The following is a 57,202-nucleotide window of genomic DNA, read 5'->3' as shown; positions in this document are numbered from 1 at the left end:
GGCGACCGGCACTGACCGGACCGCGGCGGCACACCTGGTGCGCAAGGCCCTGGAGGCGTCCCGGGTCGGGGGACTGCGCTGCTACGTGGAGGAGATCACCCAACGGCTGAACGACGAGTGCTGAGGACGTCCTCGGCCCGTATCGCAGTGACCGCACCGCTGGAACATCAGGAGATTCGAGCATGCACCAAGGACTGACCATCGCCTTCTTGGGTATCGACGGCATTGGCAAGAGCACGCTGTGCCGGGCCTTCGAGGAGCGCCTGCGGGAGGGCGGCCAAGAGGTGGTGACCGTCACCTGGCGCTCCGCCCTGGAGGAGACAGCCGCTCCATGGCCCGCGGTACCCCTCCAGCAGCTGTGGCTGGAATCCTTCCGCACCCTGTACGGCGCGGGGCTGCGCGACGGCCGGCCGCTGGACATCCCCCGCGGGTACGACCAGTGGCGCGACGGCGATTGGGAGCGCCACCTGGCCTCGGAGCCCGTGACGCGGAACAAGGCGTCGGGAGCTCTTGCCGCCGCGTTCGTGGAGATCGCGGGCAATGTGCTGCTGGCATCGGAGGTGACCCAGCGGGCACTGGCCCGGGGCGCGATCGTCGTCCAGGAGTCCTACCCGATCAAGCACGTCCTCAAGGAACTCGCGGTGGCCGAGCGGCTGGCCGCCGAGGGCGGCGACGAGGACGACCCGGCCGCCGCCGCGGTCGGTGAACTGGTGCGCACGGTACGGGGAATGCTCGACCTGGTCTTCGGCTCCGCACTGCTGCGCCCGGACGTCGGCATTCTCGTCGACGGCCCGTCCGCCTTCGCGTACCGCTGGCGCACCGCGCAGAACGGCGCGATCGGCGCCCTGGAGGACTACGGACCGGCGGGCGAGCGCAGCGAGGAGTCGTTCAGCCGCCTGCAGGACGAGACGGCCAAGCTTTTCCGTGAGTACGCGGTGGCCTGGGACTGGATCGTCCACGAGGTGGACGACGCCGGCGTGGAGGCCAACACGGCCCGCGGCCTGGAGGCGCTGTGTTCCCACCCGGAGGTGGCCCGCCGCCTCGCGGGCACGGAACGAGGCGACGGTGTGAGCGCGCGATGAGGGACGGATCCTCCGAGCGCACGACCCGCAGGGCCCCGTGGCACCGGGAGCGAGGATGACGACGGCGGTCACCGCCTCTCCGGCGGACACGCGGGTGCTCCGGGTCCTCGTCGCGTCGTCGATGCTGTCGAAAATCGCGGACTGGCAGCTCGGGATCGTGATCCCGCTGGCGGTGCTCGCGCAGACTGACTCCGTTGCCATGTCCCTCGTCTCGTTCGCGCTGCGGGGCGTCACCTATGTCGGATCTCCGATCCTCGGTGCGTTCATCGACCGCTTCGACAAGCGGGCCATCTTCGTGCTGGCCCAGGTGCAGCAGGCCGTCTGCCTGGTCCTGCTGGCGGCCTTCCTCTCCAACCAGGTGGCCGTCGCCGCGCTGGTGCTGCTCTCGGGGGTCGGCGGTGTCGCGAGCACCATCACCGGGCAGTTCGTCCTCATACCGAAGCTGATCAGCGCGCCCGCCCGCCCTCTGGCCGTGGCCAAACTGAACTCCGCGATCGAATTCTCCAAGGTCATCGGTCTGATCGTGGGAGGCGCCGCGTTCTCCGTGCTGGGCGCGGAGCCCGCCTCGCTGTGCATCGCCGGCCTGTACCTGCTCGCGGGAATCGCGGCCCTGCTGCTGCCCAGGGTGCCGTCGAACCACGAGAAGATGGACATCCGCCGCGATCTCGCGATCGGATTCCGCTGGGTCCTCAAGCGGGAGATTCTCTGGCTCGTGGTGACGATGTCGATGACGAACCTCGCCATCGGCCAGCTCGAACCGGCGCTGATCACCGAGTTCGGACAGCGGGACATCAACACCACGGTCATTTCCCTGGTGATGGCGATCGGGCTGTTCATGGGGGCCGTGGCCAGCCGCCTCGCGCCGGGCATCCTGCCCAGGTGGAGACCCGAACGGCGCATTCTGCTCTGCCAGTTGGTCGCGTTCTTCGGCCTCGTGCTCGTGGCCGTCCCGTTCCTGCCCGTGAAGCTGCTCGGCTTCATGATCGAGTGCTTCGCGGTCGCGGTGAGCAACGTCGCCTCCATCACCTACCGCCAGGAATCGATCCCGGTCGAGGTCGCCGGCCGGGCCAACGCGACCATTCGTATGTTCATCACGGGAGCCGTCCCGCTGTCGGGTTTCCTCTACGCCTGGGCGAGCCGGCTGGACGGATTCCGCTTCTGGCTGCCCTCCCTGTGCATCTGGGTTGTCTCGATCGTGATCTGGGCCGTCTACACCCGGCGCAGCGGACGTGCCACGGTGGCGACACCTTTGAAAGGAGCCCTCAGTGGAGATCACTGAGCAGGACGACCTCGTCATTGCCTCGGTCGACCGCGACGAGGCGGAACGCAGCGCCTGGAAGGAAGCCGACGCGACGGTCGACATCGTCAGGCTCACCGGATCCGAGGACGTCGACGACGCCACCCTGGCCGCACTGGGCTTCGTGGCGCGCCCGCGATGGGTGAACTGGTGCGCCCCCCTGGGGCAGTCCGAGGAGGAGTTCGCCACCGGACTCTCCGCCACCGAACGCAGGAACATCCGCCTCGGCCGCCGGTTCATCCAGGACGAGGACATGCGAGTCGGTGTACGGGTCGGTCTGACCGAGGAACTCGTGGACGAGTTCCTGGTCGTCTACGACGCGCAGATAGCCGGGATGCCGCGCGGCAGGAACTTCGCACGCCGGTGGCGCGACCGCCTGCTCGCGGCCTGCTCGGAGCACGTCGCCGTCAGCGTGCACGCGGGCACCACGATGGTTGCCGGATCCATCTGGTGGATGCGCCGGGCGGAGTCGGTGCTGCAGATGCGCTTCTCCGCGGCGTCCATCGACGCCCGGTCGAGCCGGGTGATGCGGGCCGCCTATGCCGAGGCGTTCCGGTTCGCCCGCGAGAGCGGTCTGGCCTTCGCCTCCCTGGGCAACGACCCCTCACTCTACGGGCACGTCGTGCAGCCGGGTCTGTTCAACTTCAAGAGCCGCTTCGGCTTCGCGCCCGTCCCCTCACAGGTGCTCGACCCCGGCCTCGCCGGTGGGTTCGCCGACAAGTTCCTCAGCCTGCGGTCGCTGTCGGATCCCTCCCTCGTGGTGACCTGGGGACACCATCGCGGTACGTCGCCTGCCTGGCCCGAGGCCGCATCGAGCCCCGGTCACGACCTGCTTCTGCTGTCCGCCGATCCGGAGGACGGACTCGCCGGCCGATTCCGCACGGCCGGCTTCCGGGACAGCGCGGTGCTGATGGTTCCCGCCGCTCCTCCCGCGGCCTGAACCGGGAGGCGCGGGGTCCGATGCCTGTGCCGGGTGCGGCCCGGCCCAGGCATCGCCCGGCGGGTGTCGGCTCAGGCGTGATGCCGCGAGTGTGATCGGCTTCATGGCGAGCGCCGGCAACCCGGTGTGGGGCATGGGCGCCATTGCCGCCTCCGCCATCCTCGTATCCCTGTGCGCCACACAGATCCGGTGGCCGGCCCTCGCCGTGACGAAGCCTGACCCCTCGATCCTGACGTGACAGTCGCCACATCGGTCCGGTTCGCCACGAGCCGGACCGGTGCGGACCGATCCTTGCCATGACGCGGACCGAGCCTTGCCATGACAACGTCGTCCACGCCATGAGAGCGTCGCCCACAGCACAGCCGACACGCCACACACCCCGCAATCTTTGGGCAGACTCCAGGGACGACACAGAGGGTGGAGCAATCAGCCGGTACGAGGGAGAACATGATCGACAAGATTCTGCCGCCCCAGGTGGCTGTGGCCGAAGCGCTCTGCGACCCGCCCGACGCCGATCTCTTCCCCGGCGAGGAAGAGCTGATCCGTAACTCCGTGGAATCCCGGCGCAAGGAGTTCACCACCGCACGCTGGTGCGCCCGCCGCGCGCTCGGCGAGCTCGGTCTCGCGCCCGTCCCCATCCTGAAAGGCGAACGCGGCGCCCCGGTGTGGCCGGGAGGAGTCGTCGGAAGCATGACCCACTGCGCCGGCTACCGAGCTGCCGCGGTTGCCCACCGGGCGGACGCGCTCACCGTCGGTATCGACGCCGAACCGCATGAGCCGCTGCCCGACGGGGTGCTCGAGACCATTGCGCTGGCGACGGAACTCCAGCGAGAACGCGAGCTGCGCCAGGCGTCCCCCGAGGTCCACTGGGACCGGCTGCTGTTCAGCGCTAAGGAGAGCGTCTACAAGGCGTGGTTCCCGCTCACCCACCGCTGGCTCGGCTTCGAGCAGGCCGACATCGTGCTCCACTCGAACGGCAGCTTCACCGCCGGGCTGCTGATCTCTGCCGCGGAGCTGGACCTGGCGGCCGGTTCGGCGCCGACGCCTACGGCTTTCAGTGGCCGATGGCTGGTCGCGGACGGTCTCGTGGCGACCGCGATCGCTGTCGAGACCGAGCCGAACGCGCCGACCGGGTAGAGGTCACCGCTGCAGTGCAGGACACGGCGCACAGAGGTTGCAGCCGGGAGGGACGGCGCGGGGCGTGGTGGTCACTGGCCTCGTACAGGTTCGTCGGCCATACTGCCCGCCGTGGAGCAGCGCATAGATCCGAACACTCAGCCCGGGTACGCCGCAGGGACAGACCCGGCGTACATCCCTGGTCTCACGGCCCCTGCAACTACCGGGAAGCCGGACACGAGCCTGGAGCGGACAGACCAGGAACAGGCAGACCAGGAACAGACAGAGGAGCGGGCGCCCGCCGCCGACGCTCTGGACGATGCCGTTACGGAGGCCGTATCCGAGGATGCGGCAGCCGACGGGGAGTCCGCTGCCGAGACGGCGGCCGATGACAAGGAGGCAGAGGCCGGCCCCGTATTCGAGGTGAGCGACCGTCGTGGGTCGATCACCGCGGACCGTGACGGCGTCCGGTTCCGACTGGACGACCAGGAGGCCGATTTCCGCTGGGGCGAGATCGGTGCGTTTGAGGTGAAGACCCCTCGCTTCGGCCGCCGGTTCACCGTCACGGTTCATATGTCGGCCCGTCGATGGTTCAACGCCGAAGTCGAAGCGTCGGCCAGGAGCGACCTCAAGCAGTGGGCGGAAGAACTCGACGCGGTCCTGGACGTCTACTTCGAGGAATCCTGACACGGCGGTGCCATCCGGGAGACAGGGTCGGCGGCCGGGACAACCGCCGGCCCTCTCCCGACCGCCAGCCTTGTCCCGACCGCCGACCCGCGCGAATGGCGGGGGGCGAGCTGAGACGCCCCTGCGGGGCGAGAGGCCGACATCGGGTCCGCCCCGGGCGAACCTCCGTACGGGAAGTGCGCGGAGGCGGGAGCCGGGCTCTCGCCCGGAAATCGCGGACGGTGGCCTGCGTCGGGGCCGCTGATCACCCGTATGGGCAGGTCGGCCGCCCTGCGACGAGCACCCCGCCGATATCGCCGCTGCGGACGGGGCCACGCGGGGGCATGGCGAGAACCCCCTTGCGAACGCCCGGGTGAGGGGGTCGTGGGCAGCCTTGCGAGCGCCTGCGCCCGGACCGCTGAACGTGCGCTCGACGATGTCCATCGGCCGGTCAGGCGTCCGTGAGCACCACCGAGCGCGTCAGGTGGCGCGGGCTGTCCGGGTCCAGACCGCGGGCGGCGGCGCGGGCGATCGCCAGACGCTGGACGCGGACCAGCTCGGCCAGCGGGTCAAGGTCGCTCTCCACCCAGCGGGCGCCGGTCGAGAGCACCTGCTCCGCAAGGCCCTCGGGGGAGGTGCCGAACATCCAGGTCGCGGTGCCGGTGGTGGCGATGCTGATGGGGCCGTGGCGGTACTCCATCGCGGGGTACGCCTCCGTCCAGGAAAGCGACGCCTCCTTCATCTTGAGCGCGGCCTCGTTGGCGAGACCCGCCGTCCAGCCACGACCGAGGAAGGTGAACTGGGTGCAGTCCAGCAGGCCTTCGGGCAGTGGCTCGGCCAGTGCGGTCTCCGCGTCGCGGACCACGGCGTCGGTGTGCAGACCGAGGTGGGCGCGGAGCAGGGTGAGCAGGGTGGTGGCGAACCGGGTCTGCACGACGGACTGCTCATCGGCGAAGTCGAGCACGACGACATCGTCGGCGGACGTCATGACCGGGGTGTTCGGGTCGGCGGTGATGGCCACTGTGCGGGTGACACCACGGAGCCGGTCGAGCAGTCCCAGTACCTCGGTCGTGGTCCCCGAGCGGGTGAGCGCGACGACCCGGTCGTAGCCGCGGCCGAAGGGGAACTCCGAGGCGGCGAAGGCATCGGACTCGCCCTGCCCGGACTCCTCGCGGAGCGCGGCGTAAGCCTGGGCCATGTAGAACGAGGTGCCGCAGCCGACGACCGCGATGCGCTCACCGGTTGTGGGCAGAGCAACTGCCTGGGTCCGGGCCAGCTCGGCTGCGCGACGCCAACACTCCGGCTGACTGGCTGTCTCGATCTCGACAAATGACACTTTTGCACTCCGTAGTCGCAGTGGATTGCTCGTTTGTGCACGCTATACGCGATGTGCGAGCATCATCAAGCATTCTGGTTGCAGGAAGCTTGATCGGGCGGAGCCTTGTGCGACGCTTGCACGTGTCCGGTGACCGCACCCAAGGGGATGGGCGCCCGAAGCCCGGGTTCGTGAGGAGAGTTCTCTTGTCCAGGGATGCCCGGTGGAACGCGCTGCTGGAACTTGTCGGTAAAAACGGCCGGGTGGAGGTCGAGTGCGCCGCCGCGACGCTGGATGTCTCGGCCGCGACCATCCGCCGTGACCTGGACCAGCTCGCCGAGCAGCAGCTGCTCACACGTACTCGCGGTGGCGCGGTCGCGCACGGTGTCAGTTATGAATTGGCCCTGCGCTACAAAACCGGCCGCCACGCTCCGGAGAAACAGGCCATCGGCCGCGCCGTCTCCGAACTGGTGGCGGTCGGCGAAGTGGTGGGACTGACCGGCGGTACGACACTCACCGAGGTGGCCCGTTCGCTGGCGGTGCGCTCCGATGTCGTCGGTGACACCGCGGCCGGGATGGGCGGTCGGCCGACCCTGACCGTTGTCACCAACGCTCTCAACATCGCCAACGAGCTGGTGATCCGACCGCAGATCAAGATCGTGGTGACCGGTGGGGTGGTCAGGCCGCAGTCGTACGAGCTGACGGGCCCGCTGGCCGGCGGGGTACTGGGCGAAATCACCCTGGATGTCGCCGTGCTGGGCGTCAATGCGATCGACACCGAGCGTGGTGCGTACGTTCACCACGAGGGCGAGGCCGGCATCAACCGGCTGCTTGCCGAGCAGGCCCAACGGGTGGTCGTGGCGGCCGACTCCTCGAAGATCGGCAAGCGGGCCTTCGCCCGGGTCTGCGATCTCGGGCAGGTCGATTTCCTGGTCACCGACAAGGGCATCACGGCCGAGGCAGAGGCCCGCTTCACGGAGGCCGGCGTCACTGTCATCGCTGTCTGAACCCGCTCGAAACCATCCGAACCATCCGAACCATCCGGAACCTCCGAACGGGTCGTCCGAACGGCGGGTCGCCATGAACCATGCGCCTGTCGCCGCTGAGGAGCACCGGTCGCACCCAATGAGCGTCCGCCGCGATGCGGGACGCCGCCGGGTGAAATCGGGGTCGATCGTCCGGAGGATGCCGTATGGGGCTGCGAGGTGCCGGCCTCATAGGGTCACCGAGCCACCGTCGCCGAAGAATATGAGCAGCGATTTTGCGCCAACCGGACCTTGTTATGGTTGAGTTCAAACGCGTGGCCGGACCGCGGTCGGCATAATCGCGTCCATGTCGATCACGGGTGGAGACGTTGTTGACCTGGGGCGGGACCTGTACGCATGGCTCCCGCCGAAACGGGGCTGGGGGCTGGCGAATTGCGGTCTCCTCGTCTCGCCCCGCGGCGCGCTCTGGATCGACACCCCGTATGACGCCGTGCTGGCCGGGCAGTTCCTGGACGAGTCCACGAAGCGGCTGCCCGACGGTGTCTCCATCGACCGGGTGATCGTCACCCATGCGAACGGCGACCACTTCTGGGGTGCGGGCGTACTCCCGGATGCGGAGATCATCGCGACCCGCGAGGCTGGGGAACACATCCATTACGATCCCACGCCGAAGCAGCTGCACGCGCTCGTGGCCACTGGTGATCCGGCCACCGCGCTCGGGACTTACCTCGGACGTCACTTCGGCCTTTTCGACTGGTCGCAGACCGAGCCGGTGCAGCCGACCACGTACTTCACCGGAGAGCTCGAACTGACCCTGGGCGATTACCCGGTCCAGCTCTCCGCCCTGCCACCGGCGCACACCACCGGCGACCTGATGGTCCATCTGCCCGCGCAGCGAGCCGTGTTCAGCGGGGACGTCATCTTCTCCTCCACTCCCGCTCAGCCGGGCGACCACCCGGTGCACTGGGCGGGGCCGCTGAGCAATGTGATCGCGGCCTGCGAACGGGTGCTGGCCACTGGCGCCGAAATCATCGTCCCGGGGCACGGACCGGTCCTCGACCAGGCCGGGGTGCGCGATCACATCGTGTACCTGGAGTACGTGCGCGAGCGCGCCCACGCCTTCCACGAAGCCGGGGTCCCCGCCATCGAGGCGGCCCGCCGGGTCATCGGTGAGGGGCGCCACCCGGAACTCGGACTTCCCGAGCGGCTGGTGGCGACCATCGGCAGTGAATACCGTCAGCTCGACGGCTCCGAGCTGCCCGGAGTGCTCCAGGTGATGACCGATGTCGCCGTGGTCGCTCAAGAAGTGGAGCAGTCCCGTGAGCCGGCAGGCCCGGCGGAGAAGTAGGCGGAGCTTCCGCCGCCGCTTCGACCGGAAGGCCCGGACTTCGCCGCCGACCCGCACAGCCACTACCGGCAGCCGGGACCGTTCCGCCGTGCTCCGGTCCGGCTTCCGGTACGTTTCACCCCCGTCGACATGACTGCGGAAGCGGACCGGCACGGAGCTGCGGTGGGGCGCCGGACGGGCCGTCAGCGGTGTCGATTCAGCCCGTGAACCGTGTCGGTGGTACGCCGAACGGGTGAGGGACGAGAGAATTGCCCGATGAACAGCGAGCGCAGCCGGCGCAACGCCGACCGAAGCACAGACGGGGTGGTCCGGTGAGCAGGTACGACAGGTACGACGTCACGGACGAGCAGTGGGAGGGGCTTGCCCAGGTCGTACCTCTGCGCGGCCGCAACGAGTGGCCGTCCCGGGTCGATCACCGTACGGTCCCCGACACGAGCGCGGAAGCCGAACAGCGGCGCCTCGTCGTGCTGCGGGTCCAGGTCTTCGCGGACGCGCGGGAGGTGGCGGAGTATCTGGTCGCACAGGTCCCGGTACTGCTCGATCTGACCAGCGCGGAGACGGATGTGGCCAAGCGCATCCTGGACTTCACCAGCGGGGTCGTCTTCGGACTCGGCAGCGGAATGCATCGGGTCGACCGGAATGTCTTCCTGCTGTCACCGGTCGGCATGGAGGTCGAAGGGGTCACGGCGGCGGGCATACACGGTTCTTAGAGGGGCAGTTCGGCCGGGGTCGGCCGGGGTCGGCCGGGGTCGGCCGGGGTCGGCCGGGGTCGGCAGGGAGTCGGCCAGGCCCCGGCCAGGCCCCGGTCGGGAGTCGGCCAGGAGTCGGCCAGACCCCGGTCGGGAGTCGGCCAGGCCCCGGCCAGGCCCCGGTCGGGAGTCGGCAGGGAGCCGGTCGGGCGGGGCGCGGTGGCGGAGCTACCCCCTTCGTGGGAATGCCGTTCGGGCGGGGTTGCCGCGGCGGGCGTAGCCCGATCGTAGGAAGGTCGTTCAGGCGGAACGGTTCGCCGGACCGGGGTCTGCATACGGTCCGCCCATGACTGCACTCCGCCCGGGGACCCCCCCGCCGCCCGCCGGCACGCCCGTGACTATTGATGCCACCCCCGGTACGTCCCGGCCCGACGATTTTCCTGCCACTCCCCGTACGACGGCCCGACCGGCGGTCACGCGGCGTTCCGGTGGACCAGTCCGGTCCGCCGGCCCCGTCGTCACCGAACTGCGGCTGTCCGCCTTTGCCTCGCACCGGGGTGCCGCCTTTCCCATCGGCCCGATCACGCTCTTCGCCGGTCCCGGCGGCAGCGGCAAGTCGAGTGCGTTACGGGCGTACGAGGCGCTGGCGCGGCTGGGTGGCGGAGACCCGCTCGACGAGGTGTTCCCGGACCCGGCGGGCTGTGTACCGGAAGGGGCTGCGGCCGATGCGCAGGGCCGCCGCGGATTCCGGATCGGGTGCACGGCGGACGGCCCGGTAGGACCGGTACGGCTCGACGTCGCCATCCAGGCGGAGCCCACCCTCCGCATCGTCGGGGAACGGCTCACCGGCGGCGGCGAGACCCTGCTCACCACGGCGTTGCGCGACCCGGGGCGCTCGACGGTCCAGGCGGCCTGGCACACCGCGGGCGCGGTCCCGGTGACGCGCGCGCCGTTGCCGGACGACCGCCTCGGAACGGCCCTGCTGCCGCTACGGGTGGCGGGCAGGACCGAGGGGCAGTTACGCGTCCTTGCCGCCGCGGAACAGATGGTCGTGGCTCTGCGATCGGTCTTCGCCTGTGAACCGCAGCCGCAGCGGATGCGCGCCCCGGTGGTGGCGGGAGACGGCCGTCTGCGCCGTGGCTGCGACAACCTTGCGGCGGTGCTGGAGCGCACGTACACGCAGTGTGCCCGACGGCATGCCCGGCTGGTCGCGGCCGCTCGCGCCGGATGCGCGGGACCGGTGACCGCACTGGGTGTCGAGCGGCTCACGGACGGGTTGCTGCGCGCGACGGTCGGGCGCGGCGAGGGACACGGCACGCCGGTCGGCCGGCTCGGCGACGGTGAACTGAGGTATCTCGCGCTCGCCCTGGTGCTGCTCACCGGCCCCGGGGCGCTTGCGGTTGACGCCGCGGGCGAGGTGCCGTCGGCCATGCAGACCCTCACCGTGCTGGCCGACGGACTCGACCGGGACCTGGACGGACGGCAGTTGCGCGAGCTGCTCGCTGTGGCGGTGTCGATCGGGGCGGCCGGGCACATCAGGCTGGTGGGGACGGTCACGGAGCCGGGTGCGGAGCGGGCCCGGGAGACGGCCGGGGTGACGGTGGTAGACCTGGAGCCGTGACAGAACTTGATGTACGGGCCCTGCAGCAACGCCTCGCCGCGTTCGCGGCCGCACGGGACTGGGAGCAGTACCACACCCCGAAGAACCTGGCGGCGGCACTGAGCGTCGAGGCGTCCGAACTGGTCGAAATCTTCCAGTGGTTGACGCCGGAGCAGTCGGCGCAGGTGATGGAGAGCCCCGAGACGGCGCACCGGGTCGCGGACGAGGTCGCGGATGTTCTCGCGTATCTGCTGCAGTTCTGCGAGGTGTTGGGGATCGACGCGCTGGCGGCACTGTCGGAGAAGATCGACCGGAATGAGGCCCGTTTCCCGCCACCGGAGCGCCCGGACACCTCTGAGTCCCAGAATCGTCACTCTTCGGAGTGATCAACTTATTCACAGTCGACTTTGTGTCCACGGATTTCCGAATTCCCCTGGCTTTTCGGTACCGGCGCCCTCACTGTGGGTAATGGATGAGTTGAGCGGCTTTTCGTACGGATGGGGGTAACGCATGGAAGCGGAGCGGCTTGTAGGAGTGAGTCGGCGTGCTCTGGCACAGAGCCGGGGCACGCCGGACATCATCGCCGAGGCATGGCAGGCCCAGGCACTCGCTCAGGCGATCGGTAGCCGGCTGGCGGCGAGCGGGCCCAAGGAGTTACGGGGCGAGGCGCGCGGGCTCAGCGAGATCGGCGGGAGGAGCAGCGGGGCACTGGACCACCCGGCGGCGCGGGCCGGAGTGGCGCGTGCCGCGCAGCTCTCCGAGCTCGCCGAACCGCGGGCGACGCTGACGGGGCTGGGCACACTGCTCGGGGAAGTGGGGATGGCCCTGGTCGGGGTGGCCTGCGAGACCGATGAGCAGGGGCTCTACTGGCAGTGCATGGAGGCGATCGACGCGGCCGACGAGTCCATGGACCGGGTGCACGGAATGCTTCGGCGCCTCGACGAGCAGGACCGGGAGCGGCAGCAAGAGCTGGAGCGCGGCAGGGAGTGGGCCGGTCCGTCCGGTGCGGTCCGCGGACCGGCGGGCTCGGCGGCGGGCCAGCCGTGACCGCGCAGGAATCCGGGGGTGACGGTGGACGGGGTGGTGCGCGGGGTGGTGCGCAGGGCGATGCACGGGGCGGTCGTGACCGTACAGGACTTCGGCGGCGGCGGCGCGGGGGAGGGAGGCGGAGCGGAATGACCGGCGTTCGGAGGTGCAGGATGGATGCATGGATCTTCGAATCTTCACCGAGCCCCAGCAAGGGGCCGACTACGACACCCTGCTCACCGTGGCCAAGGCGGCCGAGGACCTCGGCTTCGACGCCTTCTACCGCTCCGACCACTACCTCCGCATGGGGCCGGGGGACGGGCTGCCCGGCCCGACCGACGCATGGATCACCCTGGCCGGGCTGGCGCGCGAGACCAAGCGGATCCGGCTCGGCACGCTGATGACCGCAGGGACCTTCCGGCTCCCCGGCGTGCTCGCCATCCAGGTTGCGCAGGTCGACCAGATGTCCGGCGGGCGTGTAGAGCTCGGCCTCGGCGCGGGTTGGTTCGAGGAGGAGCACAAGGCCTACGGCATTCCGTTCCCCAAGGAGAAGTTCGGCAGGCTGGAGGAACAGCTGGAAATCATCACCGGACTGTGGGCGACCGAGATCGGCAAGACGTTCGACTTCGACGGCACGTACTACCAGCTGACCGATTCGCCCGCGCTGCCCAAGCCGGCGCAGGCCAAGGTACCGATCCTGATCGGCGGTCACGGTGCGACGCGTACACCGCGGCTGGCCGCCCGGTACGCGGACGAGTTCAACATCCCCTTCGCGTCGCTGGAGGACAGCGAGAAGCAGTTCGCCCGGGTCAGGGAGGCGGCCAAGGCGGCCGGCCGCGAACCGGACGACCTGGTGTACTCCAACGCCCTGGTGGTCTGCGTCGGCGAGAACGACGCCGAGGTGGCGCGTCGCGCCTCCGTCATCGGCCGTGACGTGGCGGAACTGAAGGCGAACGGGCTCGCCGGCTCGCCCGCCGAGGTGGTCGACAAGATCGGCCGGTACGGCGCGATCGGGTCGTCCCGGATCTACCTCCAGGTCTTGGATCTGGACGACCTGGAGCATTTGGAGCTGATCTCCTCCCGGGTCCAGTCCCAGCTCACCTGAGCCCGGTCAGTCCCGGCTCACCCGAGCCCGGTCCAGTCCCGGCTCACCCGAGTCGGGTCCAGGCCCCGGCTCACGAGGGAGTCACCTGTGCAACCCGCCCGGTGGGTCAACGGCCCGTCCGCCCGTCCGCTCGATCGTGCCCTCTCGGAGGGGGTGGTCCTGCTCGACGGGGGCCTCTCCAACCAGTTGGAGGCGCAGGGCTGCGACCTGTCCGACGCTCTGTGGTCGGCCCGGCTGCTGGCCGATGCGCCCGAGCAGATCGAGGCGGCGCACATGGCCTATGTGCGGGCAGGTGCACAGGTGCTCATCACGGCGAGCTACCAGGCGACTTTCGAGGGGTTCGAGCGACGGGGGATGGGGCGTGCGGAAGCGGTGGAGCTGTTCGCCCGCAGTGTGCGGCTGGCGCGGAGGGCCGCCGGTGCGGTGGAGCGGGAGGTCTGGGTCGCCGCCTCGGTCGGCCCGTACGGGGCGATGCTGGCGGACGGCAGTGAGTACCGGGGCCGCTACGGGCTGTCCGTCCGGGAGCTGGAGCGGTTCCACCGACCCCGGATCGAGGCGCTGGCCGCTGCCGGGCCCGATGTGCTGGCGCTGGAGACGGTGCCGGACATCGACGAGGCCGAGGCGTTGCTGCGAGCGGTCGAGGAGTGTGGGCTGCCCGTCTGGCTCTCGTACAGCGTGGCGGGCGACCGGACCAGGGCGGGGCAGCCGCTGGAGACGGCCTTCGCCCTCGCCTCACGACACGATCGCGTGCTGGCCGTCGGGGTGAATTGCTGCGATCCGGCCGATGCGGACCGGGCGGTGGGGGTGGCGGCGGAGGTGGCCGGGAAACCGGTCGTCGTCTATCCGAACAGCGGTGAGCGGTGGGATGCCGGGGGCGGGGGGTGGGTCGGTGACCCCACGTTCGATCCGGGGAGAGTACGGGCCTGGCAGGACGCCGGCGCCCGGCTGGTGGGCGGCTGCTGCCGGGTCGGTCCGGACACCATCGCGGAGCTGGCCGGGCTGCTCGGCGGAACGACGGCGGGCGAAGGGAAGGGAAGGAAAGGAGGAAAGGAAGAGAAATGAGGGGCCACAGAGCGATAGACGCGTGAAAATTCCTGGTGGGGGGTGAGTGAACGGGACCATACTCGGACGTGTGTTCCTGACAATCAGCACGACCGGCAACCCGGAACGTCCCGCGACCGACCTCGGCTTTCTGCTGCACAAGCACCCCGAGAAGGCGCAGATGTTCTCAACCTCCCATGGCACCGCGCATGTCTTCTACCCCGAGGCATCCGCCGAGCGCTGCACAGCGGCGCTCCTGCTGGAGGTGGATCCCGTGGCGCTGGTGCGCCGCGGCAAGGGCAAGGGCCGGGGCGGTGCTCCCGACGCGGCGCTCGCGCAGTACGTCAACGACCGTCCGTACGCGGCGTCCTCGCTGCTCTCCGTCGCGATGAGCACGGTCTTCAAAACCGCGCTGAACGGCGTGTGCCGAGCGCTGCCCGAGCGCGTACAAGCACCGCTTCCGTTGCGCATTGAGGTTCCCGCACTACCGGCGCGCGGCGGCGCGGAACTGGTCCGCAAGCTCTTCGGGCCGCTCGGCTGGACGAGCGTGGACGCCGTGGCCGTACCTCTGGACGAGCAGTTCCCGGAGTGGGGGGACTCGCGGTACGTACGGCTGGTGCTGGAAGGCGACGTGCGGCTGGCGGACGCGTTGCGGCAGCTCTATGTCCTGCTGCCGGTGCTCGACGACGCCAAGCACTACTGGGTCGCGCCGGACGAGGTGGACAAGCTGTTGCGGGCCGGTGAGGGCTGGCTGGCAGCCCACCCGGAGCAGAAGCTGATCACCAGCCGCTACCTGTCCCGGCGCTGGGGCCTGACCCGGCAGGCGATGCAGCGGCTGGAGCTGGTGCGCCTCGCCGAGTCGGACGACCTCGACGTGGAGAGCATCGACAACGCGGTGGACGAGACGACCGACACCGAGGAGAAGCCGGTGCCGCTCGCCGAGCAGCGGCGCACCGCGATCCTCGACGCGCTGCGCACCGCCGGGGCGAGCCGGGTCCTCGACCTGGGCTGCGGCCAGGGCCAGTTGGTGCAGGCACTGCTCAAGGACGTGGGCTTCACGGAGATCGTCGGTGTCGATGTCTCCATGCGCGCCCTCACGATCGCCTCGCGACGGCTGAAGCTGGACCGGATGGGGGAGCGGCAGGCCGGACGGGTCACGCTTCAGCAGGGCTCGCTCACCTACACCGACAAGCGGCTCAAGGGGTATGACGCGGCCGTGCTCAGCGAGGTCATCGAGCACCTCGACCTGCCGAGGCTGCCCGCGCTGGAGTACGCCGTGTTCGGTTCGGCCCGTCCGCGGACCGTGCTCGTGACGACGCCGAACGTCGAGTACAACGTCCGCTGGGAGAGCCTTCCGGCCGGGCATGTGCGCCATGGCGACCACCGGTTCGAGTGGACCAGGGCCGAGTTCCGCGACTGGGCCCGGAAGGTGGCACAGCGGCATGGATACGGGGTCGACTTCGTCCCCGTGGGGCCCGACGACCCCGAAGTGGGGCCGCCCACACAGATGGCCGTGTTCACGATGACCGCAGCCGATGAGGCCGAGAACGGGCCCGGACGCGAGACCGCCAACGAGACCGAGATGGGGGCGAAAGCCGCATGACCAGTACGTCGCGCACGCTGCCGGTGACCGACCTCTCTCTCGTGGTCCTCATCGGAGCCAGCGGTTCCGGCAAGTCCACCTTCGCCCGTAAGCACTTCAAGCCCACGGAGATCATCTCCTCGGACTTCTGCCGCGGCCTGGTCGCCGACGACGAGAACGATCAGAGCGCCAGCCGTGACGCCTTCGATGTCCTGCACTACATCGTGGGCAGACGGCTCGCCGCCGGGCGGCTGACCGTCGTGGACGCCACCAGCGTCCAGTCCGAGAGCCGCAAACAGCTGGTCCAACTGGCCCGCAATCACGACGTGCTGCCCATTGCGATCGTTCTCGACCTGCCCGAAGAGGTCTGCATCGCGCGCAACGCGGCCCGCCCCGACCGCGCCGACATGCCGCGCCACGTCATCCAGCGCCACCGCCGCGAACTGCGCCGCTCGCTGCGCGGCCTGGAGCGCGAGGGCTTTCGCAAGGTGCACATCCTGCGCACCGAGGAGGAGGCGGAGCACGCCGAAGTGGTTCTGGAGCGCCGCTACAACGACCTGCGCCACCTCACCGGCCCCTTTGACATCATCGGCGACATCCACGGCTGCAGCTCCGAGCTGGAGGCCCTGCTCGGCAAGCTCGGCTACGTCGAGGGCACGCACCCCGAAGGGCGTACGGCGGTCTTCGTCGGCGACCTCGTGGACCGCGGCCCCGACAGCCCCGGCGTACTGCGCCGCGTCATGTCCATGGTGTCGGCGGGCAACGCCCTGTGCGTGCCGGGCAACCACGAGAACAAGCTCGGCCGCTACCTCAAGGGCCGCAACGTCCAGCACACCCATGGACTGGCCGAGACCATCGAGCAGTTGGACCGGGAGGACGAGAAGGCCCCGGCCTTCCGCGGGCAGGTGAGGGAGTTCATCGACGGACTCGTCAGCCACTACGTGCTGGACGAGGGCAAGCTCGTCGTCTGCCACGCCGGACTGCCCGAGAAGTACCACGGCCGCACCTCGGGGCGGGTCCGCTCGCACGCGCTGTACGGGGACACGACGGGAGAGACCGACGAGTTCGGCCTGCCCGTGCGCTACCCATGGGCGCAGGAGTACCGCGGCCGTGCCGCCGTGGTCTACGGCCACACCCCGGTGCCCAACACCTCCTGGGTCAACAACACCATCTGTCTGGACACCGGTGCGGTCTTCGGCGGGAAGATGACCGCGCTGCGGTGGCCGGAGCGCGAGCTCGTCGACGTACCGGCCGAAAAGGTCTGGTACGAGCCGGCCAAGCCGCTGATCACCGAGGCGCCCGGTGGCCGGGAGGGCTGGCCGTTGGACCTCGCCGATGTGCACGGCCGCCGGATCGTGGAGACCCGGCACATGGGCCGCATCGCGGTGCGCGAGGAGAATGCCGCGGCGGCGCTCGAAGTCATGAGCCGGTTCGCCGTCGACCCGCGGCTGCTCGGCTACCTCCCGCCGACCATGGCGCCCACCGCCACCTCGCACGAGAAGGGATATCTGGAGCACCCGGCCGAGGCCTTCGCCCAGTACCGGGCGGACGGGGTCACCGAGGTCGTGTGCGAGGAGAAGCACATGGGCTCGCGTGCGGTGGCGCTGGTCTGCCGGGACGCGAACGCCGCCCGTGAGCGGTTCGGCGCAGGCGGGGACTCCGACGCCTTCGGCTCCGGTGGGGGGCCGACCGGGGCGCTGTACACCCGCACCGGACGGCCGTTCCTCGACGACGTCGCACTCACCGAGGTCATCCTCGGCAGGCTGCGCACCGCCGTCACCGCCGCCGGACTCTGGGAGGAGTGGGACACCGACTGGGTGCTGCTCGACGCCGAGCTGATGCCGTGGTCCCTCAAGGCGGCCGGGCTGCTGCGCTCCCAGTACGCCGCGGTCGGTGCCGCGTCCGGCGCCGTCCTCCCGGAGGTCAACGCGGCTCTCGCGGCAGCGGTGGCCCGTGGGGTGGACGTCGGCGCTCTCGCGGACCGTCAGCAGGGACGTGCCGAGGATGCTGCCTCGTTCACCGAGGCGTACCGCCGCTACTGCTGGAACACCCAGGGCCTCGACGGGGTGCGGCTCGCGCCGTTCCAGATCCTTGCCGTGCAGGGCCGCTCGCTGGCCTCCGTACCGCACGACGAGCAGCTGGCCTGGATCGACCGGCTGGTCGAGCACGACCCGACCGGGCTGCTCCAGGTCACCCGCCGGCTCGTCGTCGACACCGGTGACGAGGCGTCGGTGCGCTCCGGCATCGACTGGTGGCTGGAGATGACCGGGCGCGGCGGCGAAGGCATGGTCGTCAAGCCGCTCGCCGCACTCGTACGGGACGAAAAGGGCAGGCTGGTCCAGCCGGGCATCAAGGTGCGCGGCCGGGAGTACCTGCGGATCATCTACGGCCCCGAGTACACCCGCCCGGAGAATCTGGAACGACTGCGGGGCAGGTTCCTCGGCCACAAGCGGTCGTTGGCGCTCCGGGAGTACGCGCTGGGGCTCGAAGCGCTGGACCGGCTCGCCGACGGGGAGCCGCTGTGGCGGGTCCACGAGGCGGTGTTCGCGGTGCTGGCCCTGGAGTCGGAGCCGGTCGACCCGCGGCTCTAGGGGGTGCCGTCAGTGGGCGTTCCGGTGAGATCAACGGATAATCCGCTGGCGATTCGCCGGGTGAACGGCGCTCCGCACGGTGAGGATGGAGGCATGGGATTCCATGTCGACTCCGAGGCCGGGCGGCTGCGCCGCGTCATCCTGCACCGTCCCGATCTGGAACTGAAGAGGCTCACCCCGAGCAACAAGGACGCGCTCCTGTTCGACGATGTGCTCTGGGTGCGCCGCGCCCGCCAGGAGCACGACGGCTTCGCGGACGTGCTGCGTGACCGCGGAGTGGAGGTGCACCTCTTCGGCGATCTGCTCCGTGAGTCCTTGGACATCCCGGTGGCCAGACGGCTCGTCCTGGACCGGGTTTTCGAGGAGAAGGAGTACGGTCCGCTCGCCACCGAGCATCTACGGGCCGCCTTCGAGGAGTTGCCCAGCGCCGAGCTGGCCGAGGCGCTGGTCGGCGGGATGACCAAGCGGGAGTTCCTGGAGCGGCACAGCGAGCCGACCTCCGTTCGTTTCCACGTCATGGATCTGGACGACTTCCTGCTCGGCCCCCTGCCGAACCATCTCTTCACCCGGGACACCTCGGCCTGGATATACGACGGGGTGTCCATCAACGCGATGCGCTGGCCGGCCCGACAGCGCGAGACGGTCCACTTCGAGGCGATCTACCGCCACCACCCCCTCTTCACCGGCTCCGAGGCGGGCGTCTTCCACCACTGGTCGGAGGGGCAGGACGACTACCCCTCCACCATCGAGGGCGGCGACGTACTGGTCATCGGCCGCGGCGCCGTACTCATCGGGATGAGCGAGCGCACCACCCCGCAGGCGGTGGAGATGCTGGCCCGCGGACTGTTCGACGCCGGCTCGGCGCACACGATCGTGGCGCTCGACATGCCCAAGCAGCGGGCTTTCATGCACCTCGACACGGTGATGACGATGATCGACGGTGACACCTTCACCAAATACGCGGGCCTGGGCATGCTCCGCTCGTACACCATCGAGCCCGGTGAAGGACCGAGGGACCTGAAGGTCACCGACCATCCGCCCGAGCACATGCACCACGCGATCGCGCATGCCCTGGGCCTGGACTCGATCCGGGTCCTCACGGCCACTCAGGACGTGCACGCCGCGCAGCGCGAGCAGTGGGACGACGGGTGCAACGTGCTGGCCGTCGAGCCGGGCGTGGTCGTCGCGTACGAGCGCAATGCCACCACCAACACCTATCTGCGCAAGGAGGGCATCGAGGTCATCGAGATCCGCGGCAGCGAACTCGGCCGGGGCAGGGGCGGCCCCCGCTGCATGAGCTGCCCCGTGGTACGCGACCCGGTGTAAGGGCGCTGTGCGACCGGGCGCTGGGACGCGCGACCCGGGCCCAGACCGACGGCACCGTATAGCAATGCAGGACTTCGTATAGACTTCCAGGGTTACCGTATGTGCGATCCCCGCCCGACCCAGGAGCAGTCCTATGGCCATAGACCTCGCAGGCCGCCACTTCCTCAAGGAGCTGGACTTCACGGCCGAGGAGTTCCGCGGCCTGATCGACCTCGCGGCCGAGCTCAAGGCCGCCAAGAAGTCGGGGACCGAGGTGCAGCGACTGCGCGGCAGGAACGTCGCGCTGATCTTCGAGAAGACCTCGACCCGCACCCGCTGTGCCTTCGAGGTGGCCGCCGCCGACCAGGGTGCGTCCACGACCTGTCTCGACCCCTCCGGCTCGCAGATGGGGCACAAGGAGTCGGTGAAGGACACGGCCCGCGTCCTCGGCCGGATGTTCGACGGCATTGAGTACCGCGGTGACAGTCAGGCCGCCGTCGAGGAGCTTGCCGCCTACGGTGGCGTTCCGGTCTTCAACGGACTCACCGACGACTGGCACCCGACCCAGATGCTCGCCGATGTCCTCACCATGACCGAGCACAGCGAGAAGCCGCTGGAGCGGATCGCCTTCGCCTACCTCGGCGACGCCCGCTTCAACATGGGCAACTCCTACCTGGTCACCGGTGCGCTGCTCGGCATGGATGTGCGGATCGTCGCACCGAAGGCGTACTGGCCGGCCGAGCAGATCGTCGCCGAGGCCCGTAGGCTGGCCGAGGCCGGCGGCGCGACCGTCACTCTCACCGAGGACATCGCCGAGGGCGTCAAGGGCGTGGACTTCGTCGCCACCGATGTCTGGGTCTCCATGGGCGAGCCCAAGGAGGTCTGGGGCGAGCGCATCGAGGCCCTCGCGCCGTACGCCGTGACCATGGACGTCCTTCGGGCCACCGGCAACGCCGATGTGAAGTTCCTGCACTGCCTCCCGGCCTTCCACGACCTCGGTACCGAGGTCGGGCGGGAGATCGAGGCCGCGCACGGGCTGACGGAGCTGGAAGTCACCGACGAGGTCTTCGAGTCCGCACACTCGGTCGTCTTCGACGAGGCCGAGAACCGGATGCACACGATCAAGGCCGTTCTGGTGGCAACCCTGGCGACCTCAGGCTGATGACTGCATGGTCATGCACCCGATTGGGTGAACATGCGCTGAGGTGACTAATATGTTGCCTCTTGGTGGGGTTCGAGCTCGCACGCTCGAACCCCCATTTTCGTGTGTGTCACCAGGGCCCCGGGCTCCCCACAGGCCCCGGGCGCACATCCCCCACATGCTCCACCAGAGAAGAGACCATCCCCGTGAGTCCGCTGCGCCCACCGAGCCCCCCGCGCCCGTCCGGGCTACGTGTCAAGAGCCCCCACCAGCTGATCGCCGAATCCGGCGCAGACCTGGAGGGGCACGGCCTCAAGCGCACCATGGGGCTCTTCCAGCTGGTGTGCTTCGGTGTCGGAGCCATCGTCGGCACCGGCATCTTCGTCGGCCTCTCCGACAGCGTCGCCGAGGCGGGCCCAGCCGTCGTGCTGTCCTTCGTGCTCGCCGCGATCACCTGCATCTTCACCGCGTTCTCCTTCGCCGAGCTGGGCAGCGCGATCCCGGTGTCCGGCAGCTCGTACTCCTTCGCCTACGCGACTCTCGGTGAACGCATCGCCTTCCTCGTCGGCTGGTGTCTGCTGCTGGAGTACGGCGTCTCGGTCTCCGCGGTCGCCGTCGGCTGGAGCCAGTACGTCAATGAACTGCTGGACAGCCTGTTCGGCCGGCAGCTTCCCGCGGCCCTCTCGGCGGGGCCCGGCGACGGTGGTGTGATCAATCTGCCCGCCGTCCTGGTGGTCATGATGGCCGCCACCCTGTTGGTGCGCGGCGTCCGCGAGAGCGCGGGGGCCACCGCCGCGATGGCGGTCCTCAAGATCACCATTCTGATCGTGTTCTGCGCCATCGCCTTCACGGCCTTCGAGCACGGTAACCTCACGCCGTTCGCCGCCCACGGGGTCGGCGGGGTCACCGCCGGTGCGTCGCTGGCGTTCTTTTCGTACATCGGCTTCGACGCCATCACCACCGCGGGCGAAGAGGTCAAGAACCCGCGGCGGAACATCCCGATCGCGATCATGATCTGCATCGGCCTGGTCACCCTGCTGTACTGCGCCGTCGCGCTCGCGGCCATCGCCGCCCTCGGCCCGGAGGCCGTCGCCGACAAGCCGGCCGCGCTCTCGATCGTCGTCGATCAGGTCACCGACTCGACCGTCGGCGGCGGGATCATCGCGTTCGGAGCGGTCGTCGCAATCGCATCCGTCGTGCTCGCGGTGATGTACGGGCAGACCCGCATCCTGATGTCGATGTCCCGCGACGGTCTGGTCCCGCGGGTCTTCGAGCGGGTCTCGCCGCGGACGGCGACGCCGGTCGCCAACACCTGGATCGTGGCGGTCGTCTTCGCGATCCCGGCGGCCTTCTCGTCGCTCGACGTGGTGGTGAACCTGACGACCATCGGCACACTGGCCACCATGGTCGCGGTGAACATCGCGGTGATCGTGCTGCGCCGCCGCAACCCGGAGGTGAGGGGCTCGTTCCGGGTGCCGCTCTATCCGCTGAGCCCGCTGCTCGGCGTCGCCTTCTGCCTCTACCTGATGTACGGCACGGGCTGGGTCACCTGGGTGCAGTTCGCCGTGTTCCTGATCGTCGGCATGGCGGTGTACACGTTCTACGGCCGCAGCCGCTCCCGGCTGGCCGCTGCCGACGCGGGTTGATTCGGGCGGCCGGTCGGCCGAGACATCCGGAGACGTTCGGTCAGCTCTGAGGCGTACGGGGCGGCAGGGTGAACCACACCGCCTTGCCGTGCTCCGTCGTGCGGTGACCGCAGGATGAGCTGAGCGTACGGATCAGCAGCAGACCCCGGCCGTGCTCCTGCCAGGGGTCCGGTTCGCTGCCGGGCTGCGGATGGGAGAGGTCGCCCGGCGGCGCGGGGTCGCGGTCGTGCACCTCCACCTGGCAGCCGGTCGGCAGGAGCTCCACCACCAGCTCGATGGGCTCGTCGCTGCGGGTGTGCTCCACGGCGTTGGCGACCAGCTCGGCGGTGAGGAGCTCGGCGGTCTCGGAGTCGGCCGGTGCGTCGATGTCCGCCAGCGCCGTACGGATCAGGGCGCGGGCGACCGGTACGGCCGCCGTCGAATGCGGTAGGGCGATCCGCCAGGCGGCGGGGAGGGGGACGTCGGAGGGCACGGCAGGGTTTCCGTTCCGGAGTGCGTGAACTTTCTGGAGGTCATGACTTCCTGATTTCAACCTTATGAAGTGAAACGACCCGGACAAGGGTCTGCCGACCGGTACGAAGGGGACGTTCGGCACTACGCTCTCACGCTCCGCTTATTGCGTGCTCATGACGGGAGTCACGTACGAGTGATAAGTTCGGTTGCAGGTAGCAGCCCGACGGCTGAAGGGGAGCCCCCTCCATGAGCCCGTTTCCCAGCTCCGCCCCCCGTACGGATGACTGGCGCCATCTGCGGCTGACGACGGACGACGGAGTTGCCACCGTCACTCTCGCCCGCCCCGAGAAACTCAATGCGCTCACCTTCGGCGCCTATGCCGACCTGCGTGACCTGCTTGCCGAACTGTCCCGCGAACGCACCGTGCGCGCTCTGGTACTCGCGGGGGAGGGCCGCGGATTCTGCTCCGGCGGAGATGTCGACGACATCATCGGCGCGACACTCGCCATGGACACCGCCCAGCTTCTCGATTTCAACCGCATGACCGGGCAAGTGGTGCGGGCCCTTCGTGAATCCCCCTTCCCCGTCATCGCCGCCGTACACGGCGTGGCGGCAGGTGCCGGCGCGGTTCTTGCGCTGGCCGCCGACTTCCGGATCGCCGACCCGTCCGCCCGCTTCGCCTTCCTGTTCACCAAGGTCGGCCTCTCCGGCGGCGACATGGGCGCCGCCTATCTGCTGCCGCGCGTCGTCGGCCTCGGTCATGCCACCCGGCTGCTGATGCTTGGTGAACCGGTTCGCGCACCCGAAGCGGAGCGCATCGGGCTGATCAGCGAGCTGACCGAAGAAGGCCAGGCGGATGTACGCGCGGCAGCACTCGCCCGCCGCCTCGCCGACGGACCGGCCCTCGCCCTCGCCCAGACCAAGGCGCTGCTCACCGCCGAACTCGACATGCCGCTTGCCGCCGCGGTCGAGATGGACGCCGCGACCCAGGCCCTGCTGATGCACGGCGACGACTACGCCGAGTTCCACGCCGCCTTCACCGAGAAGCGGCCACCGAAGTGGCAAGGCCGGTAGCGCGATGTCGCCCGGCGTGAACCGGACGGGTGCGACGCCGCCCGGCGTGAACCGGACGGGTGCGATGCCGCCCGAGGTGAACCGGTCCGGCGCGATGCCGCCCGGCCCACAGCGGACAGGTCCACAGCGGACGGGCCCACAGCGGATCGCGGTCATCGGCGGCGGCCCCGGCGGGCTCTACGCCGCGGCCCTGCTCAAGCGGCTCGACCCGGACCGCGACATCACCGTCTGGGAACGCAACGCCCCCGACGACACCTTCGGCTTCGGCGTCGTCCTCTCCGACGAGACCCTCGGCGGCATCGAGCACGCCGACCCCGTCGTCCACCGGGCACTCCGGGACGAGTTCGTACGGTGGGACGACATCGACATCGCTCACCGCGGCGTGACCCAGACCTCCGGCGGCCACGGCTTCGCGGCGCTGGGCCGGCGCAGACTCCTGGAGATCCTGCACGAACGCTGCGACTCCCTCGGCGTACAGCTTCGCTTCCGCACCGAGGCCCCGCCGGCCGCCGAGCTGGCCGCCGCGTACGACCTGGTGATCGCCGCCGACGGGGTGCACAGCCTCACCCGTGCCGCCCACGCCGACGCCTTCGGCCCCCGCCTCACCACCCACCGCTGCCGCTACATCTGGCTCGCCGCCGACTTCGCCCTCGACGCCTTCCGCTTCGAGATCGCCGAGACCGCGTACGGGGTGATGCAGCTCCACGGCTACCCCTTCTCGGCCGACGCCTCCACCGTCATCGTCGAGATGCGCGAGGAGGTCTGGCGCGCCGCCGGATTCGACACCTGCGACGTGGAGCACTCGACCGTACGCTGCGCCGAGATCTTCACCGAGGCGCTCGGCGGCCGGCTGCTGCGTTCCAACAACTCCGCCTGGCTCACCTTCCGTACCGTTGTCAACGCCCGCTGGTCGCACGGCAACACGGTCCTCATCGGCGACGCCGCCCACACCGCGCACTTCTCCATCGGCTCCGGCACCAAACTCGCCGTCGAGGACGCCCTCGCGCTCGCCGCCTGCGTCGAGGAACAGCCCGATCTGCCCGGCGCACTGGCCGCGTACGAGGCCGAGCGCCGCCCGGTCGTCGAATCGACCCAGCGGGCCGCCGCGGCCAGCCTGCGCTGGTTCGAGGAGCTCGGCACCTGTGTCGACCAGCCGCCCCGCCAGTTCGCCTTCAACCTCCTCACCCGAAGCCGCCGTGTCACCCACGACAATCTGCGGCTGCGCGACGCCTCCTTCACCGCCGCCGTCGAGGAGGAATTCGGCTGCGCCCCGGGCACCCCGCCGATGTTCACCCCGCTGCGGCTGCGCGGTCTCGAGCTGCGCAACCGCGTCGTCGTCTCGCCCATGGACATGTACTCGGCCGTCGACGGCGTCCCCGGCGACTTCCACCTCGTCCACCTGGGCGCACGCGCACTCGGCGGCGCCGGGCTCGTCATGACGGAGATGGTGTGCGTCAGCGCCGAGGGCCGTATCACCCCCGGCTGCGCCGGGCTCTACACCCCCGAACAGGCCGCCGCCTGGACCCGGATCACCGACTTCGTCCATACGCGCGCACCCGGTACGGCCATCGGCGTCCAGCTCGGCCACTCCGGGCGCAAGGGCTCCACCAAACTGATGTGGGAGGGCATCGACCAGCCCCTGGATCACGGTAACTGGCCCCTCAGCGCAGCCTCCCCGATCCCTTACGCGGACGGCGTCAACCAGGTCCCGCACGCCCTGGACCGGGCCGGACTCGACGCGGTACGTGAACAGTTCGCATCGGCGGCCCGGCGCGCCGACCTCTGCGGCTTCGACCTGCTCGAACTCCACTGCGCCCACGGCTACTTGCTCTCCGGTTTCCTCTCGCCGCTCACCAACCATCGCACCGACCACTACGGCGGATCGCTACAGGGCCGACTCCGCTTCCCCCTTGAAGTCTTCGACGCGATCCGCGCCGCCTGGCCCGACGACCGGCCCATGACCGTCCGTATCTCCGCCACGGACTGGGCCGAGGGCGGCACGACGGCCGAGGACGCCGTCGAGATCGCCCGCGCCTTCGTCGCCCACGGAGCCGATGCCATCGATGTCTCCACCGGCCAGGTCGTCCCCGACGAGCGCCCCGAGTACGGCCGCTCCTACCAGACCCCGTACGCCGACCGGATCCGCAACACGCTGTGCGTGCCCGTCATCGCGGTCGGTGCGATCTCCTCCTGGGACGACGTCAATTCACTGCTGCTCGCGGGCCGGGCCGACCTCTGCGCCCTGGCCCGTCCCCACCTCTACGACCCGCACTGGACGCTGCACGCGGCGGCCGACCAGGGCTACAGCGGACCGGGCGCGCCCTGGCCGCTCCCGTATCGCGCGGGCAGCCGCACCCCGCCCACGGGCCGCACGGACGCACCGAAGCCGCGGCTCACTCTGGGGTCACGGACCGGCCACGCAGGAGCCGACACTCCGCTCATCGTCCCTCCGCGCTGATCAGCAGCCGGTCCGAGACAGCCCGGTAGCCGATGCGCTGGTACACGCCGTTGCTGGTCGGGTTTGCGAGGTCGGTGAAGAGCAGCACCTCCTGCGCGCCGGCCTCCCGTGCCGCCCGGCTGATCTCCGCCGTCACCGCGGCCGCGTACCCCCGGCCGCGGTGCTCGGGAGGTGTGTAGACCGCCGCGACCCGCACCGTGCCCGCGATCTGCGGTGAGACGCAGGCCATCGAGACCGGCACGCCGTCGACCTCCCAGAGGGTCAGCCTGCCGGAGGCCGTCCGCTCGTCCAGGATCCGTTCGGCATGGGTACCGGGCTGGCCGACCTCTTCGGCGAAGGCGAGATGCCAGCGCACCAGCAGTTCCCGGTCGGCGGCGGTGGCGGCCCTGGGCCGGCCCGAAGGGGCGGGGGAGGGCGGGATCAGCGTCCCCAGCCGGTAGAGCCGCTGCTCCTGGTCGACCCGGTGGCCGGGCCAGGTGGCGGCCAGCGCCTCGGCAGTGGCCCGGTCCGCATTGATCCCGGTCAGGGGGAGCGCGGCGGCCAGCGGGCCGACCGCCTCCGGGGCGACGGATCCCAGCAGCGGCGGATACGGCGGGGTCTGCACCAGCGTCCCCGCGACCTCGCCGTCCGCCCCGCGCCACCAGCCCAGCAGCGGGGCGCCGTCACCATAGGCGTGCGGGCCGATGTGCCGCAGGGTCGCGGTGACGGTCAGAATCAGGGTGTTCTCGGCGGGCCGGGCGGCCAGTGAAGCACCGGCCGCGTCGAGAAAGACATCGACATCATCGGTGAACGTCCAAATCATGCTTCATCCTGCCGGGTGTGCGTGGAGCGAAGCACCCGCATTTCTGTGTCTGTCTCCCCGCGGCCTTCCCAGTCAGTCGCCCCGCAGCCGGAAGCGCTGCAGTTTCCCGGTGGCGGTCCGGGGGAGCGCGGACAGGAACTCGATGACGCGCGGGCACTTGTGCGGGGCCAGTTCGCTCTTCATGTACGAGCGGAGCTCGTCGGCCGACAGTTCCGCACCCTCCCGCAACACGACGTATGCCACCACGATCCGGCCCCGCAGCTCGTCGGCCCGGCCCACCACCGCCGCCTCGGCCACCGAGGGATGGCGCAGCAGGGCATCCTCGACCTCGGGGCCCGCGATGTTGTAACCGGCGGAGATGATCATGTCGTCGGCGCGGGCGACGTAGCGGAAGTAGCCGTCCGCGTCGCGCACATAGGTGTCACCGGTGAGATTCCAGCCGTGCGCCACATAGTCCCGCTGGCGCTCGTCGGCGAGATAGCGGCAGCCGACCGGGCCGCGGACGGCGAGGAGTCCGGGCTCCCCGTCCGGCACCTGCCTGCCCTCGCGGTCCAGCACCCGGGCCTGCCAGCCGGGCACGGGGACCCCGGTGGCGCCGGGGCGGATCGCGTCGTCGGAGGCGGAGATGAAGATGTGCAGCAGTTCGGTGGCGCCGATGCCGTTGATGATGCGCAGACCCGTCCGCTCGTACCAGGACCGCCAGGTGGCGACCGGAAGGTTCTCGCCGGCCGAGACACAGCGCCGCAGCGCCGTCAGATCGTGCGCGTCGATGTGGTCGAGCATCAGGCGGTAGGCGGTCGGCGCGGTGAACAGCACCGAGACACGGTGGGCGGCGAGTGCGGGCAGCAGCTGGGCAGGGCCGGACTGTTCGAGCAGCAGGGCACTGGCACCGGCCCGCAGCGGGAAGACAACCAGACCACCGAGCCCGAAGGTGAAGCCGAGCGGCGGACTGCCGGCGAACACATCGTCGGACGTGGGACGCAGGACATGACGCGAGAAGGTGTCGGCGATGGCGAGCACGTCCCGGTGGAAGTGCATACAACCCTTGGGGCGCCCGGTGGTGCCCGAGGTGAACGCGATCAGCGCGACATCGTCCGCCGTCGTGTCCACGGGGCGGTACGGCCCCGGCCTGGCCTCGGCCAGGTGCAGCAGATCGTCCGGGGCATCACCTCCGTACACCGTGATCCGCAGCCCCGGCACTTTGGCCTTCACCAGGTCGTCGACCGCCCGGATGTCGCACAGCGCGTGGTTCACCCGGGCGATCGAGCAGACGGTGGCGAGTTCGGCGGACCGCTGCTGGGCCAGCACAGTGACGGCGATCGCGCCGGCCTTGAGCACCGCGAGCCAGCAGGCGGCCAGATGGGGGGTGGTGGGGCCGCGCAGCAGGACGCGGTTGCCGGGTACGACCCCCAGATCGGATGTGAGGACATGGGCGATCCGGTCCACCCGGTCCCGCAGCTCCCCGTAGCTCCAGATTTCGCCGTCGGGGGTACGGAACGCGGGTCGGTCGGGGCCGAAGCGGGCGACCGTACGGTCCAGCAGTTCGGCCGCGCAGTTGAGACGGGCCGGATAGTGCAGTTCGGGGAGGTCGAAGAGCAGTTCCGGCCACTGGTCCTGGGGTGGCAGATGCTCCCTGGCGAAGGTGTCGAGGTGCGCTGAGGTCTTCGGGTCCATGACGGATCGCCCCCTTGTCGCCTCTGGAGCGTATCGTTTGGGTGACGGTAGTCAACGGTCCGCGATAAGACGACGAGAAGACGAGAAGACGAGACGCGACAAGAGAGGCGCCGGTATGACGGCATTCTCGCTCGATCCGGCACAATCCGCCTGGTGCGAAGAGTTAAAAGCCCTTGCCGAGCAGCAACTGCGCCCCCTTGCCGACAAAGGTGACCCGGGCCATGTCAACCGCCCCCTGATCGCCGCGCTCGGTGAGTCGGGCCTGCTCGACCGGATGCTGAACTCCGGCGCCCTGGACCTCTGCCTGCTCCGCGAGTCACTGGCCCGCGGCTGCACGGAGGCCGAGACCGCACTGGCCCTCCAGGGCCTCGGCACCCACCCCGTGGTCCAGGCGGGAACCCTGGCCCACCGCGAACGCTGGCTCCCCGAAGTGCGCGCGGGACGCGCCGTCGCGGCCTTCGCGCTCAGCGAACCGGGCGCGGGCTCCGACGCGGCGGCCCTCGCGCTGAACGCCGAACGCGCCCCCGACGGTTGGCGGCTGACCGGCGAGAAGTGCTGGATCTCCAACGCGCCCGAGGCCGACTTCTACACCGTCTTCGCCCGGACGACCCCGGGCGCCGGATCCCGTGGCGTCACCGCGTTCCTGGTCCCCGCCGACCGCCCCGGACTGACCGGCACCGCCCTCGACATGCTTTCGCCGCACCCCATCGGGGCCCTGGTCCTCGACGGTGTCCCGGTCACCCCCGACGACGTGCTCGGCGAGCCGGACCGAGGCTTCCGGGTCGCCATGAACACCCTCAACCTGTTCCGCCCCAGCGTCGGCGCGTTCGCCGTCGGCATGGCCCGCGCCGCCCTTGATGCCACGGTGGCGTACACCGCCGAACGCACCGCGTTCGGCGGCCCGCTGAAGAACCTCCAGGCGGTCTCCCACCAGGTCGCCGAGATGGCCACCCGCACCGAAGCGTCCCGGCTCCTGGTGTACGCGGCCGCCGCCGCGTACGACGCGGGGGAGTCCGGCGTGCCGCGCCGCGCGGCCATGGCGAAGCTGTACGCCACCGAGACCGCGCAGTACGTCGTCGACACCGCCGTGCAGCTGCACGGCGCCCGCGCCCTGCGCCGCGGCCACCTCCTCGAACATCTCTACCGGGAGGTCCGCGCCCCACGGATCTACGAGGGTGCCAGCGAGGTCCAGCGCACGATCATCGCCAAGGAGTTGTACGCGAACCGGGAGGCGTCCGTATGAGTCCGGTCCACCGGATCAACCCCGCCGAACTGTCGCCGCCCGCGGGCTTCTCGCACGCCGTCACGGCGACCGGCGGCCGACTGGTCTTCCTGGCCGGGCAGACCGCCCTCGACTCGAACGGCAAGGTCGTCGGCGCCGCCCTGCCCGAGCAGTTCGCGACGGCGCTCGCCAATCTGTTCACCGCCCTGCGCGCGGCGGGCGGCACCCCGGCGGACCTGGCCCGGGTCACCGTGTACGCCACCGATGTCGCCGACTATCGGACCAATGCCGGGGAACTGGGCCGGATCTGGCGGCAGTTGGCGGGCCGCGACTATCCGGCGATGGCGGTCATCGGCGTGGCGAGGCTCTGGGACGAGCAGGCTCTGGTCGAGATCGACGGGGTGGCAGTACTTCCGTGACCCCACCGCGACGGGCCGGGCGCGGCGCGCCGTACGGGTGAAGAACGGTCGGGGATATATCTGTATTTAGTGCTCATTGTCCGTGATGCATCGCCCACGCCCCGGACGCCCGACCGGAGCGGGCGCGGGACGCCCCTCGGGGCCGTATGACCGCGCTCATCGTCTGTCACTTCGTCCTGGCCGCCTGCGCGCGCCCGCTGGTACGAGCGCTGGGCAGACGCGCCTTCGTTGTGCTCGCGCTGCCACCGGCCGCCGCCACCGTGTGGGCGGCCACGCAGTGGAACACCGCCGCCTCCGGCGGTTCGGTCACCCGGTCATGGCAGTGGATGCCGGCGTACGACGTCACCGTCGATCTGCGGCTCGACGCGCTTGCCGAGCTGATGGTGCTGCTCGCGGCCGGAATCGGCACGCTCGTCCTGCTCTACTGCGCCTCGTACTTCACCGACGACACCCCACAACTGGCCGGCTTCGCCGGGAATCTCCTCGCGTTCGCGGGCGCCATGCTCGCCCTGGTCCTCGCCGACGACCTGATCTCGCTCTATGTGTTCTGGGAGCTGACCACGGTCTTCTCGTACCTGCTGATCGGGTACGACAGCGAGCAGAAACACAGCCGCCGCTCCGCGCTCCAGGCGTTCACCGTGACCACGCTCGGCGGCCTCGCGATGTTCGTCGGCTTCCTGATCATCGGTCAGACGGCGGGCACGTACCGGATCTCCGCGATCCTCGCCGACCCGCCCGGGGCGAGCCTCGCCGTCTCCGTCGCGGTGGTGCTGATCCTGTGCGGGGCCCTGTCGAAGTCGGCGATCTGGCCGTTCAGCCTCTGGCTGCCGAACGCCATGGCCGCACCCACCCCCGTCAGCGCCTATCTGCACGCCGCAGCGATGGTGAAGGCCGGTGTCTACCTGGTCGCCCGGCTCGCGCCCGGCTTCGCCGATGTGCCCATCTGGCGGCCCGTCGTGATCGTCCTCGGCGCCGCGACCATGCTGCTCGGCGGCTGGCGGGCGCTGCGCCTGAACGACCTCAAGCTCGTCCTCGCCTACGGCACCGTCAGCCAGCTCGGCCTCCTCACCCTGCTCTCCGGGATCGGCAACCGGGACGCGGCACTGGCCGCCGCCGTCATGATCCTGGCCCACGCCCTGTTCAAGGCCCCGCTGTTCCTCGTCACCGGCATCGTCGACCACGCGGCGGGCACCCGCGATCTGCGCAAGCTCTCCGGCGTCGGCCGGGCACTGCCGCACGTCCGCACCGTCGCGGTGCTCGCTGCCGCGTCCATGGCCGCCCTGCCCCCGCTGCTCGGCTTCGCCGCGAAGGAGGCCGCGTTCGAGGCGCTGCTGCACGGCAACACCGCCGACCGCTGGGCACTGGGCATCACGGTCGCGGGTTCGGCGCTGACAGTCGCATACACCGTGCGATTCGTCTGGGGAGCATTCGCCCGTAAACCCGGGGTCGAGGACACCCCGGTGCACCAGGTCGGCCTGTCATTCCTCGCATCACCCGCCCTGCTCGCGGTCTGCGGGCTGGTTCTGGGCCCGGGCGTCGGATGGACCGACCGGCTGTTCAGCGCGTACGCGGACACGCTCCCCCCGTCCGCCCATCCGTACCACCTCGCGCTCTGGCACGGTTTCGGGACCCCCGTGCTCCTCTCGGCCGTCGCCATCGCGGGCGGTGTGGTGCTCTTCATGGGCCGCACCACCGTGACCCGGCTCTCCCGGCGGATCGCCTGGCCGACCGCCGACAGCGTCTTCGGACACCTGCTCCTCGGTCTGGAACGGCTCTCCCTCCAGCTCACCGGCTTCGTCCAGCGCGGCTCGCTCTCCGTCTACCTCGCCATTACCCTGCTCGTGATGCTGGCCGGCCAGCTCACCGTCCTCGGTGTGGATCGGCCCTGGCGCGGCGCCGCCGCCCCGAGGGCCTGGGACATCCCGCTGCAGGGCGCCATCGCTGTGCTGACCTGTGCGGCCGCACTTCTCTGTCTCACCGTCAGCCGCCGGATGAAGGCCGTGGTCCTGGCGGGGCTGACCGGATACGGGGCCGCGCTGCTCTTTGTCGTCCAGGGCGGCCCGGACCTGGCGCTCACCCAGTTCTGCGTCGAGACCGTCTCGATGATCGTGTTCGTGCTGGTGCTGCGCCGAATGCCGGTGCACTTCCAGGAGTCGGTCAGCACCTGGCGGCGTGCCGTACGCATTCCGGTGGCGCTGGCCTCGGCGGCGACGCTCGGGGTGGTGGTGTGGGTCGCGGCGGCGGCCCGTACGGCGGACCCGGCGGGCGCGGCCATGGTGGAGGAAACAGCCCACCACGGCCTCAAGGACGTCGTGGCCACCATCCTGGTCGACCTGCGCGCCTGGGACACGATGGGGGAGTCCGCCGTGCTCGCCACTGCGGCGATCGGGGTGACGAGCCTGATCTATCTGCATCGCCGCACCGAGGGACCGTCGCTGCGGGAAGAGGCACAGGGGCGTACCGCCTGGTCGTTGACGGCCCCCGAGATGACAAAAATTCCGCACGGCGACGAAGGCGCGCCGGAGCGCAGCTGGCTCGCGGCCGGCGCGACGCTCGCGCCCGAGCACCGCTCGATCGTCTTCGAGGTCGTGGCCCGGCTGCTGTTCCACCCGGTCCTGGTGCTCTCGGTGTATCTGCTCTTCTGCGCCGAGAACATGCCGGGCGGCGGCTTCGTCGCCGGACTCGTCGCCGGGCTCGCCCTGATCACCCGCTACCTGGCGGGCGGCCGCTTCGAACTTGCCGAGGCCGCGCCGCTGCAACCCGGACTCTTCACCGGCCTCGGGCTGTTCCTCTCCACCGGCGTCGCCCTGCTCGGCCTCGCCGAGGGAACGGTCCTGCACGCCTGGACCCACCACGGCCAACTGCCCCTGATCGGCGAATACGAGATGGGCACCCAGGTCCTCTTCGACTTCGGGGTCTATCTGCTGGTGCTGGGCGTGGTGCTGGACATTGTGCGCGCGCTCGGCGCCAAGATCGATCGGCAGATCGAGCGAGCGGCGGCCGAAAAGGCAGCCGCGGCGAGTACTGGTACCCCGCCGGAAGCGGCACCCGGGACCGGAGGCACCCCCGGATGACGGTCAGCGCCTCGCTCCTGGCCACCGCCGCGGTGCTGTGCGCGGTCGGCGGCATCCTCATGCTCACCCGACCCCTCACCCGCATCCTGCTCGGTGCGGTGATCGCCGGCAACGGCATCAACCTGCTCGTCCTGGCCGCCGGCGGACGGGCCGGTGAGGAACCGCTCCTCTACGGCGTCCCGCTGGCCCAGATCACCGACCCCCTGCCCCAGGCCATCGCGCTCACCGCGATCGTCATCACCCTCGCCACCACGGCGTTCCTCCTCGCCATGGCCTACCGCAGCCACCAGCTGACCGGCACGGACGAGGTCCACGACGACCTGGAGGACCGGCGCATCGCACTGCGCTCCGAGGTACTGGGGGAGCGGGACGAACTGCGCGAACGCTACCGGGCCGCCCCCGACGTCACGGACGAGGAACGTGCCCGGTACCGCGAGGAGCGCCGCCGCCTGCGGGCCAGGCTGCGCGCCGACCGCGCCCTCCAGGCCCGCGGCCGGTACGCCACCGGGGACCTCTGGCACGACGTACTGGGCGCGGACCCCGAGGACTACGCACAACAGCGGGCCCACCCCGACGCCTCCGACCCAGGAGCCACCGGATGAACGCACTCGTCCCCCTGCCGGTGCTGCTGCCGCTCAGCGCCACCGGCCTGAGCCTCGCCTTCGGCACCCGACTCAAACAGATCCAGCGCCTCACCAGCGTCGCCGTGCTCACCGCCGTACTCGGACTCTCCCTCACCCTGATGATCGTCGCCGACGCCCGCGGCCCGCTCACCGTCCACCTCGGCGACTTCGCGCCACCGCTCGGCATCACCCTGGTCGCCGACCGACTGTCCGGACTGATGCTGACCGTCTCCTCCGCCATCACGCTCTGCGTGCTGGTCTACTCCCTCGGCCAGGGCATGGCCGACCGGGACGAGGAAACACCCGTCGCGGTCTTCCATCCCGCGTATCTGATCCTGGTTGCCGGAGTCTCCTGCACCTTCCTTGCCGGTGACCTCGTCAACCTCTACGTCGGCTTCGAGATCATGCTGGTCGCCAGCTTCGTCCTGCTCACCCTCGGCGGCACCGGCCCCCGCGTCCGCGCAGGCTCCACCTACGTGATCATCTCGCTGTTCTCGTCGATGCTGTTCCTCACCGCCATCGCCATGACGTACGCGGCGACCGGCACCGCGAACTTCGCCCAGCTCGCCGTCCGCCTCCCCGAACTCCCGCTCGGCGTCCAGACCTTGATCCAGGCGATGCTGCTCACCGTCTTCGCCATCAAGGCCGCCGTTTTCCCGCTCGCCGCCTGGCTCCCCGACTCCTATCCGACCGCGCCCGCCCCCGTCACCGCCGTCTTCGCCGGTCTGCTCACCAAGGTCGGTATCTACTGCATGCTGCGCACGCAGACCCTGCTCTTCCCCGGCAACCGGCTCGGCGACCTGCTGATGGCCTCCGCGCTCGCCTCGATGGTCGTCGGCATCTTCGGAGCCGTCGCCCAGACCGACCTGAAACGGCTGCTCTCCTTCATCCTCATCAGCCACATCGGCTACATGGTCTTCGGTATCGGCCTCGCCACCCGGGACGCGTACGGCGGCGCGATCGTCTACGTCGCCCACCACATCACCGTCCAGACCACGCTCTTCCTGGTGGCAGGGTTGATCGAACGCCGGGGCGGCACCACCGAACTCACCCGGATCGGCGGACTGGCCAAGGCCGCCCCGCTCCTCGCCACCCTCTTCTTCGTACCCGCCATGAACCTGGCCGGCATCCCGCCGCTCTCCGGATTCATCGGCAAGTTCGGGCTGATGCGGGCCGGTGTCGCCGACGGCAGCGTCTGGGCGTGGATCCTCGTCATAGGGTCGGCCGTGACCAGCCTCCTCACGCTGTACGTGATGGCCAAGGTCTGGAACCTGGCGTTCTGGCGGGCCGCGCCCCCCGGCCAGGCCGCGTACGGCACCGTCCTGGAGTCCGACTCCGAAGAGGACGACAAGGACATCGACGAGGGCCCCGACCACATCCCCGGCACCGGCGACGAACCGGTCCGCCGCCGCCATCAGCCCGCAGGGCGCGCGGTCGCGGCCACCCTGCACGGACACGCCGTCACCACCACCACGCACCTGCCGAAGCCGATGACCGCGGCCACCGCGGCAGCCGTCGCCCTCGGACTCGCCTTCACCGTGTTCGCCGGTCCGCTGACCTCCTACACCGACCGCGCGGCCGCCGAACTCCTCGCGCGCGCCCCCTACGTCGAGGCGGTGCTCGGCCGGTGAAACGCCTGATCAAGCTGTCCTTCCGGAACAAGGACCTGCCGCCCTTCAGCTGTGAGTTCGGCGGGCGGGGACGGGTGCTCGACCCTCCGCTGATCGCCTGGCTCACACTCATCTGGGTGATGCTCTGGTCCAGTCTGCAGTGGGCCAACGTACTGACTGGCGCGGTCGTGGCGATCGCCGTCTGCCTGGCCTTCCCGCTGCCCCGGGTCGACCTCGGGCTCCGCCTGCACCCATGGGGCATCCTGATGCTCGCCGGCTATCTGCTGTACGACATGTACACCTCGGGCGTACGGGTCACCCGGCAGATCTTCGTCAGCCATCCGCACCGGGCCGCCGTCATCGCCGTACCGCTGCGCTGCCGCTCCGACCTGATGCTCGCGGCCACCGCCGTCGCCGTGTCGAACGTACCCGGCGGATCGGTCGTCGAGGTACGCCGCGCCACGGCCACCCTCTTCCTGCATGTCCTCGACGCGGACAGACCCGCCGTCCTCGACGCGGCGCGGCGCTCCGTCTGGCGCCTCGAACGGCTGACCGTCCGGGCCTTCGGCACCCCCGACGAGATCGCCCGCGTCGCCGCACCACCGCCTTCGACCACACCACCCGACAGGGAGGGCGCCGCATGAGCGTGCCGGAGACCGTCGACCGGGCGCTGCTCACCGCGTCCGTCGTGGTGATCGTCGTCGCCGGAGCAGGGCTCCTCGCCCGGATCTGGCGGGGCCCCTCCATGCTGGACCGGGCCATCTCGCTGGACGTGTGCGCCGCCCTCATCATCGCGGGCCTCGGCGCCAAGTCCGCCTTCGCCCGCGACCCCTTCTACTTCCCGATCATGCTGGTGCTGGCGTTCCTGGGGTTCACGGGCTCGGTCGGCATCGCCCGCTTCATCGCCGTACGCGACCGGCCACCGAGACACGGTGTGAACGGGGACGGCCCCGACGGCTCCGAGGGAGAATTGCGGTGAACGCCTGGCTCCAGATCCTCGATACGACCGGTGCGGCACTGGTCTTCATCGGCGCGGCCGTCTGCCTGCTCGGCGTGATCGGGATGCTGCGGCTGCCGGATGTGCTGTCCCGCAGCCATGCCGCCACCAAACCGCAGACCCTCGGCATGCTCCTGGTCCTCGCCGGGGTGGCCCTGCGGCTGCGCAGCGGCATGGACCTCGCCACCCTCGCGCTGATCGGTTTCTTCCAGCTGATGACCGGCCCCGTGGCCGCCCATCTGGTGGCCCGGACCGCCTACCGCACCGGCCAGATCGACCACGGCGAGCTGCTCTTCGACGAACTCGACCAGCAGTTGACTGAGGAGAACTGAGACCCCGGAGTCTCCGGGCACCCGCCGCACGAAGCGCGAATGCCCCGCACGGCTACCACGCACGGCAGGCCCCCGCGACTAGCCTCCGCATCATGCTGCGTATCGCCGACACCCGCACCGGCCACCTCGTGGAAGTCCCCGCCGCCCCACGCCGCCTACTGCGCAGCTGCGTGCACCTGCCCGACATCGGCACGGGCCCGGACACCGGCACCGGGCTCGGCCCCGTGCACCTGCGCGTCCCCCTGATCGGCGACGTACTGGCACGCACCGCCGAACTGAACGGCCTCCAGGTCGTCACGGTCCTCACCACTCCGGAGCTGACACAGGACCAGATTCGGGCCCTGGAACGGGTGATGGCGGTGCTCGGCATCCATCCCCCTGCCGTCGTCGGAGCCCACCGCTCGGACGCGGCACTGGGCGGCCCCGCCGACATTCATGTGGCCGCCGCCGGCACCGACCCGGGCGACGCCGGGGGCGGCGCCCTGATCGAGGTGGGCCAAGTCGCCACAACACCACCGACGGAGGGAATCCCCGCCCCGGGTCACATCCCCGACCCCGACCTCCCCGACCTCCAGGACTCTCCGGACGCAACGATTCCGGAGACCGCTGATCCACTGGCGGTACGCCTGCTGCTGCTCGGCCGCCCCTACGCAACTTCGGTCACGGTCACCGGTCCCGCGCTTGCCGAAACCCGCCGGACACTGCGCGACTGGCGGCGATCGGTCGCCGACTGGGCGCAGCAGCCGTCCAGACCGATCCCCACCGACCTGCTGCGGCAGTCGCACACGGCCCTCACCGAGAATCTCGACGTCGCCGCCGTCCTGGCGCTGCTGGCCGATGTGGCGGAACGACCTGATGTGCCGCCGGGCGCCAAGTTCGAGACCTTCGCCCATCTCGACCGCGTCCTCGGCCTGGACCTCGCCCGCGACGTCGGCCACCAACGCCGCCCGTAACGACCGACGGACGCTCAGCCAGGGACCTGTGCCTGCGAATCCTGCAGTCAGCTCTGGTCTTCGTGAGCACTCTGATGCTTCAGGACATCTTGGGCGAGCCGGAGTGGGCCGGTCTTCTCACGCCTGCCGACCGGCGCGGCCTGACCCCGCTGTTCTGGTCCCACGTCCGCCCGTACGGGGAGGCGAACTTCGACATGGACGCCCGTCTGAACCTGGCTGCGGCCACCGTGCCGGGCCCCCCGAACACCAGCGGACACCGACGACCAGCAGCCAGCCAGGCGTCCATGTGGTCGATGGCCCGGTGCCAGGTGGTGCACGCCTGCTCGATGCTGCCGCGCTTGAGGTGCATCTCCGCGCCCAGGCGTGCGGCCGCCTTCCGGATGCTCGGCACCACGGCTGGTCGCCCCGGCCGTCCGGCTCGCTGTCCTCGTTCTACTGGTCGTTCTCGTCGGTCCAGATGCCGGACAATCGGGCGGGCCCGGCTCCTCGGCGCTCGGGCAATCGCGGACCGAGTCGTTTAGTGGGAAGTGAACAAATTCGGGCACGCATCTCGGGGGGTGGCGGCCTTCGTGCGGAGCCTTGATCGCTGGCAGGGTTGCCGATGGCGGCTCTTCTCCGCCAGTGTGGCTCCGGCAGGGGTTGTCGGAAGCCGATAACCATGGCCCGGGAGGTAACCAGATGTCCAGCACTGCAGCGCAACACGACATCGTCGTGACGGGGGTGGGCGCGACCACACCGCTCGGCGGCGACGCCCCCTCGACGTGGGCGGCGATGCTCGCCGGCGAGTCCGGGGTCATGGAGGTGACTGAGCAGTGGGCCGAACCCCTCCCGGTGCGGATCGCCGCGCGGCTGCGCACCGAACCCGGCGAGGCCCTGCCTCGGGTTGAGGCCCGTCGGCTGGACCGCTGTGAGCAAATCGCGCTGCTCAGCGCGCGGGAGGCGTGGGCGGACGCCGGCACGCCCGAGGTGGACCCGGAGCGCCTCGCGGTGGTCATCGGCACTGGCATCGGTGGCATCACCTCGCTGCTCGCCCAGGACCACACCCTGGAGCAGCACGGCCCGCGGCGAGTCTCGCCGCTCACCGTCCCCATGCTGATGGCCAACGGCCCCGCCGCCTGGGTGAGCATCGACCTCGGGGCGCGGGCCGGCGCGCGCACCCCGGTCAGCGCCTGCTCCTCCAGCGCGGAGGCCATCGCGATGGCCATCGACCTCATCCGCCTCGGCCGGGCCGACATCGTCGTGGCGGGCGGTACGGAAGCCAGCGTCCTCCCGCTCCCGCTGGCCGCCTTCGGCCAGATGACGGCCCTGTCCAAACGCAACGAGGACCCGGCGGGTGCCTCCCGGCCGTTCGACACGGCCCGGGATGGCTTTGTGCTGGGTGAAGGCGGGGCGGTCCTGGTCCTGGAACGCGCGGAGTTCGCCCGCGCGCGGGGCGCGCGGCCGATCGCCGCCGTTGCCGGGGCCGGCATCTCCTCCAACGCCGGTCATATCACCGCCTCCGACGTGGAGGGCCAGGTACGCGCGATCGACATGGCACTGCGCGAAGGCGGCCTCACCCCGCAGGACATCGGCTGCGTCCAGGCGCACGCCACGGCGACACCCACCGGCGACCTGGAGGAGGCCGAGGCCATCCACCAGGCCATCGGCCACCACCCGGCGATCAGCGCCATCAAGTCGATGACCGGCCACTTGCTGGGCGCCTCCGGTGCGGTGGCGTCGCTGGCCGCCGTCTACGGTTTGCGTGACGGCATCGCCCCCGCCATCCGCAACCTCGACGACCCCGACCCGGCTGTCAAGCTCGATCTCATCACGGGCGCTCCATGCAAGGGCCGCTGGGACGCCGCTCTGGTCAACTCCTTCGGCTTCGGCGGACATAACGTCAGCGTGGCCTTCACGCGGACCTGAGCTGATCCTGCGCTGCTGTCCAGGCTGCCCACTTGAGCGCCGTTCACCAACTGTCACCAGCCGCAATCGGCGACGATCAAGGCGATGGCAGCACCCATGGGGTCGAGGTACTCCCCGACACCGTGATCAAAGCGGTTCAGCTCGTGGAACCGCGGGGAACCAGAGCTGGAGTGGTGTGCCCTGACCTTGCTCGCCCAGTACGCTCCCGGGCTGGCTCCGCAGAGCCCTTGAAGGCCAACCTGGACGGAAGGATCCGCGGAGCGCCACACTACTCAGGCCGGACGAGGTCGGGTCAGCCCCTGGTGTAGACGATGCGGTAGTAGGAGACGTAGGTCCGTGATGTTCGGGCCCAGCTCCAGCCGCCGGTGCGGGTCCACTTGTAGCGGAGCGGATATGGCCGGACTTGTGCTGTCGAGCAGCGTGATGGCCAGGGCCAGGGTCAGACTCCCCACTATGCGTCCGTCCGGTGCACCTGCGGCGTCGGCGCCTCGGGGTGCAGCTTCTTGACGTGCGTGACGTAGCCGCCGAGGACCCGCTGCTCCAGGGCCTTCGCCCCGAGCATGTGGTACGGCACGAGCAGGACCGCTTTCCCTTCGCGCCGAGCCACTCGTGCTTGGTGAGCACCGGGTCCAGGTCGGTCCGCGCGCGGGCCGCCGGCGCCCCGCTGAGCAGCGCGTGCAGTACCGCCATGAAGTGCGACTTACCGGAACCGAACGAGCCGTGCAGATAGGCCGCCTTCGACGTGTGCCCGTCGAGCGCGGACCGGATCAGCCCGAGCGCCTCGTCGAAGTTCTCCAGCAGCCGTTCCGTGACCACGTAGTCGCGCAGCGCCCGCTCCGCGCCTTCGGGCGTCGTGGCCTCCGAGAGCTGGAGGACGAAGTCCGAAGTGGAGACGCATGTCCTCCGATGCCCGCCGCGCGCTCGCGCGAGGCGGATCAGGAAGCCCGTCGGGCCGCTGAGATGGTTCTTGCCATCCTAGGTGAGGGGTTTGACCGAAGGGGAGGGGATTCCTGCGGGAGTCGGCCGGGTCGGGGCGGGCGGGTATCGAGTCCGGTGGGTCATGGCCAGGCCTGGGGGTGGTGAGGGGTGCCGTCGCCTCTGCGCTGTCACCTCCCCTGTCTGCTGCGTGCGTTCGCCTCGGCGACGAGGACACTGAGCAACTCGGACGGGGTGAGGCGGTGGAGATGGTTCGGGTCGGCGTCCCAGCCGCGGCCACCGGAGAGCGGACGGAGCCGGACGTACGGGCCCACGTGGCCCATGACTCGTCCGACCCGGTCGCGGGCGGTGTCGCGGACGGTCTCCCCGACGGTGGGGATTTTGTCGGCGGCCTCCGTCACCAGGCGATCCCCTTCGTGATCACGTCCGCGAGCGCGTGGGCGACGGGGGCGGAACACACGCCGAGGTGGACGAGGGCGTACGGGGCTTCGCGCTCGTGGCCATCCTCGCGGTCGTCCGCCCAGGGGGTACGGATGTCCATGGCGGGGAGTTGGATGCCGGCCCGGGTGAGGGCGGTGGCGAGGGCGTCGCGGGCGTCGAGGGCCTCCTGGATCCTGGGGGCGTGGGGAGTGCGCGGTGTGAGTGTCATGTGCGTCCTCGTGGGTGCGTTTCCGTTGAATCCATGCCCCGGCTGCGCTGGGTGAATTACGCTGCGTAGCCGGGGTGTTACGAGGATGCGCCCGGATGTGGGCGACCGGATCGTGGACGGGGTGGTGCTTCCCCGCCGCGCGGAGGTGGTTCCACACGTTCCACATCGGTCACATGAACGTCCCGGAGGGAGCGGTATGCCGCAACGACGCGTCATCACCGGCCGCAGCCAGGAACCCCGTCAGCGGTTCGCCGAGGAGCTGCGGACGTTACGGGCCGGGAGCGGGACGAGCTTGCGGGCGCTCGGGGAGCGGCTGGGCTGGGACTGGTCGTTGTTCGGGAAGATGGAGAAGGGCGAGACCCTGGGGAGCCCGGAGGTCGTCCAGGCGCTGGACCAGCACTACGGGACACCGGGGCTGCTGCTGGCGCTGTGGGAGCTGGCCGCCGGGGACCATACGCAGTTCCGGGAGCGGTACCGGCGGTACATGGCGCTGGAGGCGGAGGCGGTGAGCTTGTGGCACTTCGCGGTGAGCGTGCTGCCGGGGTTGTTGCAGACGCCGGGGTATGCGCGGGAGGTGCTGGCGGCGGGCGGGCTCAAGGGGAAGGAGCTTGAGCAGCAGGTCGAGGCTCGGATGGGACGGCGGGAGTTGTTGGAGGGGGAGGACGCGCCCCGGTTCCGGACCATTTTTTCTGAGGCGGTCCTGCGCACGGCGTTGCTGAACACTTCGGAGTGGCATGGGCAGTTGGAGCACCTTGCGGAGATGGCGGAACGCCCGAACGTCGCCGTCCAGGTGCTGCCGTTCAGCGCTGGTCCTTACGGGCTTGATAGCACTGACGTGTGGTTCCTACGCCTGGCGCAGGGACGTACGGTGGCATACACGGAGAACGCGCACCGCGGCGACCTGATCGAAGACAGCGCGGCGGTTGAGAAGCTGCAAGGTGCTTACGATGCAGTCCGTGACCTGGCGCTTTCCCCGGCCGAGTCGCGGAAGTTCGTCCTGCGCATGTTGGAGGAAGTGCCGTGCGATCCATCGACCTGAGCGTCGTGAACTGGCGCAAGAGCTCATACAGCAACTCGGACGGCGGCGCCTGCGTCGAGGTCTCTGACGACTTCGCCGCCGTCGTCCCGGTACGGGACAGCAAGTTTCCGCATGGCCCAGTGCTCGTGTTCCCGACCATCGGCTGGGCCTCCTTTGTCTCGGCAATCAGGGAAGGGCAGTTGGGCGGCTGAACAAACATGGCAACGGCCCCGCGATCGGTTCGGATTGCGGGGCCGTTGGCCTAGTCGGCGGGCTACTTCTTGGCGGTACGGCGTCCTCTGGTCGCGGCGGCCGGGCGCCAGGCGCGCAGGTCGTCGTCGGTGAGGCCGTGCTTACCCTGCTCCATCTGCCGGTCACCCTCGAAGAACTTGGCGGGAGTCGGGGCGAAGAGCGGATCGGGCTCATTGTGCCACTGGTTGAGCCACGTTGGAGTTCGAGCAGCCCGGCGAGGAGGGGGGTGACTTCTTCGGTGGTCAGGCCCTCGTGGGCGGCGATGTACGTGTCGAGCGCGATCGCCTGCTCCCGGTGGTCCCAGCCGGCCCACCGTAGAGGTCGGGGGTGGCCACGTTGGCCCGAGCGTACGAGATGAACCGCTCCTTGGGTACGTCCAGCTTGCCGCGTGCCCGCCAGTAGGAGGGGCGCAGGAAGTCCGCCGAGGTGTGTACTTTGGCGGTACGGGATGCTGTCCCGGATCTTCCGCTTGCCCGGCTCGTCCGGAGCGGCGTCCTCTTGCCGCTGAAGAACCCAGACGTGCTGCGTCAAACAGTTCATCAGAACACGAGAGCGGCCTGTCATTCGCGCTTTTTTAGGGCGCCACGTGCCTCAGCCGCTGCGCCTCCTTATTGCAAGGCGCAGGTCGATCACCGTATGGTCTCGCGGGCGACGGAGATCACGACGGGGATTCCACCGGCGGGCGCCGCGAGGTCCTCGGGCTGATGGGCGGCGACGGATTCGCCGCACGGCGGGCCGACGGCCGCGCCCGTCCGGCCTGAACCGGGAGATCGAACGACGGACCTGCGTCGTCCCGGCCTCCGCCGCACCGCCGCCCTGGACCGACCACCGCCGTTCGCATCGAAACAGCTGCCCGTGACCACACCGCCCAGCGGGACGTGACCCGTCGAGTCGGCGGGTCAGGCCCGGTAGGGGGGTTCCACGCCGACAGGACAGGGTGCGTCGCGCCGGGAACCCTTCCGGTAGACGTGCTGGTCACTTCGCACACCGAACAAGGAGAGATCTTGTCCACCCATCCGCTCACGACGGACACCGGCGAACTCGGCTCGCTGCCCCATGATTTTCCCTTCGATCCCGCCCACGGCTACGACCTGCGGCGCCTCCTCGCGGTGAAGGCGCCGCCGGGCCCGGACGACTTCGCCGACTTCTGGCGAGAGCGCTATGCGAGTGCGCTGCGTATCGACACGGCGCCTCGGATCGAGGGGCCTTGGGCCACGGTGGACGGCATGCAGATTGCCGACGTCACGTACACGTCCGCCGACGGCGTCCGTATCGGCGGGTGGCTGACCGTCCCTGCCGGCGGCCGGGTCACACAGGGCTGTGTGGCGACCCACGGATACGGAGGCCGGGAGGCCCCGGATCCCTGGCAGTCCCCGCCGGAGACCGCGACCATCTGGCCCTGTCTGCGCGGGCTCGGGACGCGGAGCCTGCTGCCCGGCGTTCCCTCGAAGTCGGCGGGGCACGTCCTGCACGGCATCGGCGCCAGGGAGTCGTACCTCATCGGCGGATGCGTGGCGGACGTCTGGTGCGCGGCCACGGCACTGCAGCGGCTGGTGCCGCAGGCTGCCGGACGGCTGACGTACCTGGGCACGAGTTTCGGCGGCGGCATCGGGGCGCTGGCACTCCCCTGGGACGACCGTTTCCATGCCGCCGGCCTGACGGTGCCGACCTTCGGAAACCATCCGCTCCGGGTGACACTTCCGTGCACGGGCAGCGGTGAGTCGGTGCGTACGCGGCTCGCCGAGGAACCCTCGGTGCTGGATGTCCTCGCGTACTTCGACGCCGCGACGGCGGCCCGGCACCTCAAGATCCCCGTACATGTGGGCGCCGCCCTGTTCGATCCATCGGTACCCCCACCCGGGCAGTTCGCGGTGCACAACGCACTGGCCGGGCCGCGCGAACTCGTGGTTCTGCAGGCGGGGCACTTCGACCACCCGGGCGAGCGGGCCGAGGCGGCGGCCCTGGAAGAGGCCCAGCGACGCTTCCTGTCGGGGCCGGATCCCATGGTGCCGCGCCCCACCACCTGACCGTCCGCCGCACGACCGGCTCCGCCAGGCCGAGGTCCTCACGGGTTCCTGCCCTGTGACCTGGTGGTTCCGCGACGTCACGGACGTCCGGCCCGCAGGACATCGCGGAACTGCCACGGTCGCTGATTTTCAGGTACGGGCGTCGATCAGGCGCGATATGCTGATGCAGAATGTGCAAGGGATTTGCAGAACGAGGAGGGCCATGGTTACGCGGGCGACTGATTCAGGGACAAACCAGAGCGTCGAACGAGCGGTATCGGTGCTGCGCGCACTCGATTCCGGCCGGGCCGAACTCCGTGTCTCCGACGTCGCCGAGCTCACCGGACTGGGCTCCTCGACCACCTCCCGCCTGCTGTCCACTCTGGAACGCCTCGACATGGTCGAACGCGATCCGGTCAGCAACCTCTACCGCCTCAGCCTGGGCCTTCTCCCCCTGGCCGCCACCGCCACCAACCGCCACCCCGTGCACCGGGCCGCCCGCATGGTGCTCCAGGGCCTCGCCACCCGCACCGGGCTCGGGGCCAACGTGGCCGTACGCCGCGGTGGCGAGCTGATGTTCCTGTGCAATTTCGAGGGCACGCGCGCCCCCAAGTCCTATACGCAGGCCGGACACACTGCCCCGCTGCATGCCACGAGCATCGGCAAGTGCCTGCTCACCGGTCTGACCCCCAAAGAGCGTCGCAAGCTGCTGGGAGATCCTCTCGACGCGCACACGGAGTACACGACCACCAGTCACGACCTCCTCGACGCCGAGATCGACACCGTCCGGCGCACCGGTTACGCCGTCGAGGCCGAGGAGCGCGCCCTGGGCCGTGCGTCCCTTGCTGCACCGGTCAGGGACGCTTCGGGGGAGATCGTCGCGGCCATCTCCCTCTGGGGCCCGACCTCGGTGCTCGGGGACCGCTCCGACACCGAGGGGCAGCGCCTCGCCCTCGTACGCGAGGTCATCGAGGCCGCCGACGCCATCAGCCAGGCACTCGGCGCGCTCTGACGTACACGGCGAAGGGGTCCGGTGGAGGCCGATCGGCCTCCACCGGACCCCTTCGCCATATGGCTATGCGCCGTACGCCTTGAAGGCGATCACGTGCGCGTGCCGTGCCCCGTGCGTCGCGTCGACCACGAGTCGAAGTGCGTCGGTGCGTACGGGGCCGCCGTCCGGGGCCTTCAACGCGTGTACGCGGTGGCGTCGCCGGTTGTCCGTCACCGTCAGGAGCGTGTGCCATGTACCGGCGGCGTCGCACCTCTGGACGCGGTAGTCGCGTACGAGTTCCGGCATGACCTCGTACGGGGTGCGGTGGCGGTGCAGGTTGTTGAGGTACTCGTCGACGTCATCGTCGAAGACCAGGCGGATCTCGGTGAGTTCCTGCTCGTCCTGCCAGTCCAGACGGAGCCACCGGGCGTCGTCGTCCGGCGCGGAGGACCACATGTTGGGTCCGCCGTAGGGACGTTGGTATCCGCCTGCAGCCCGTTCGGGGTGGAACGCCCTTGTGTCGGGGGCCGCCCGGAAGGCGAAGGTCTGCCGGCGCAGGCCGCGGGCCTGCCACTCCAGGACCGGCTGGCCGTCCTCCTCCGGGATGTCGTGGTCGACGCCCGCGTCCCCCTCGACCTTCCTGCGCAGGGCGAGGACACCGTCGGTGCGTTCGGGGAGAAGGACAAGGGCCGTGTCGGCACAGGCTCGGACGACGAGGATCGCGTTCCGGGGCGTGTCGGGGTGGTGGTCGAGGCGGGCCGTGGCCCAGTGGGGGCCGCCTGGCGGGACGGTGACCGTGGTCGTGAGGAGGTGGTCGGCGGGGACCGCGTTCTCGGGCCTGCCCGTGCTCCACAGTTCCACGGTGAGTTCGCGGGACCGGTCGTCCGGGGCGCCGTGGACGAGCAGGTCGACCGTGTCGAGCGAGGGGTCGACCGGCAGCAGGAGGGCGAGGTCGCGGGTGAGGGGGTACGGGGTGCCGGGCGCGTCCTGCGTGGGTTCGGCGGCCAGACGGTTCAGGCAGGAGGAGGCGGTGACGCGGGCCGTGCGCGCCAGGTTGTCGGGGTCCACGTCGGCGAGGCCGATCACGGAGGCGTCCTGGCGCAGCAGGGTGCGGCGCACCAGTTCCGCTCGTTCGGTGGCGAGTTCCCGCGGCGTGAGGTTCTCGGCGACGCACAGGGCCGCGGCGGTACCCGCAGCCTCGCCGAGTGTCGCGCAGGTGGCCATGACGCGGGTGGCCCCGAAAGCGATGTGGGTGGCGGAGATGTTGCGCCCGGCGAAGTGCAGGTTCGTCACGTTCGCCGAGTAGAGGGAGCGCAGTGGGATGTGGAAGATGCCGTCCGCGTACCGCTGGCGCGCGCCGGGCTCCTCGGCGTACATGCCCTGTACCGGGTGGAGGTCGACGGACCAGCCGCCGAAGGCGATCCGGTCCTCGAACTGGCGCTGCTGGAGGATGTCCTGCTGGGTGAGGACGTGATCGCCGACGAAACGGCGGTACTCGCGCTTGCCGGGGAGACTGCCGACCCATTCCAGGGTGAGGTTCGCCGCGTCCGGGAACTGGCCGGAGTTCTTGATGTGGTCCCAGACACCCATGATCACGGCCTGGAGCTCGTCGCGGATGCGCTCGTTGTCGTGGACGGTGTCGAGTTCGCCGCCCCATTCGATCCACCAGTAGTCGCAGCCGTTGTCGCCGGTGCGCAGGATGCGGTTGCGCAGGATGGGTGTGGTCGACAAGTCCTTGGCGTAGGCGGGCGGTACGAACTTCACCGGCCGGCCCGTGTCCCTGGTGTGGAAGAGGGTCGTCGAGCCGAGCAGCGCCCGGTCCGCCTCGGACGGTGCCCAGGGCTCGTCGAACTCGGACTGCGCCTCACGGCCGATGCGGTAGCGGGCGCCGGCGAGGTGGCCGACCAGGCCGTCTCCGGTGCAGTCGAGGAACTGGCTCGCGCGGAAGGTGATGCGGCGCTCCGAGCCCATCATCCAGCCGGTGCAGGAGTGCACCTCGCGGCTGTCGGCGGGGCCGCTCGCGTCGACCTCGCGTACGTCGGTGTTGAGATAGAGGTCGATGTTCGGTTCGGCGCGGACGGCGTCGAGGACGACCTGGTCCCAGTAGTAGGGGTTGCCCTCGGGGTTGCGGTACTGGTTCTCGGTGTACAGCTCGCCCATGATCCCGGTCTCGCGGGCCCAGCGGTGCACGCCGTGTGCGGTGGCGCCGCAGACCCAGACACGGATCTCGCTGCTGGCGTTGCCACCCAGGACGGGCCGGTTGTTGACCAGGGCGACGCGTCGGCCGAGCCGGGCCGCAGCGATGGCCGCGCAGGTCCCCGCCAATCCCCCGCCGATCACGGCGATGTCGTAATGGACCTCTTCTTCCCGCACGGTGCGGCCTCCTTGGTGTGAAGCTCGGATACTCCCCGGCGCGGCGGAGCGGCCTTGAACGTACATCACATCCATATTGTGCAACCACTGTTCAACCTTTGGGATCCGCTGTAAGTTCCGATTGCGGCCACCGACCTGGCCGTCGTGACGCCGAAGTGCAAGTTCGCGGCAGGTGGGCCGTGTCCCAGGTCCTGCACAGAATCGGTGATTCACCGACGAAAAGGGTTGACGCCATCGCACGATATGGAGAACGATCCCGCATGCTGCAACTTGCATTCATCGCAGCAGGGGCGACGTTCGCGCAGGGCTACGGCGCTCCCGCCACCATTTGAGAGGACAGACCCATGAGTACGGCCGCACCTCCCCAGAAGGCGCCCCCGCCCCGTGAGCGGAGCGGGGGACGGCTCTCCAACGGTGCGTTCGCCCTGCTGCTGACCGCACCGGGCCTCGCCCTGTTCGCGGCGATCATCTTCTACCCGCTGCTGTCGGCACTGTTCACCGGCTTCTTCAGGCAGGATCTGCGGCTTCCGGGCCGGGAGTTCGTCGGCCTGGACAACTTCACCTACTGGCTGGACGGCGACTTCCTCGCCATCCTCGAGCAGACGCTGATCTTCACCGTCGGCGCGACGCTCGTCCCTTTCGTGATCGGTTTCGCGCTCGCGCTCGCCTTGAACACCGGACTCAAGGGCAGCGGCTTCCTGCGCGGCCTGTTCCTGTTCCCCTGGGTGATCCCGGGTGTGGTGGTCTCCTTCCTCTGGATGTGGATCTTCAACGCGAACTACGGGGTGCTCAACGGCGTCCTCATGGAGGCCGGGATCATCGACGAGTCCGTGGCCTGGCTCGGCCGGCCCGGCACCGCGATGCTCGCCGTGATCGTCACCAAGACCTGGGCCAGCTTCCCCTGGATGATGGTGATGCTCCTGGCTGGTCTGCAGACCGTGCCCAAGGAGCTGCACGAGGCGGCCTCGATGGACGGGGCGGGATCCATCCGGCGCTTCTTCGCCGTCACCTGGCCGCAGGTCCGCGGTGTCGCCTCGATCGTGCTGCTGCTGGAGTTCATCTGGAACTTCCAGCACTTCGACACCATCTACGTCCTCACCGGCGGCGGCCCCGCCGGCACCACCGAGACGTTCGCGACCGCCGTGTACCAGACCGCCTTCAAGGGCTTCGACATCGGCCGGGCCACCGCACTGGGCGGACTGTGGATGCTGCTCCTGCTTCTCCTCGTCGCCGTCTACCTCAGGATCACCGAGCGGAAGGGCGACGCCTGATGACTTCCACCACCTCCACCCCGCTGTCCGCCGTCGACCGGCCGCAGCCGTCCGCCACGCGGACCGGGCACAGCGCCCGGCGCCGTATGCGCAAGGACCTGCTGCGCTCGCGGATCGCCGCCTGGAGCGCGGTCGTCGTCATCGGCGCCTTCGGTCTGCTGCCGGTCTACTGGCTGCTCGCCACCGCGCTGAGCACCCCTGAGTCGACCTTCCAGTTCCCGCCGAAGCTGATACCCACCGATCTCACCCTCAGCAACTTCACGGCCCTGGCCGAGAACGACCAGCTGATCAAGTACATGATCAACTCGCTCGTCGTGGCCTCGATCACCGCCGTGCTGAGCGTGATCGTCGCCACGTACATGGGCTACTCGTTCTCCAAGTTCCGCTACCGGGGGCGGCGGTCGCTGATGCACCTGGTACTGGCCTCCCAGATGTTCCCCCAGGCGCTTCTGCTGGTGACGCTGTACACCGTCTTCTCCAGCTTCGGCATGCTCAACACGTACAGCGCCCTGGTGCTCTCCTTCACCACGTTCACCATGCCGCTGTGCGTCTGGATGCTGAAGGGCATCTTCGACACCATCCCGGACGCACTGCTGGAAGCGGCGTCCATCGACGGCGCGTCCCGGTGGCGGACGCTGCACTCCATCGTGGCGCCGCTTGCCGCGCCGGGGATGATCGCCGCCGGGCTCTTCGCCTTCGTACGCGGCTGGAACGACTTCATCTTCGCGCTGACCCTGGCCGACAAGGAGAAGCAGACCCTGCCCCCCGGGCTCGTCTCCACCTACATCGGCGAATTCCAGACCGCCTGGCCGCAGCTGATGGCTGCCTCGCTCGTGGTGTCGGTCCCCGTGATCGTCGCCTTCATGTTCCTGCAGCGCTACCTCGTCGGTGGCATGACCGCCGGTTCGGTCAAGAGCTGAACCAGCAGGTTCGGCCCGCGCCCTCACGTACCTCCCCTCCCGCACACTCCCATGGAGAGATCATGACCACCTCTGGCATCAGCCGGCGCGGCGCGCTGCGCATGTTCGGTATCGGCGCGCTCGGTGCAGCGGGCGCCGGTGTGCTCGGCGCCTGTGCGCCGTCCGGCGCCGGCTCCCCGTCCAACGGCGGCGACCCGAAGTCCAAGAACTTCGACTTCACCTCCTGGTCGCTCAACGAGGAGGCCGCCAAGCCCTCGATCGAAAAGATCATCGCGGCATGGGAGAAGGCCGAGAAGTCGAAGATCCGCGCGGTCTCGTACCCGTACAACGAGTACCTGAGCCAGCTCACCCTCAAGCTGGGCGGCGGGGAGACGACGGGTGCGGTGCACCTCGACATCGCCTGGCTCGCCGCGATGGCGCAGATGGGCAAGCTGGTCGACCTCGGATCGGTGGCCGGCAAGGGCGGCTACACGGACGTGGCACTGAAGAGCGGCGTGTACGACGGCAAGCAGTACGGGCTGCCGTGGAACACCGGATCGATCGGTGTGATCGCCAACTCCAAGCTTCTGGAGAAGGCCGGGATCAAGAAGCATCCCACCACCGTGGAGGAGTTCGAGGCGGCGCTGCGCGAGCTGAAGGGGCTCGGCGGCGGAGTCGTGCCGTACGCCGCCGCCACCAAGGTCGCGCAGCTCAAGGACATCTTCCCGTGGATGCAGACCTTCGGCTGCAAGCTGCTCGACGGCGGGAAGGTCACGATAGGCGACGACGCCTCGGTCGACGCGGTCACCTGGTACAAGAAGCTGCATGACGAGAAGCTGATCGCCGCCGACGTGGACCGCTTCGACGCGCGCGCCCTGTTCGGGCAGGGCAAGGCCGCCTTCTACGACGACGCGATCATCGGCAAGGGCGTGACCTCCGCCCAGTCCAAGGACAAGACGCTGGCCGACGCCATGCAGCCGATGGAGCGTCCGGTGCTCAAGGCCGGCGACACGCCGCAGGCGCTGCTGTGGGGCGGTGTGATCGCGATCGTGCAGGGCAAGGGGCAGGACGCGGCGACCGAGTTCGCGCTGCACACCACCACCGACGAGGCCACCACCTCCGAGTACTTCGCCGCACGCGCACTGCCGCCGTCCACCACCGCGGGTCTGGCCGCTCCTGAGGTCGCCAAGGACACCTTCACCACGGAGTGGACCGAGAAGATCACAAAGACGGCGACCGGCAGCCCGTTCTGGCAGTTCGCGCAGAACGCCCAGATCGAGGAGGCCGTCGCCAAGCAGGTACAGGCCGTCCTCGTCGGCACGTCGAAGCCGAAGGACGCGATGAAGCAGGCCGGCGAGGAGGCCGCCGCGCTCATCAAGCGCTGAGCCGAGCGCCGTGGCCCGGGCCTGGCGAGCGCCGCACGCCTCGCCGGGCCCTGCTCCGTACCCCACCCCGCACGACGACCGCGGCGGCCGGCCCTCGGGCCGTTGCCGTCCGCGTCATCTCCCACGCCCGCACACGCACCCGCGAAGGAGCTCATCTTGCGACGTCCCACGGTACGCACGTACACCGCCTCGGCTGCGGCCCTGGCCGCTCTCCTCCTGCCCGCTCCGGCCGCCGGGGCCGACACCGCGCAGCCCACGGCAGCCGCGGCGACGGTGATCGAGAAGGTTCCTTACGCGATGGACGCGTCGAACCAGGCCGCCTGGTGGACGCCGGTCGCCACGTACAAGGGCCGCGGGCAGTACACGTACTTCGCCTTCAACGAGCCGGGCTCGACGGCCGCGACGCACCGGCCCGCCGTCGCACGGCGCGACCCGGACGGGGTCTGGAGCCGGCTGCCGCTGCTGAACAGCGACGGGCAGCAGGCCGAGTTCCCCGACGACAACGGCCACAACCAGCCGTCGATCGCCCGCGACGGCAGCGGTCGCCTGCACGTCTTCACCTCCATGCACGCCAACTCCTGGCGCTACTTCCGCACCGAGGCCCCCGGCGGCGACGTCACCGACCACGCATCCGAACTGCCCGATCAGGGTGTGGGCATCACCTACCCGGTCGTCACCACCGCGCCCAACGGCGACCTGTACCTGGCCGCCCGCGTCGGTACCGGCTCCGACCAGCGTCCCGGCAAGCTGTACCGCTGGGACAACGCCAACTCCCGCTGGAGCGTCGTCGCGACCTTCGCGAGTGCGTTGTATCGCTCCGTGTACCCTGACGACCTCACGGTGGACGCCTCCGGCCGCGTGCACCTCCTCTACGAGTGGGCGAAGGCGCCGGCGACCGCGTTCCGCCACCAGCTCTCTTATCTGGCCTACGACCCGTCAACCGGTTCCTTCGCGGACAGTACGAACACGACCGTCACCACCCCGCTCACGCCCGCAACCTCCGACGTCGTCCAGGACCTCACCGCGGGGGAGGAGTGGAGCGTCGACAACGCGTACACCGGTCCCGCGGTGCAGAGCGCCAAGCTCACCCTCGACGGCTCCACCCCGAAGATCGCCTACCGCTACCGCTCGGCGGACAGCGGTGGTCACTTCCGCGTGTACTACGCCTATCCGAGCGGTGGCGGCTGGGTCGGCAAGACCGTGTACGCCGACGGGCAGACCGCGGCCGCCCTCGGCATCACCTGGGACGAGACGGACACCAAGCGGATCTACTACGTGACCACCTCGGGCACCGACCGGGTCTTTTCCGCGACCCAGTCGGCGGATGGGGCCTGGACCGCGCAGTCCGCCACGCCGGGCGTGAGCGCGGACCGGCTTGCGGTGCGACGGGACTCGGACGGTCACGATGTGCTCTACCTGCCGGACACCGCACACAACACCCTTTATTACGCGACCCGTTGAGGAGTCGTGGCGCTTGTCGCCGTCCGTCCGGGGGAGGCCACGGCCGTGCGGACGGCGCAAGCGGGTCAGGTCGCGGGCCGGGACAAGATCACTGCGGCCGGGGCGGCGCTCTCCGCACACTTCGGCGTCTCTCGTACTCCAGCCGGACTTCGGTGTATGTCCTGGGCACCCTCCTGTCCCGCATCCGCGCGGGTCAGGAGGGTCTACGCTGTTCTCTCTCAGAACCTTCAGATGTCTCGGAACTCCTCTACAACGCATCTGACCTGCGCAAACGAACCGTCCGAAGATCATCTTGCACGGTCGTTGCACAAGCCGAACAGCGCAGGAGTCACGCGGCCCTGGTGTAGTCGCTCCGGACCGCGATGCGGATCTTGGAACCGGCTCCCACGATCCGGTGAACGTACTTACGCAGAGTAAACGCAGGATCGGCGTGTCCGAGCCGATCCGCGAGTGTGTGCACGTCTACCCCGCCGTTGATCACCGTCGACGCGTACAGGTGTCGGAGGGCGTGCATCATCATGTCGCGGCCGTCCCCTCGTGTTGGGGTCGAGGGGCTTAATGAGGCCGGCCGACGCCAGAGCAGGCTTCCAGCGGTGGGAGTCGAACGCAGCTCCTTGGCGATCAGCGGGCTCGCCTCACCCCGGGCGAACCGCTCGGCCGCCTGAAACCGTAACTCCTCCTGGAAATGCTGCCGTTCGGTGGACAGCCCGCCTCCCCGTGGATACCTCATGCCCGGCTTGATGCCCCAGGGCCTGCACGCTGTCAGTCCCTACGACTCCACGAGTGCAACCTCAGTAGCTGAACAGTAGTCTTGGCTGACTGTTTGGCTTTCGGGGGCGGGAGGTGCTGACGAGTGGCCCAGTGTGCTTGCGGTGCTGAGGTCGGCGATCACTTCGCGTACTGCTCTGGCTGCGGCCGCGACCTGCGGGACGGGACGCTCTGCCGAACCTTGCGTGACCGGGCCGAGTGGACGTTCGAGCATCTGTCTGAGGCATACCTTCGTGAGCGGGTGCCGCGTGAAGAGGTGGTCACGACGACCAATCTGCAGGAGTTGGCCAGGCGACACGGCGACCGCGTGGTGATTACCGAGTTCACTCCATACCAGGAGTCCCACAACGGGGCCGACTGGGAGTGGTGGTTCTACTCGGGGAAGGTGGGCTTCGGGATGCGCGTACAGGCCAAGCGCGCGAAGCCGGGCGGCGTCGGATACGAACTTGAACACCGCGTTCGAGGGAGTGGGCGTCTGCAGAGTGAGATGCTGGTGGAGGACGCCGCAGCGGAGGGTTGCCTGCCGGCCTACGTGCTGTACAACCATCGGAACTGGCTGCCTGTGTCGCCATCGCGCGCTCCTCTGGCCTGTCGCCATGGGGCCGGCAGTCAACGGCAGCTAGGCTGCACAGTCGTGTCCGCACTCACAGTGAGGGCCGTCCTTCAATGGCCGTCGCCTTCGCCGACCTACGTGCGTAAGCGCAGCGTGCCGTGGCACCGCCTCCTGTGCGATGCCGAATCGGTGCGCGGCGACGCACTGCGGGCGGCGTGGGCGGAAGTCCAAAGCCTGCACCGCAGAGGACTGGATGACTTGCGCATGCCCGTTCGCGCTCCGATGCCGGAGTCGGGGGCACGGTCGTCGAGCGAGGCGGGTTCGATACGCTACCCTCAGGAACCTTCCCTGGACGATGGCAGACGGTTAGCGCGGGAGACCGCGCATTGGGGCATCACCGACAGCGTTGAGCCCGATGTGCTCGACACCCCGGTCCACCGGGGTTTGAGCGAGATCGCCCACCGGCCGGTCCGTGCGCTGCCCGCACGCGTGCGTGACATGATCGCCGATCGTCGGACCGAGCCTCCCGATGAGCGCGTCGCCGGTGCCGTGCTGTTCAATATCGGCGGAGAGCGATCACGCCGGGCAAGAGCGCATTAGCGAGGGCCTCGCCCTCGGGAGGTCGGAACAGCCGCTGGCAGTGGGCTGTCCACCCCTGCCTAGTAGGGCTTTGTTACGTGCGGTGGAGTGGTTCGGGTGTTGGTGCGGGTTGGCCGCATATGGAGCAGGCGCCGGTCCAGGTGGCCAGGAGGGCCTGGAGTTCGCGGAGGACCGCGTAGAGGGTCAGGCCGGCGCAGGGGCTTTTGGGTCGAGTCGCAGGAGGGTGCAGAAGGCTTGGGCGAGGGAGGTGAGGGTGACGTGGCGGTGCCAGCCGAGGTAGTTGCGGCCTTCGAAGTGGTCCAGGCCGAGGCCGTCCTTGAGCTCGCGGTAGTCGTGCTCAACTCTCCAGCGGATCTTGGCGATTCGTACCAGATCGTGCGGTGGGGTGTCGGTGGGCAGCGTGGAGAGCCAGTAGTCGGTCGGCTCGGCGGAGTCGGGAGGCCACTCGACGAGCAGCCAGCATGCGGGCAGGGAGCCATCGGTGGACCGGCGGATGGATCGGTTGGCCGGGCCGGACCCGCAGGGCCAGGAACTGTGAGCGCATGTCGGCGTTCGGGTTGTGCCTGGTGGCCTTGCTGCCCTGGCGCCAGGTGACGGTGCGGGTGGCCGGTTGTCCGGCGGCCAGGGCCAGGGCGCGCAGGGTGGTGTGCGGCTGGGGGTAGGCGGACACGGGAGGGCGGCCCTGTCCGGAGTACGGCGGGCGTTCGGGCGTCGCGTCGCCCGGGTAGGCGGTTGTGGTGGCTTTGGCCGCGACCGCGTAGGTCAGGCCGCGCTCGGTCAGGCCCTCGCGGAAGCCGGTGGCGTCGCCGTATCCGGCGTCGGCGACGACCGGCAGGTCGGGCAGTTCCCATTCCCCGCGCACCTCGTCGAGCATGTCCAGGGCCAGGCGCCACTTCTCCCGGTGCCGTGCGGTGTCCGGGATGCCCGCCTTGGTGCGGCGGCGCCGGATGGCCTCGGCCAGCAGCAGGTCTTCGCCCTGCTTGGCGTCGTCCCAGCTCTCCGGCAGGAACAGGCGCCAGTCGACAGCGGAAGAGGCGCGGTCGCTGACCAGGTTCACACTGACCCCGATCTGGCAATTGCCGCGTTCGCCCAGCGCGCCGCAGTACATCCGCGCCACCCCCGGCGAGTCGTAGCCGTCCTTGGGAAAGCCCACGTCATCGATGGCATACGCCTCGGGAGAGGTATGCGCCGCAGCCCAACGGGCCAGTCTTTTCCGGACCTTGGAGTAATCCCAGGTCGAGGAGGAGACGAGCTGCTGCAGCTGCTGGTGGTCCACGCCCAGACGCTCGGCCATCGGCTGCATCGACTTGCGCTTGCCGTCCAACATCAGCCCGCGCAGGTACAGCTCGCCCTTGGCCCGCTGGTCCCGGCGGGCCAGCGGGCCAAGCATCTCGGCGGCGAAGGCCTCCAGATGCGGCCGGACCTCTTCCATCTCCTCAGGTGTCACACCTGAAAGAAGATTACAACCTATCCGATAAGGATCACTTGGGGCACCTAACAAGCTGTTTTCTTTCCGATCGTGCGGTCGTTCTTGATCGAACAGGGTGCTGGATCGGGTGAGTTCGCCGCTGTGCGGGCATGAAGAAAGGGCCTCCTGGTAGCTCGCGGTTATCGAAGCCGGAGCGACAGGGAGGCCCTTGTTGTTGCAGTCTTGCGTGGTCCCGTTCGTTCAGTCCAGCCCGTCCACTCCAGGGTGTGACTGTCTCGCCCACAGGTCCGGGAACGCGGCCGATCACCCCGGCCGGAAGCCTTGTTACGGCTAGGACATGAGTGATGCGGAGTGGGCGGTGGTCCGGCAGGCTTTTCCGACGCCGGCGTGGATGGAGAGCCGGGGCGGCAGGCCCGAGGGCTATTGCCACCGCCAGATACTCGACCAATGCCACGAAGTTAAGGATTCGGCGGTGGCGTCAAGATGTCGGGGAGGGTGATCTTGTAGGTGCTCGGAGCGGTGCGGACGAGTCGGTCGTT

General features: G+C 69.7%; 50 protein-coding genes and 4 pseudogenes (1 of these 54 cut by a window edge). 42 read left to right on the top strand and 12 right to left on the bottom strand.

From position 1 onward, the window contains the following. The 7 genes from ACZ3IC_RS27945 to ACZ3IC_RS27915 all read left to right on the top strand — a co-directional run. Positions 1-124, top strand: the end of a protein-coding gene (locus ACZ3IC_RS27945; RefSeq protein WP_467420498.1) for an ATP-binding protein. The gene continues 1,130 nt to the left of window position 1, outside the view; only the last 124 of its 1,254 coding nucleotides appear in the window; its start codon lies off the left edge, out of view; its stop codon occupies positions 122-124. 58 nt (positions 125-182) lie between these two features. Next, on the top strand, positions 183-1,082 hold the full coding sequence (locus ACZ3IC_RS27940) for a hypothetical protein (RefSeq protein WP_467420497.1): 900 nt from the start codon (positions 183-185) through the stop codon (positions 1,080-1,082). Between the two features lie 55 nt (positions 1,083-1,137). Continuing rightward, complete coding sequence (locus tag ACZ3IC_RS27935) at positions 1,138-2,361, top strand: MFS transporter (protein ID WP_467420495.1); 1,224 nt, start codon at positions 1,138-1,140, stop codon at positions 2,359-2,361. Then, complete coding sequence (locus ACZ3IC_RS27930) at positions 2,348-3,319, top strand: hypothetical protein (protein ID WP_467420493.1); 972 nt, start codon at positions 2,348-2,350, stop codon at positions 3,317-3,319. The genes ACZ3IC_RS27935 and ACZ3IC_RS27930 overlap by 14 nt, the downstream gene beginning before the upstream one ends. 91 nt (positions 3,320-3,410) lie before the next feature. Continuing rightward, positions 3,411-3,557 carry a hypothetical protein gene (locus ACZ3IC_RS27925; protein WP_467420491.1) on the top strand — a complete coding sequence of 49 codons (147 nt, stop codon included), beginning with the start codon at positions 3,411-3,413 and terminating at the stop codon, positions 3,555-3,557. Positions 3,558-3,766: 209 nt separating this feature from the next. Beyond that, complete coding sequence (locus ACZ3IC_RS27920) at positions 3,767-4,456, top strand: 4'-phosphopantetheinyl transferase family protein (protein WP_467420489.1); 690 nt, start codon at positions 3,767-3,769, stop codon at positions 4,454-4,456. Between the two features lie 111 nt (positions 4,457-4,567). Further along, complete coding sequence (locus ACZ3IC_RS27915) at positions 4,568-5,122, top strand: hypothetical protein (RefSeq protein ID WP_467420488.1); 555 nt, start codon at positions 4,568-4,570, stop codon at positions 5,120-5,122. Between the two features lie 430 nt (positions 5,123-5,552). Here ACZ3IC_RS27915 and ACZ3IC_RS27910 read toward each other — a convergent pair whose 3' ends face one another. Further along, positions 5,553-6,437 carry an SIS domain-containing protein gene (locus ACZ3IC_RS27910; protein ID WP_467420485.1) on the bottom strand — a complete coding sequence of 295 codons (885 nt, stop codon included), beginning with the start codon at positions 6,435-6,437 and terminating at the stop codon, positions 5,553-5,555. Positions 6,438-6,622: 185 nt separating this feature from the next. Here ACZ3IC_RS27910 and ACZ3IC_RS27905 point away from each other — a divergent pair, with 185 nt between their 5' ends. The 13 genes from ACZ3IC_RS27905 to ACZ3IC_RS27845 all read left to right on the top strand — a co-directional run bounded on the left by ACZ3IC_RS27905 (position 6,623) and on the right by ACZ3IC_RS27845 (position 22,476). Next, complete coding sequence (locus tag ACZ3IC_RS27905) at positions 6,623-7,423, top strand: DeoR/GlpR family DNA-binding transcription regulator (protein WP_467420484.1); 801 nt, start codon at positions 6,623-6,625, stop codon at positions 7,421-7,423. A 325-nt stretch (positions 7,424-7,748) separates the two neighbouring features. After that, positions 7,749-8,750 (top strand): MBL fold metallo-hydrolase, encoded by a 1,002-nt coding sequence (locus tag ACZ3IC_RS27900; RefSeq protein ID WP_467420482.1) that lies wholly within the window; start codon positions 7,749-7,751, stop codon positions 8,748-8,750. Positions 8,751-9,061: 311 nt separating this feature from the next. Continuing rightward, positions 9,062-9,460 carry a cell division protein SepF gene (locus tag ACZ3IC_RS27895; protein WP_467420480.1) on the top strand — a complete coding sequence of 133 codons (399 nt, stop codon included), beginning with the start codon at positions 9,062-9,064 and terminating at the stop codon, positions 9,458-9,460. Between the two features lie 325 nt (positions 9,461-9,785). Continuing rightward, a complete protein-coding gene (locus ACZ3IC_RS27890; protein ID WP_467420478.1) occupies positions 9,786-11,060 on the top strand; it encodes an AAA family ATPase in 1,275 nt (424 codons plus the stop codon). Beyond that, positions 11,057-11,425: a nucleotide pyrophosphohydrolase gene (locus ACZ3IC_RS27885; RefSeq protein ID WP_467420476.1), complete on the top strand. Its 369-nt coding sequence runs from the start codon at positions 11,057-11,059 to the stop codon at positions 11,423-11,425. Before ACZ3IC_RS27890 ends, ACZ3IC_RS27885 begins: the two co-directional genes overlap by 4 nt. A gap of 124 nt (positions 11,426-11,549) precedes the next feature. Next, positions 11,550-12,086: a DUF6099 family protein gene (locus tag ACZ3IC_RS27880; RefSeq protein WP_467420474.1), complete on the top strand. Its 537-nt coding sequence runs from the start codon at positions 11,550-11,552 to the stop codon at positions 12,084-12,086. 160 nt (positions 12,087-12,246) lie between these two features. After that, positions 12,247-13,170 (top strand): LLM class F420-dependent oxidoreductase, encoded by a 924-nt coding sequence (locus ACZ3IC_RS27875; protein WP_467420472.1) that lies wholly within the window; start codon positions 12,247-12,249, stop codon positions 13,168-13,170. 87 nt (positions 13,171-13,257) lie between these two features. Next, a complete protein-coding gene (mmuM, locus tag ACZ3IC_RS27870; protein WP_467420470.1) occupies positions 13,258-14,232 on the top strand; it encodes a homocysteine S-methyltransferase in 975 nt (324 codons plus the stop codon). Between the two features lie 70 nt (positions 14,233-14,302). Next, positions 14,303-15,814 carry a 3' terminal RNA ribose 2'-O-methyltransferase Hen1 gene (locus ACZ3IC_RS27865; protein ID WP_467420469.1) on the top strand — a complete coding sequence of 504 codons (1,512 nt, stop codon included), beginning with the start codon at positions 14,303-14,305 and terminating at the stop codon, positions 15,812-15,814. Then, positions 15,811-18,384 carry a polynucleotide kinase-phosphatase gene (locus tag ACZ3IC_RS27860; RefSeq protein WP_467420468.1) on the top strand — a complete coding sequence of 858 codons (2,574 nt, stop codon included), beginning with the start codon at positions 15,811-15,813 and terminating at the stop codon, positions 18,382-18,384. Before ACZ3IC_RS27865 ends, ACZ3IC_RS27860 begins: the two co-directional genes overlap by 4 nt. Positions 18,385-18,477: 93 nt before the next feature. Next, complete coding sequence (locus ACZ3IC_RS27855) at positions 18,478-19,710, top strand: arginine deiminase (protein ID WP_467420466.1); 1,233 nt, start codon at positions 18,478-18,480, stop codon at positions 19,708-19,710. Between the two features lie 133 nt (positions 19,711-19,843). After that, positions 19,844-20,851, top strand: a complete 1,008-nt coding sequence (argF, locus tag ACZ3IC_RS27850; RefSeq protein ID WP_467420464.1) for an ornithine carbamoyltransferase — start codon at positions 19,844-19,846, stop codon at positions 20,849-20,851. A gap of 185 nt (positions 20,852-21,036) precedes the next feature. Beyond that, positions 21,037-22,476: an amino acid permease gene (locus ACZ3IC_RS27845; protein ID WP_467420461.1), complete on the top strand. Its 1,440-nt coding sequence runs from the start codon at positions 21,037-21,039 to the stop codon at positions 22,474-22,476. 40 nt (positions 22,477-22,516) lie between these two features. On the opposite strand, the gene ACZ3IC_RS27840 is transcribed toward ACZ3IC_RS27845, so the two are convergent. Beyond that, positions 22,517-22,948, bottom strand: a complete 432-nt coding sequence (locus ACZ3IC_RS27840) for an ATP-binding protein (protein ID WP_467420459.1) — start codon at positions 22,946-22,948, stop codon at positions 22,517-22,519. Between the two features lie 227 nt (positions 22,949-23,175). On the opposite strand from ACZ3IC_RS27840, the gene ACZ3IC_RS27835 reads away from it, so the two are divergent. Continuing rightward, positions 23,176-24,003 (top strand): enoyl-CoA hydratase family protein, encoded by an 828-nt coding sequence (locus ACZ3IC_RS27835; RefSeq protein ID WP_467420457.1) that lies wholly within the window; start codon positions 23,176-23,178, stop codon positions 24,001-24,003. 94 nt (positions 24,004-24,097) lie between these two features. Continuing rightward, the gene (locus tag ACZ3IC_RS27830) at positions 24,098-26,461 is read left to right on the top strand and encodes a bifunctional salicylyl-CoA 5-hydroxylase/oxidoreductase (protein ID WP_467420550.1); all 2,364 of its coding nucleotides are present in this window, start codon (positions 24,098-24,100) and stop codon (positions 26,459-26,461) included. Here ACZ3IC_RS27830 and ACZ3IC_RS27825 read toward each other — a convergent pair. Together ACZ3IC_RS27825 and ACZ3IC_RS27820 are read right to left on the bottom strand one after the other, a co-directional pair. Beyond that, positions 26,442-27,263 (bottom strand): GNAT family N-acetyltransferase, encoded by an 822-nt coding sequence (locus ACZ3IC_RS27825; protein WP_467420455.1) that lies wholly within the window; start codon positions 27,261-27,263, stop codon positions 26,442-26,444. The genes ACZ3IC_RS27830 and ACZ3IC_RS27825 overlap by 20 nt on opposite strands. Before the next feature lie 72 nt (positions 27,264-27,335). Beyond that, on the bottom strand, positions 27,336-28,937 hold the full coding sequence (locus ACZ3IC_RS27820; RefSeq protein WP_467420452.1) for an AMP-binding protein: 1,602 nt from the start codon (positions 28,935-28,937) through the stop codon (positions 27,336-27,338). 115 nt (positions 28,938-29,052) lie between these two features. Here ACZ3IC_RS27820 and ACZ3IC_RS27815 point away from each other — a divergent pair, with 115 nt between their 5' ends. The 11 genes from ACZ3IC_RS27815 to ACZ3IC_RS27765 all read left to right on the top strand — a co-directional run bounded on the left by ACZ3IC_RS27815 (position 29,053) and on the right by ACZ3IC_RS27765 (position 40,072). Beyond that, entirely contained in the window at positions 29,053-30,180 is a 1,128-nt protein-coding gene (locus ACZ3IC_RS27815; RefSeq protein WP_467420450.1) for an acyl-CoA dehydrogenase family protein, read from the top strand. Further along, positions 30,177-30,578, top strand: a complete 402-nt coding sequence (locus ACZ3IC_RS27810; RefSeq protein ID WP_467420447.1) for a RidA family protein — start codon at positions 30,177-30,179, stop codon at positions 30,576-30,578. Before ACZ3IC_RS27815 ends, ACZ3IC_RS27810 begins: the two co-directional genes overlap by 4 nt. A gap of 146 nt (positions 30,579-30,724) precedes the next feature. Next, positions 30,725-33,652 carry a Na+/H+ antiporter subunit A gene (locus tag ACZ3IC_RS27805; protein WP_467420446.1) on the top strand — a complete coding sequence of 976 codons (2,928 nt, stop codon included), beginning with the start codon at positions 30,725-30,727 and terminating at the stop codon, positions 33,650-33,652. Further along, positions 33,649-34,254, top strand: a complete 606-nt coding sequence (locus ACZ3IC_RS27800; RefSeq protein ID WP_467420444.1) for a Na(+)/H(+) antiporter subunit C — start codon at positions 33,649-33,651, stop codon at positions 34,252-34,254. The genes ACZ3IC_RS27805 and ACZ3IC_RS27800 overlap by 4 nt, the downstream gene beginning before the upstream one ends. After that, on the top strand, positions 34,251-35,906 hold the full coding sequence (locus tag ACZ3IC_RS27795) for a Na+/H+ antiporter subunit D (protein WP_467420441.1): 1,656 nt from the start codon (positions 34,251-34,253) through the stop codon (positions 35,904-35,906). The genes ACZ3IC_RS27800 and ACZ3IC_RS27795 overlap by 4 nt, the downstream gene beginning before the upstream one ends. Beyond that, positions 35,903-36,529, top strand: a complete 627-nt coding sequence (locus ACZ3IC_RS27790) for a Na+/H+ antiporter subunit E (protein WP_467420440.1) — start codon at positions 35,903-35,905, stop codon at positions 36,527-36,529. The genes ACZ3IC_RS27795 and ACZ3IC_RS27790 overlap by 4 nt, the downstream gene beginning before the upstream one ends. Beyond that, complete coding sequence (locus tag ACZ3IC_RS27785) at positions 36,526-36,864, top strand: MrpF/PhaF family protein (protein ID WP_467420437.1); 339 nt, start codon at positions 36,526-36,528, stop codon at positions 36,862-36,864. Before ACZ3IC_RS27790 ends, ACZ3IC_RS27785 begins: the two co-directional genes overlap by 4 nt. After that, complete coding sequence (gene mnhG / locus ACZ3IC_RS27780; RefSeq protein ID WP_467420435.1) at positions 36,861-37,214, top strand: monovalent cation/H(+) antiporter subunit G; 354 nt, start codon at positions 36,861-36,863, stop codon at positions 37,212-37,214. The genes ACZ3IC_RS27785 and mnhG overlap by 4 nt, the downstream gene beginning before the upstream one ends. A 92-nt stretch (positions 37,215-37,306) precedes the next feature. After that, positions 37,307-38,167: a hypothetical protein gene (locus ACZ3IC_RS27775; protein WP_467420432.1), complete on the top strand. Its 861-nt coding sequence runs from the start codon at positions 37,307-37,309 to the stop codon at positions 38,165-38,167. A 74-nt stretch (positions 38,168-38,241) separates the two neighbouring features. Continuing rightward, positions 38,242-38,688: a hypothetical protein gene (locus ACZ3IC_RS27770; RefSeq protein ID WP_467420547.1), complete on the top strand. Its 447-nt coding sequence runs from the start codon at positions 38,242-38,244 to the stop codon at positions 38,686-38,688. A 157-nt stretch (positions 38,689-38,845) separates the two neighbouring features. Then, entirely contained in the window at positions 38,846-40,072 is a 1,227-nt protein-coding gene (locus tag ACZ3IC_RS27765) for a beta-ketoacyl-[acyl-carrier-protein] synthase family protein (RefSeq protein WP_467420430.1), read from the top strand. Positions 40,073-40,526: 454 nt separating this feature from the next. On the opposite strand, the pseudogene ACZ3IC_RS27760 reads toward ACZ3IC_RS27765, so the two are convergent. The 3 genes and pseudogenes from ACZ3IC_RS27760 to ACZ3IC_RS27750 all read right to left on the bottom strand — a co-directional run. Continuing rightward, positions 40,527-41,011, bottom strand: a pseudogene (locus ACZ3IC_RS27760) (BREX-2 system ATPase PglY); the annotation flags it as partial. A gap of 167 nt (positions 41,012-41,178) precedes the next feature. Beyond that, positions 41,179-41,409 (bottom strand): hypothetical protein, encoded by a 231-nt coding sequence (locus tag ACZ3IC_RS27755; protein WP_467420428.1) that lies wholly within the window; start codon positions 41,407-41,409, stop codon positions 41,179-41,181. Further along, positions 41,406-41,657 (bottom strand): hypothetical protein, encoded by a 252-nt coding sequence (locus tag ACZ3IC_RS27750; RefSeq protein ID WP_467420426.1) that lies wholly within the window; start codon positions 41,655-41,657, stop codon positions 41,406-41,408. The genes ACZ3IC_RS27755 and ACZ3IC_RS27750 overlap by 4 nt, the downstream gene beginning before the upstream one ends. A gap of 196 nt (positions 41,658-41,853) precedes the next feature. Here ACZ3IC_RS27750 and ACZ3IC_RS27745 point away from each other — a divergent pair, with 196 nt between their 5' ends. Both ACZ3IC_RS27745 and ACZ3IC_RS27740 read left to right on the top strand, forming a co-directional pair. Beyond that, a complete protein-coding gene (locus ACZ3IC_RS27745) occupies positions 41,854-42,696 on the top strand; it encodes a helix-turn-helix domain-containing protein (protein ID WP_467420425.1) in 843 nt (280 codons plus the stop codon). Next, positions 42,678-42,887: a DUF397 domain-containing protein gene (locus ACZ3IC_RS27740; RefSeq protein ID WP_467420423.1), complete on the top strand. Its 210-nt coding sequence runs from the start codon at positions 42,678-42,680 to the stop codon at positions 42,885-42,887. Before ACZ3IC_RS27745 ends, ACZ3IC_RS27740 begins: the two co-directional genes overlap by 19 nt. A 62-nt stretch (positions 42,888-42,949) precedes the next feature. On the opposite strand, the pseudogene ACZ3IC_RS27735 reads toward ACZ3IC_RS27740, so the two are convergent. Further along, positions 42,950-43,452 (bottom strand): annotated as a pseudogene (locus ACZ3IC_RS27735) (DUF7008 domain-containing protein); the annotation flags it as partial. 479 nt (positions 43,453-43,931) lie between these two features. Here ACZ3IC_RS27735 and ACZ3IC_RS27730 point away from each other — a divergent pair. Then, entirely contained in the window at positions 43,932-44,954 is a 1,023-nt protein-coding gene (locus ACZ3IC_RS27730) for an acetylxylan esterase (protein WP_467420421.1), read from the top strand. 202 nt (positions 44,955-45,156) lie between these two features. Continuing rightward, positions 45,157-45,945 carry an IclR family transcriptional regulator gene (locus ACZ3IC_RS27725; RefSeq protein WP_467420418.1) on the top strand — a complete coding sequence of 263 codons (789 nt, stop codon included), beginning with the start codon at positions 45,157-45,159 and terminating at the stop codon, positions 45,943-45,945. A 63-nt stretch (positions 45,946-46,008) separates the two neighbouring features. On the opposite strand, the gene ACZ3IC_RS27720 is transcribed toward ACZ3IC_RS27725, so the two are convergent. Next, positions 46,009-48,297 (bottom strand): FAD-dependent oxidoreductase, encoded by a 2,289-nt coding sequence (locus ACZ3IC_RS27720; RefSeq protein WP_467420416.1) that lies wholly within the window; start codon positions 48,295-48,297, stop codon positions 46,009-46,011. Between the two features lie 344 nt (positions 48,298-48,641). Here ACZ3IC_RS27720 and ACZ3IC_RS27715 point away from each other — a divergent pair, with 344 nt between their 5' ends. The 4 genes from ACZ3IC_RS27715 to ACZ3IC_RS27700 all read left to right on the top strand — a co-directional run bounded on the left by ACZ3IC_RS27715 (position 48,642) and on the right by ACZ3IC_RS27700 (position 53,313). Next, positions 48,642-49,568, top strand: a complete 927-nt coding sequence (locus ACZ3IC_RS27715; RefSeq protein WP_467420414.1) for a carbohydrate ABC transporter permease — start codon at positions 48,642-48,644, stop codon at positions 49,566-49,568. Then, a complete protein-coding gene (locus ACZ3IC_RS27710; protein ID WP_079180815.1) occupies positions 49,568-50,488 on the top strand; it encodes a carbohydrate ABC transporter permease in 921 nt (306 codons plus the stop codon). The genes ACZ3IC_RS27715 and ACZ3IC_RS27710 overlap by 1 nt, the downstream gene beginning before the upstream one ends. Before the next feature lie 62 nt (positions 50,489-50,550). Continuing rightward, positions 50,551-51,852: a type 2 periplasmic-binding domain-containing protein gene (locus ACZ3IC_RS27705; RefSeq protein WP_467420411.1), complete on the top strand. Its 1,302-nt coding sequence runs from the start codon at positions 50,551-50,553 to the stop codon at positions 51,850-51,852. 156 nt (positions 51,853-52,008) lie between these two features. Next, the gene (locus ACZ3IC_RS27700; protein ID WP_467420408.1) at positions 52,009-53,313 is read left to right on the top strand and encodes a BNR-4 repeat-containing protein; all 1,305 of its coding nucleotides are present in this window, start codon (positions 52,009-52,011) and stop codon (positions 53,311-53,313) included. Between the two features lie 328 nt (positions 53,314-53,641). Here ACZ3IC_RS27700 and ACZ3IC_RS27695 read toward each other — a convergent pair whose 3' ends face one another. After that, on the bottom strand, positions 53,642-53,833 hold the full coding sequence (locus ACZ3IC_RS27695; RefSeq protein ID WP_467420545.1) for a tyrosine-type recombinase/integrase: 192 nt from the start codon (positions 53,831-53,833) through the stop codon (positions 53,642-53,644). Between the two features lie 84 nt (positions 53,834-53,917). Next, positions 53,918-54,043: pseudogene (locus ACZ3IC_RS27690) on the bottom strand (IS630 family transposase); the annotation flags it as partial. A 123-nt stretch (positions 54,044-54,166) separates the two neighbouring features. Here ACZ3IC_RS27690 and ACZ3IC_RS27685 point away from each other — a divergent pair. After that, positions 54,167-55,234, top strand: coding sequence for a DUF6615 family protein (locus ACZ3IC_RS27685; protein WP_467420406.1), 1,068 nt, complete (start codon positions 54,167-54,169; stop codon positions 55,232-55,234). A gap of 183 nt (positions 55,235-55,417) precedes the next feature. Here ACZ3IC_RS27685 and ACZ3IC_RS27680 read toward each other — a convergent pair. After that, positions 55,418-56,681: pseudogene (locus ACZ3IC_RS27680) on the bottom strand (IS701 family transposase). Positions 56,682-57,202 lie beyond the last annotated feature (521 nt).

Source organism: Streptomyces sp. NPDC002958, from assembly GCF_055563255.1.
This window is presented reverse-complemented; position numbering and strand designations above follow the sequence as displayed.

Excerpts from the sequence above, each read along its gene's own strand:
- ACZ3IC_RS27940 (WP_467420497.1), top strand. The coding sequence starts at position 183 with ATGCACCAAGGACTGACCATCGCCTTCTTGGGTATCGACGGCATTGGC.
- ACZ3IC_RS27935 (WP_467420495.1), top strand. The coding sequence starts at position 1,138 with ATGACGACGGCGGTCACCGCCTCTCCGGCGGACACGCGGGTGCTCCGG.
- ACZ3IC_RS27920 (WP_467420489.1), top strand. The coding sequence starts at position 3,767 with ATGATCGACAAGATTCTGCCGCCCCAGGTGGCTGTGGCCGAAGCGCTC.
- ACZ3IC_RS27900 (WP_467420482.1), top strand. The coding sequence starts at position 7,749 with ATGTCGATCACGGGTGGAGACGTTGTTGACCTGGGGCGGGACCTGTAC.
- ACZ3IC_RS27890 (WP_467420478.1), top strand. The coding sequence starts at position 9,786 with ATGACTGCACTCCGCCCGGGGACCCCCCCGCCGCCCGCCGGCACGCCC.
- ACZ3IC_RS27880 (WP_467420474.1), top strand. The coding sequence starts at position 11,550 with ATGGAAGCGGAGCGGCTTGTAGGAGTGAGTCGGCGTGCTCTGGCACAG.
- ACZ3IC_RS27875 (WP_467420472.1), top strand. The coding sequence starts at position 12,247 with ATGGATCTTCGAATCTTCACCGAGCCCCAGCAAGGGGCCGACTACGAC.
- ACZ3IC_RS27860 (WP_467420468.1), top strand. The coding sequence starts at position 15,811 with ATGACCAGTACGTCGCGCACGCTGCCGGTGACCGACCTCTCTCTCGTG.
- ACZ3IC_RS27855 (WP_467420466.1), top strand. The coding sequence starts at position 18,478 with ATGGGATTCCATGTCGACTCCGAGGCCGGGCGGCTGCGCCGCGTCATC.
- argF (WP_467420464.1), top strand. The coding sequence starts at position 19,844 with ATGGCCATAGACCTCGCAGGCCGCCACTTCCTCAAGGAGCTGGACTTC.
- ACZ3IC_RS27835 (WP_467420457.1), top strand. The coding sequence starts at position 23,176 with ATGAGCCCGTTTCCCAGCTCCGCCCCCCGTACGGATGACTGGCGCCAT.
- ACZ3IC_RS27830 (WP_467420550.1), top strand. The coding sequence starts at position 24,098 with ATGCCGCCCGGCCCACAGCGGACAGGTCCACAGCGGACGGGCCCACAG.
- ACZ3IC_RS27825 (WP_467420455.1), bottom strand. The coding sequence starts at position 27,263 with ATGATTTGGACGTTCACCGATGATGTCGATGTCTTTCTCGACGCGGCC.
- ACZ3IC_RS27820 (WP_467420452.1), bottom strand. The coding sequence starts at position 28,937 with ATGGACCCGAAGACCTCAGCGCACCTCGACACCTTCGCCAGGGAGCAT.
- ACZ3IC_RS27815 (WP_467420450.1), top strand. The coding sequence starts at position 29,053 with ATGACGGCATTCTCGCTCGATCCGGCACAATCCGCCTGGTGCGAAGAG.
- ACZ3IC_RS27810 (WP_467420447.1), top strand. The coding sequence starts at position 30,177 with ATGAGTCCGGTCCACCGGATCAACCCCGCCGAACTGTCGCCGCCCGCG.
- ACZ3IC_RS27805 (WP_467420446.1), top strand. The coding sequence starts at position 30,725 with ATGACCGCGCTCATCGTCTGTCACTTCGTCCTGGCCGCCTGCGCGCGC.
- ACZ3IC_RS27800 (WP_467420444.1), top strand. The coding sequence starts at position 33,649 with ATGACGGTCAGCGCCTCGCTCCTGGCCACCGCCGCGGTGCTGTGCGCG.
- ACZ3IC_RS27795 (WP_467420441.1), top strand. The coding sequence starts at position 34,251 with ATGAACGCACTCGTCCCCCTGCCGGTGCTGCTGCCGCTCAGCGCCACC.
- ACZ3IC_RS27785 (WP_467420437.1), top strand. The coding sequence starts at position 36,526 with ATGAGCGTGCCGGAGACCGTCGACCGGGCGCTGCTCACCGCGTCCGTC.
- ACZ3IC_RS27775 (WP_467420432.1), top strand. The coding sequence starts at position 37,307 with ATGCTGCGTATCGCCGACACCCGCACCGGCCACCTCGTGGAAGTCCCC.
- ACZ3IC_RS27770 (WP_467420547.1), top strand. The coding sequence starts at position 38,242 with ATGCTTCAGGACATCTTGGGCGAGCCGGAGTGGGCCGGTCTTCTCACG.
- ACZ3IC_RS27765 (WP_467420430.1), top strand. The coding sequence starts at position 38,846 with ATGTCCAGCACTGCAGCGCAACACGACATCGTCGTGACGGGGGTGGGC.
- ACZ3IC_RS27750 (WP_467420426.1), bottom strand. The coding sequence starts at position 41,657 with ATGACACTCACACCGCGCACTCCCCACGCCCCCAGGATCCAGGAGGCC.
- ACZ3IC_RS27745 (WP_467420425.1), top strand. The coding sequence starts at position 41,854 with ATGCCGCAACGACGCGTCATCACCGGCCGCAGCCAGGAACCCCGTCAG.
- ACZ3IC_RS27725 (WP_467420418.1), top strand. The coding sequence starts at position 45,157 with ATGGTTACGCGGGCGACTGATTCAGGGACAAACCAGAGCGTCGAACGA.
- ACZ3IC_RS27715 (WP_467420414.1), top strand. The coding sequence starts at position 48,642 with ATGAGTACGGCCGCACCTCCCCAGAAGGCGCCCCCGCCCCGTGAGCGG.
- ACZ3IC_RS27710 (WP_079180815.1), top strand. The coding sequence starts at position 49,568 with ATGACTTCCACCACCTCCACCCCGCTGTCCGCCGTCGACCGGCCGCAG.
- ACZ3IC_RS27705 (WP_467420411.1), top strand. The coding sequence starts at position 50,551 with ATGACCACCTCTGGCATCAGCCGGCGCGGCGCGCTGCGCATGTTCGGT.
- ACZ3IC_RS27695 (WP_467420545.1), bottom strand. The coding sequence starts at position 53,833 with ATGATGATGCACGCCCTCCGACACCTGTACGCGTCGACGGTGATCAAC.